This is a genomic window from Rathayibacter sp. Leaf185, assembly GCF_001423885.1.
Classification (GTDB): domain Bacteria; phylum Actinomycetota; class Actinomycetes; order Actinomycetales; family Microbacteriaceae; genus Rathayibacter.
The window spans coordinates 1,289,593-1,345,096 of the sequence record NZ_LMPP01000001.1 but is presented as its reverse complement, the minus strand read 5'-3'; the positions used below and the strand labels follow the sequence as shown (position 1 = coordinate 1,345,096).

Below are 55,504 nucleotides of genomic sequence, written 5' to 3'. Positions count from 1 at the left end.
GGAATCCCCGTCATGACCACCGCCGCATCCCCCGCCCTCACCCGCTCCCAGCTGGTCTCCTGGCGCAACGCCGTCTTCACGATCTTCGTGCTGAGCGGCGTCTCGATCGCGACCTGGGTCTCGCGCACGCCCGCCATCCGCGACGATCTCGAGCTGTCGACGGCCGGCGTCGGGCTGCTGATCCTCGCGATGTCGATCGGTGCGATCATCGGCCTCACCCTGTCGACCACGATCATGTCGCTGGTCGGCGCCCGCCACGGCATGGTCGCGGGCCTCACGATCTGCGCCTCCGGACTCGCGATCCTCGGCGTCGCCGCCGACTCCCTCGGCGCACTCCCGATCGCCTTCGCCGGCATGGCGCTGCTCGGCTTCGGCAACGGCGCGGTCGACGTGATGATGAACGTCGAGGGCGCCGCGAACGAGGCCGCCTTCGGCAAGACACTGCTGCCCCTGTTCCACGCCTTCTTCAGCCTCGGGACGGTGCTGGGCGCGCTCCTCGGCGCCGCCGCCTCCGCCCTCGCTGTGCCGGTCGCCGTGCACCTCGTCGTGATCGCGGCCGTGGTCGTGGCGACCGCGTTCGTCGCGATCCGCTTCGTCCCGGTCCGCGATGTCGACGCGGCGACCGCCGTCAAGGCCCCGGTGCGAGAGCGCGTCGCCGACTCGATCGGCGTCTGGCGCGACACCCGCCTCGTCTTCATCGGCCTGATCATGCTCGGCATGGCGTTCGCGGAGGGGTCGGCGAACGACTGGCTGACCCTCGCGATGGTCGACGGCCACGGGGCCGACATGACCTCCGCCGCCATCGTGTTCGGCGTCTTCGTCGGCGCGATGACCGTGGGCCGGGTGATCGGCGGCCCCGTGCTCGACCGTTTCGGCCGCGTGCCCGTGCTGCGCGGCTCCGCGGTCCTCGCCGTCGTCGGCATCCTGCTCTTCATCCTCGCGCCGATCGACGCCCTCGTCATCGTCGGAGCCGTCGCCTGGGGTCTGGGCTGCTCGCTCGGCTTCCCGGTCGGCATGTCGGCGGCAGCGGAGGGGCCGCACTCGGCCGCACGGGTCAGCGCCGTCGCGACGCTCGGCTACGTCGCCTTCCTCGTCGGGCCCCCCGCGCTCGGGTTCCTCGGCGAGCACTTCGGCATCCTCAACGCGCTGTTCCTGGTGCTCGCGCTCGTCGTCGTGGCGGGGCTCGCGTCGCCCGCCGCGCGCAGCCGCCGCGAGGCGGTGTCCGCATGAGCGGGCCCGGCCTCGAGCCCTGCCGCGTCGCCCTCGTCACCGGCGCCAACCACGGCATCGGCGCCGCGATCGCCGAGCGCCTGGCGACCGACGGGCTCGCCGTGCTCGTGGCCTACCTCGCCGAGGAGATCCCCGAGTACGAGCCCGAGCGCCAGCGCGTCGCGCACCGGACCGACGGCGAGCAGGTCGCCGAGCGGATCCGCGCCGCCGGTGGTCGCGCACGGGCCGTGTCGGCCGACCTCCGCGACGCCGCCTCCGCCGCCCTGCTCTTCGACGCCGCGGAGGAGTCGCTCGGCCCCGTCGACGTGCTCGTCCACAACGCCACCGCCTCCCTGATCGACACCTTCCGCGCCCGCGACGCCGACTGGATGGGCCGGCCGCAGCGCCGGCTCACCGCCGACACCTTCGACCGCCAGTTCTCGGTCGACGCCCGCGCGGGCGCCCTGCTGATCGCCGAGTTCGCCGAGCGCTTCGAGCGCCGCGGCGCCCACGGCGGGCGCATCGTGTCACTGACCTCCGGAGGCGAGCGGGGCTTCCCCGGCGAGGTCTCGTACGGCGCCGCGAAGGCCGCCCTCGTCGACTACACGATCTCGGCCTCGCTCGAGCTCGGCCCGCTCGGCGTCACCGCGAACGCCCTGCACCCGCCCGTCACCGACACCGGCTGGGTGACCGACGACGTCCGCACCGCCGTCGACGCCGACGACCGCTTCTTCGACGTCGCCCGCCCCGACGAGGTCGCCGACCTCGCCTCCTTCCTCGTCTCGCCCGCCGGCCGGCGCGTGACCGGCAACGTCATCCGCATGGCCTGACGCCCGCCCCCCACGCTCGCAGACGACCGTTCGGCTCGCAGAATCACGTTCGGCTCGCAGAATGCGGCGATTCCCGCGAGCCGACCACGATTCCACGAGCCGGAGGTGCACCCACCCACCGCCGAGCCGACGCGAATAGGCTCCTGAGCACGGCGGAGGGGGCTGCAGTGCGATTCGCAGCGCGTGATGGAGCGGTGATCCACGTCGACGAGCTCGGTGCGGCCGGCGGGCCGGCTCTCGTCGCCGTTCCCGGCGGGCCCGGGCGGCACCCCGACTACCTCGACTGCTTCGACTCGATCGCGGGCACCCGCCGGATCCTCGTGCTGCATCCCCGCGGGGTCGGCGGGTCGGCCTCGGTCCCCGCTCGCTCGTTCGTCGACCTCGCCGACGATCTCGAGGACCTCCGACTCCACCTCGGCGTCGACGCCCTCGACCTGGTCGCCCACTCGGCCGGATGCCGCACCGCTCTGGTCTACGCCGCGCGTGCGCCCGGACGTCTCGAGCACCTGCTCCTGATCGCTCCGGGCACCGCCTGGCTCGGCCTCCACGGCGACGACCGCGCCGCCCTCGCGCACCGCCGTCGCGGCGAGGAGTGGTTCGACGTCGTGATCGCGGCGGCCGCGGCCTACCCGCACGAGCAGGATCCGCTCCGCCGCCTCGCGCAGGTCCGGCGCGCCGCTCCCCTCGGCTGGTCGACCTGGGATGAACGCGCTCGCGCCCACGAGAGCGCGGCGCAGTGGTCTCCGGAGGCGTTCGCGGCCTTCTCGGCCCCGATCGATGCGGAGGCGCTGCGCGGCGCACTGAGCCGGGTCGCCTGCCCCGTCGTGGTCGTCGGCGGCGAGGACGACGCGCTGGCCGGCTTCGAGCCGCTCGCAGAGCTCGCCGCCCTGTTCCCGCTCGGCAGTCTCGCCGCCATCGAGGCGTGCGGGCACTACCCGTGGGTCGAGTCGCCGGCGGAGTTCGCGGTCGCCCTCCGCGCCTCCCTGATGACCGCGCCGGCCGTGCCGCCGATCGGCCGTCGCCGCTCAGCACCCGACTCGGACTGACGCGGCGTCTATCCTCGACGGGTGCGTCTCGTCATCGCGCGCTGCTCGGTCGACTACACCGGCCGCCTCAGCGCCCACCTCCCCCTCGCCACCCGTCTGCTGCTGGTCAAGGCCGACGGCAGCGTCCTCGTGCACTCCGACGGCGGCTCGTACAAGCCGCTCAACTGGATGAGCCCGCCGTGCACCCTCACGACCGGCCTGCCCGACGACGAGGCGAGGGAGGCGGGAGTCCTCGAGCAGTGGACGGTCGCGCACAAGAAGACCGGCGATGCACTCGTGGTCTCGATCCACGAAGTCCTGCACGATTCGGCGCACGAACTCGGTATCGATCCGGGTCTCGTGAAAGACGGAGTGGAGGCTCATCTGCAGCGACTGCTCGCCGAGCAGATCGATCTGCTCGGCGAAGGCCACACTCTCGTCCGCCGCGAATACATGACCGCGATCGGACCCGTCGACATCCTCGCCCGCGATTCTCATGGCGCCGCTGTCGCCGTCGAGATCAAGCGCCGCGGAGAGATCGACGGAGTCGAGCAGCTCACCCGCTATCTCGAGTTGATGAACAGGGATCCGCATCTCTCGCCGGTGACCGGAGTCTTCGCGGCCCAGGAGATCAAGCCGCAGGCGAGGACTCTCGCGCAGGACCGCGGTATCCGCTGCGTCGTGCTCGACTACGAGACCATGCGCGGAGTCGACGACTCGCACACCCGCCTCTTCTGACCAGTCCGTCGGCCGTCCGGCCCGATGACTGGGCTCGATTCCCGCGAGCATCGATAAGCGGTACCCGACCCTGCTCCGTTTCCGTTCGAGCAGTGAGGCGCAAGGACTCCTGGCCGCAACCCCGCTGGTCGAGCAGCCGCCGCAGGGGCGTATCGAGACCCACCTCACTCAGAGGTTCCCGACTCCGCACAGACCGAAGGCCCCCGCGAGCGGACTCGACGGGGGCCTTCGGTGCGGTGCCGGAGCGGCTTACTTGTGCGCCGCCTGGTACGCGGCCTGGACCTCGGCGGGGATGCGTCCGCGGTCGGAGACCTGGTGGCCGTTGGCGTTCGCCCACTCGCGGATCGCCTTGAGCTGCTTGGGGTCGCTCTTCGACGCGGTCGCGACGGAGGTGGCGGCCGCGGGCCGCGATCCGACGCGGCGGGCGCTCGAGACGAACTTCTCGAGGGCCGAGTGGAGGCCGGCGATGTTGTCGGGGCCGAGATCGATCTCGTAGTTGGCGCCGTCGATGCTGAATCGGACGGTTCCGCCGTCTCCGGAGTCGATAGGGGTGCCATCGATATCGTCGACGAGCGTGATCTTCTGTGCCACTTTTTCCTCCAGTGTTGTCCGGACCGATGGTCGGAACCGATCGGATCTCGGATGCTTCTTCAGACCAGGTGTGTTCTCGGGCCTGGCGTTCTCGAGCCCGAATGTTCTCGGACCCGCGTAGTCGGCTCGCTGTACTTCCGGGACTCGTCGGATACTCCCGGGACTCGTCGGATAACGGCCCGGATGCGAATCGGGCCCGCCTCGATCGGATCCGACGGGGTCGGACCCCGAGGCTCGACCGCTACGGATCCGACTGTGTCGTGTTGTCGAACCGAAGAAGACATTACCCCTTCTCCTAGCATCTGGCACACTTATCGGCATTCTTTGACGTCATTCGGCGCGATCAGAGGGGCGATTAGCGGCTGGAATGCCGTGCTGACACCGTCCGATTCTCTGAAGTCACCATCAATCGTCGATTACTCCACTCATTCGGGCGACAAGAGAGGTCACCCGATAGCGTGAGGTCATGACCCCGAGAGGCGGACCCCCCGCGCGACCACTGAAGCCGGGCCCGGCCCGCAACGCACCCGCCCGAGAAGCACTCGAGGCGCTGGTCGCCGAGCCGACTCGGGAAGGAGTGACGCGCCTCCTCGACGCCTGCCTCGCCGGTTCGCTGGTCGTCGACGTCACGGGTTCGCAGCCGGGAGGCGTCCCGCACGTCCGCACCGTCGCCACCACCACGGGCGAGCAGGTCCTGCCGCTGTTCACGTCGACCGACGAGGTGCGCGCGGCCGTTCCCCGCCAGCAGCACCCGCGCGTGCAGATGCTGGTGCTGCCCGGCCGCGAGGCCTTCGCCCTCATCGGCACCGCCGACTTCGTCGCCGTCCAGCTCGATCCCGGCTCGATCGCCCAGGTGATCGCGCGGTCCTTCATCGAGGACGCGCTCGGCACCTGACCGCGGACACGCCGCCGACATCGTTCGGCCGTAGAGTGTCAGGCCCGGCGGGGCAGCGCCGGTGTCATCGAGCCACTCGAGTTCAGGAGCCCGCCATGTCCGACACCACTCTCGCGCACGCCGGTCACGGCGCACTCGGTTCGAGGACCTGGTCGTGCATCCTCTTCGACCTCGACGGCACCATCACGGATTCGGCGCCCGGCATCACCGGCACGCTCGTCGACACCTTCGTCGAGCTCGGCCGTCCGGTGCCCCTGCCCGTCGAGCTCCTCGCCTACGTCGGCCCCCCGCTGCTCGACGCCTTCCGCGAGCTCGGCGGCATGAGCGTCGACGAGGCGCAGGGTGCGCTCGCCGTCTACCGCCGCCGGTACAACGCGGGAGGCCTCTTCGACTCGAGCGTCTACGCCGGCGTCCCCGAGATCCTCGCGCGCATCGCCGAGGCGGGCATTCCGCTCTCGCTGGCGACGTCGAAGCCGGAGTCGGCCGCGACCCGCGTCCTCGAGCACTACGGGCTCGCGCAGTACTTCACGGTGATCTGCGGAGCCTCCGAGGACGAGGTCCGCAGCGCGAAGGCCGATGTCGTCGAGGAGGCGCTGCGCCGCCTCCGTGCGCTCGGCGTCGACCTCTCGTCGCCCGTGATGGTCGGCGACCGCGAGCACGACGTGCACGGAGCCGCCGCGCACGGCATCCCGACGATCATGGTCGAGTGGGGCTACGGCTCCCCGGTCGAGGCCGTCGGCACCATCGCGCTCGTGTCCGAGCCGCACGAGCTCGAGGCGCTCCTGCTGCCCTGAGCCCCGTACGATGAGGGCATGACTGGTCTGGGCGTCGTCCTCTCGTTCGTGCTGTTCGTCGGCGGGATCCTCGTGCTGGGCAACTCGTTCCTGCTGCCCGACATCGCCGGCTTCCTCTTCTTCGGCGGCATCGTGATGATCTCGGCCTCGCTCGGGCTCGCCTTCCACGTCCTGCCGAAGTCGCAGTAGCTCCTCGGCTCAGCCGAGCGTGCTCGCGTCGAGGTTGATGACCGAGCCGATGTACACGGCCGTGCCCGCCCCCGCGATCGTCGGGTTCATCCGCAGCAGCTGCTGCACCGGGATGCCGAAGCGCTGGGCGATGTCGAAGAACGTGTCGCCCTGCACCACGGTGTAGCTGACGATGTCACCGGCCGCGTCGCGCGTCGGCTCGCCGTTCGCCCCCGGAACCGCGCCGTTGTCGACCGCGAAGGCCGTCTCGGGGATGTCGGGCACGGGATTGGGCGTGAGGGTGACCGTCACCTCCGGGAGGGGCACGAACACGGTGGCGGTCGTCTGCGGCAGCGCGGCGGTCACGGTGGGGTCGGGCGTGGGAGTCGCGGTGGCGAAGACCGTCACCGTCACCGTCGGAGTCGGCATGGGCGCTGCGCAGCCGGCGAGGCCCGCGGTGACGGCGAGGGCGATCGCGGCGCCTCCGAGTGCTCTGGTGCGCATGGCGTGCCTCTCGCGGCGCCGACCCCCGGCGCACGCGTCCACCCTAGGAGATCGGCGCGGGTCTATCGTCGGACGCGTGATGCCGCAGGAGCTCGAGAACCTCGCGCACCTCCGCCGTGCCCGGGACCTGATCGACCGCGACTACGCGAGTCCGCTCGATGTCCCGACGATGGCGGCACGGGCCCTGATGTCGCCGTCGCACTTCTCGCGCCGCTTCCGCGCGGCGTACGGCGAGACTCCGTACAGCTACCTGATGACCCGGCGGATCGAGCGGGCGATGGCACTGCTGCGCGGCGGGGCGAGCGTCACGGAGGCGTGCCTGGCCGTCGGCTGCACCTCGCTCGGCTCGTTCAGTGCGCGCTTCACCGAGATCATCGGCCGCACCCCCTCCGCGTATCGCGACGGCCCGCACGACGCGGTCGAGGCGATGCCCGCCTGCATCGCGCGCTTCCAGACCCGCCCGCTGCACCCCGCGCCCGCCGCCGTCGCGCACAACATCAGCTGAGAGCACCGCTCGTGCGCCATGGCCGATGAGCGGCACTCCTGGCGGACGTCGTGATGCCGGCATCGAGCACGATCGGAGAAGCGGTGCCCCGGACCCCCGGCATAGAGTCGCCGCCATGAGCATCGAACTGCAGTACGTGAACATCACCGTCACCGACGTCGACGAGTCGATCGCCTTCTACGGCGACGCCCTCGGCCTGGACGTCGTCATGGACGTGGCGAACGGAGGCTTCCGCTGGGTCACTCTCGGCAGCGACGCGCAGCCGGGCATGGGCCTCGTCCTCTCGGTGCCGCACGCCGGCCGATCGCAGGCCGACGGCGACACTCTTCAGGAGCTGCTGACCAAGGGGGTGCTGCCGATGCTCGTCTTCCGCGCGAGCGATCTCGACGCGACCTTCGAGTCGCTGCGCGCCTCCGGGGCCGAGGTCCTGCAGGAGCCGATCGAGCAGAGCTGGGGCCCGCGCGACTGCGCGTTCCGCGACCCCTCCGGCAACATGGTGCGGATCTCTCAGGCCTGATGAATCAGGCCCCGAGTGATCAGGCGTGCGGCTCCGGCAGCAGGCGCAGCCCGCCGCCGCCGTTCGCCGCATCCATCAGCGCCTCCACCCACGAGGGGTTGATGGTCGGCTGGCGGCTCCCGGCGAAGTGGAACTGCAGAGCGATGTTCGGATTCATCCAGAACGAGTGGCGACCCCGCGCTCCCTCGGGCATCGAGTCGAGGGTGAGGCTGAAGCGCTCGTCGCGCCGGAACTTCGCGTAGATGACGATCTGGAGATGGGCGAGGGTCCGGTCCTCGATCTCGATCACAGCCGGCGGGGTGCCGTAGAGGAATTGACCCATGACGCCAGCCTATCTCTAGCCCGGCTCTTTACTAGGTTGTCTAGCTAATTCTCGGCGTCCGGCTCTGCCGCGTCGATCTCGTCGACGGCCGAGCTCATCCGCCGGAGGAAGTTCACGACGACCTCGGCCTCGTGGGCGTCCAGATCCTCGGCGATCTCGAGCATCCTGCGGTGCATCTCCTTGAGCGTCGCGCGCACCTCCTCGTCGCTGTCGACGGTCGCCTCCACGACGATGCCGCGGCGGTCGGTCGGGTGCGGCTTGCGGACGAGGTGCCCGCTGCGGACGAGCCGATCGATCAGCACGGTCGTCGACGCGGACGAGATCGACAGGTGGCCGGCGAGGTCCTTCGCGCCGACGATGACTCCGCTTCGCTGCTGGCGGAGCAGGAACTGGATCGCGATCAGGTCGGTCTCGCCCATCGCCATCTTCTCGCGCGTGCGGCGGCGCATCGAGACCTCGGACACCCGGTAGGAGCGCATGGCGCTCAACACCTCGACGGCGCGCCGCGTCGAGGACTCGTCGGGGTACCAGTACCCCGCACCGCTCCTGACCGTGGTCTCGCTCATCCGCTCATCCTAGACGCGCGTGCAATCAGGCGGTCTAGCGAGGCGCGCCGCCTACCCTGGAGCGGTGTCTGCCACTCTCGTCGCCAAGGGCCTCTCCGGAGGCTACGCGCACCGCACCCTGTTCGACGGACTCGATCTCACGGTCGCCCCGGGAGACGTGATCGGCGTGGTCGGGGCCAACGGAGCAGGCAAGTCGACGCTCCTGCGCATCCTCGCCGGCGAGATCCCTCCGCTCGAGGGCACCGTCGTGCTCGCGCCCGGCGACGCCTTCGTCGGCTGGCTTCCGCAGGAGCACGAGCGCCGCGACGGCGAGACCGTCGCCGGCTACATCGCCCGCCGCACCGGCTGCGCGGAGGCGTCGGCCGAGCTCGACACCGCCGCCTCCGCCCTCGCAGAAGCCGACCCCGACGGCAGCATCGCCGACCGCTACGCGCTCGCTCTCGATCGCTGGCTCGCGAGCGGCGCGGCCGACCTCGACGAGCGGACCCCGGTCGTGCTGGCCGACCTGGGCCTCGCCCTCGGCGAACCGGGCGTCTCCGCCTCCTCGACCATGACCTCGCTCTCGGGCGGACAGGCGGCACGGGTCGGACTCGCGGCGCTGCTGCTCTCGCGCTTCGACATCGTGCTGCTCGACGAGCCGACCAACGACCTCGACCTCGACGGCCTCGAGCGGCTCGAGGCGTTCGTCAGGGGCCTGCGCGGCGGAGTCGTTCTCGTCAGCCACGACCGTGAGTTCCTGGCGCGCAGTGTGACCCGGGTGCTCGAGCTCGATCTCGCGCAGGGCACGAACTCGGTCTACGGAGGCGGCTACGACGCGTTCCTCGAGGAGCGCGAGACCGCCCGGCGCCAGCGTCGCGAGAAGTACGAGGAGTTCGCCGACACCAAGGCCGACCTCGTCTCGCGTGCTCGGACCCAGCGCGAGTGGTCGAGCCAGGGCGTGCGCAACGCGATGAAGAAGTCGCCCGACAACGACAAGATCCGGCGCAAGGCGTCGATGGAGTCGAGCGAGAAGCAGGGCCAGAAGGTGCGCCAGATGGAGAGCCGCATCGCGCGCCTCGAGGAGGTGGAGGAGCCGCGCAAGGAGTGGCAGCTCGCCTTCACGATCGGCACGGCGCCGCGCTCGAGCTCGGTGGTGTCGACGCTGAACGGAGCCGTCGCGCGGCGCGGGTCGTTCACCCTCGGCCCGGTGTCGCTGCAGGTCGACGCGGGCGACCGCATCGGCATCACGGGGCCCAACGGCGCGGGCAAGTCGACGCTGCTCTCCCTGCTGCTGGGGCGGTCGGTGCCGGAGGAGGGTGGCGCGTCGCTCGGCGCGAGTGTCGCGATCGGCGAGATCGACCAGGCCCGCGCGATGCTCGCCTCCGACGTCCCGCTCGCCGACGCGTTCGAGGCGCTGGTGCCCGAGTGGCCGACCGCCGAGGTGCGGACGCTGCTGGCGAAGTTCGGGCTCAAGGCCGATCACGTGTCGCGCCGCGTCGGCGAGCTGTCACCCGGCGAGCGGACCCGCGCGGCGCTGGCACTGCTGCAGGCGCGCGGCACGAACCTCCTGGTGCTGGACGAGCCGACGAACCACCTCGACCTGGCCGCGATCGAGCAGCTCGAGCAGGCGCTCGAGGCGTACGAGGGCACACTGCTGCTGGTCACCCACGACCGGCGCATGCTCGAGACGGTGCAGCTCACCCGCCAGTGGCGCGTGGCCGACGGCCTCGTGACGGAGGCGTAGGCGCGCGTGCGGTCTGCAGGCGATGGTGCGATCTGCAGGAGTTGACTGCGGAAAATGCGTTCTCCACGCATGCCAGGGGCGCGCCAGGGGCTGAACTCCTGCAGATCGCACCAGCTCCTGCAGATCGCGCACGCACGTCAGAGCCCGGCGGCGCGCGACTCCAGCAGGGCGCGCGTGCGGTCGTTCCCCGCGAGCGAGGCGGCCGTCGCGAACTCGGCGCGCGCCTCCGACCGCCTGCCGAGACGGAGCAGCAGCTCGCCCCGCACGCTCGGCAGCAGGTGCGAACCGCGCAGCGCACCCTCCGACCCCAATCGGTCGACGATCAGCAGCGCGGAGGCGGGGCCGGTCGCCATCGAGACGGCCACGGCGCGGTTGAGCTCGACGACCGGGCTCGGCGCCACCCTCCCGAGGATCTCGTAGAGCAGCACGATCCGATCCCAGTCGGTGTCGGCGACGCTCGGCGCGATCGCGTGGCACTCGGCGATCGCCGCCTGCAGTCCGTAGGCGCCGCGCCCCCTCCCCACCCGGTCGGCACGGAGGAGCGCCTCGCGTCCCCGCGAGATCTGCGCGCGGTCCCAGCGGGTGCGGTCCTGATCCTCCAGCAGCACGGGCGACCCGTCGGCCGCCGTGCGCGCCGCGAAGCGCGACGCCTGCAGCTCCATCAGCGCGACGAGCCCGAGCACCTCGGGCTCGCGCGGCAGGAGCCCAGCGAGCACGCGTCCCAGCCGCAGCGCCTCGTGCGCGACCTCGGTGCGCAGCCAGCGGTCACCGGAGGTGGCGGCGTACCCCTCCGTGAAGATCAGGTAGACGACGCCGAGGACCGCATCGAGCCGCGCCCTCCACTCCGACGGCTCCGGCACCTCGAACGGCACGCCCGCAGCCGCGAGCGACTTCTTGGCGCGGACGATCCGCTGCTGCACCGTCGCGACCGGGACGAGGAACATCCGCGCGATCACGTCCGTCCCGAGCCCGCCGACGAGGCGGAGCGTGAGGGCGATGCTCGCCTCCCGCGACAGCACCGGGTGGCAGGCCGTGAAGACCAGCCGCAGCACGTCGTCGTCGATCGGCTCCCAGGTGTCGTCCACGCCCTCCTCGAGATCGCGGGCGAGGAGGCGGTAGCGGTCGTCCAGCGCGGCCCGGCGGCGCCAGCCGTCGATCGCACGGCGCTGGGCGACCACGGTCAGCCACGCGCCGGGGTTCCGCGGAATTCCCGACTCCGGCCACTGCTGAAGCGCCTCGACCAGCGCCTCCTGGGCGAGATCCTCGGCCTGGCCCACATCGCCCGTCGCCCTGGCGAGCGTCGCCACGATGCGCGCGCTCTCGATGCGCCACACCGCGGCGACGCTCGCCCGGATGTCGTCCATCTCAGTCGCGAGCGGCCTGCTCCTCGCGCCAGCCCGCCTCCTTCTGCACGAACTCGTTGTCGGCGAAGTCGGCGAAGTCGCTCTCGTCGGTCACCCGGCGCACCTCGAGCTTGTTGCCGGGGACGAGAGGGCAGCGCAGCGCCCACTCCTTCGCCTCCTCCTTCGAGGAGACCTGGATCATCCAGAAGCCGTTGAACAGCTCGTGGGTCTCGCCGTAGGGGCCGTCGGTGACGGCGGGCGGCTCGGAGGCGAAGTCGACGACGAAGCCGGTGGTCGCGACGTCGTCGGCGAGTCCGTCGCCCGCGAGCAGGATGCCGGCGTTCATCATCGACTCGTTGTACTGCCCCATCTTCGTGATGATCTCGTCGAAGGGGATGGCGGCGTACGCCTCTTTCGCAGCGTCGGTCGCGCGCATGATCAGCATGTACTTCATGGGGTTCTCCGTCTGGTCGGTGGGGCGCTCGGTGCGCCCTCCTACTCTGGCGTCGAACGGCGGAAGCGGATATCGACACCTCCGCGGATATTCGCTCGCGGGTGCACGCCCGCTGCCTCCGTGCACGCCCGTTCCGCCATTCCCGCGTGCATGCCGGCATCACGCGTGCACGGCGGCACCGACAGGGCGCGGCTACTTCTTGGCGCGGGCGGCGCGGGCGGCGCGGGCCGGGCGGGCGGCACGCGCGGCGCGGTTGCGCTCGACGGCGGCGCGGACGAGGGCGGTGAGCGCCTCCTCCGGCAGCTCGTCGCCCTCGGCGAACTCGACCGAGCGGCGCTGGTTGCCGCCGAGCTCGCCGTTGAAGATCCCCGACGGGTCCTCCAGGGACGCTCCATACATGAACCCGAGCTTCACCTTCGTCGTGAAGATGTTGCCCACCACGAGGATCCCGTCGAGCTCCCAGACGGGCGCGCCCATCCACTTCCACTCCTCGACGATGCCGGGCTCGGCCGCGAGGATCACACGCCGCGCCTCGGCGAGCAGCGCCCCGCGCCAGTCGGGGTGCTTCGCGATCAGCGCGTCGATCTGCTCGGGAGGCGTCAGCGCGGCGGGAGGCTCGTCGGAGGTCATGGGCTCGTGTCTACCGCACTCGCGCCGCGACCCGCCGTCGCGCTGTCGGATCCGGCGACGGCATCCCTCGCCGCCGCCCCGAACGACGACCGCCGCACCTTGCCCGCGTCACTGCGCAGCGGCTCCCGCACCCGTCGCAGCGCCCGGAGGCGGCGCTCGCGCCCCAGCCGCGCGTTCGCCCACGCGAGCAACTCGCCCGCATCGACCCCCGCGTCCCCGATGTCCACCACCGCCTCGATCGCGCTCCCCAGGTCGTCGTCAGGCACCCCGAACGCGACCGCTCCGCGCACAGACGGGTGCGACTCCAGCACCCGCTCGACCTCGATCGGGTACACGTTCACCCCGCCCCGCAGGATCAGGTCGTCGGCGCGGTCGAGCACCCAGAGGTACCCGTCCGCATCGAGGCGGCCGACGTCTCCGAGCGTGTCCCAGCCGTCGGAGGTGCGGGACGAGGTCCCCCCGAGGTACCGGTAGGCGGGCTCGTCGCCGCGGTGCATCCAGATCCGCCCCGTCTCGCCGGCCAGAGCCTGCGTCCCGTCCTCGCGCAGGATCCGCAGCGTCGTGCCGCCGATCGGCCGCCCCACACTGCCGGGATGCTCGAGCCACTCGTCGCCGCTGATCATCGTGAGCCCGTTCGACTCGCTCCCCGCGTACACCTCGACCACCCGAGACGACCCGAGCCAGTCGATCAGCGCCCGCTTGTCGTCGGGCGGGCACGGGGCGCCCAGGTGCAGCACGACCTCGAGCGACGAGACGTCGACCTCCGATCGATCGCAGAGCAGCAGCCGCCGGATCGTCGTCGGCACCAGCAGCATCCACGTCACCCGGTGCCGAGCGACCGCCTCGAGCACGCGCCGCTCGTCGAAGCGCGGCAGGATCACGAGCGTCTGCCCCGTCATCAGCCCGCGGAACGCATAGGTGAAGGTCGCCGAGTGCATCATCGGCCCCGCGACCAGCTGCACGCCTGCGAGCGGCAGGAACGCGGCGACCGGCACCTCCGGGTCGAGCAGCGCCGGCCCGCTCGCGAGCACGACCTTCGGCCGCCCGGTGCTGCCGGAGGAGGTGGGCGCCTTCCACGACGAGGCCCAGCGGTCCTCGAGCGGCTCCTCCGAGCCGGCCGGCCGCCAGTCGCCCGGGCGCCAGGGCGCCGTCGCGGAGGCGGCGCCGATGACCAGTGCCGGGGCGGCGACCCGCTGCACCGCGGCGCGCTCCTCCGGCGACAGCTCGGTCGAGACGGGCTGCGGAGTCGCGCCCGCCTTCCAGATCGCGGCGCAGACGACGATCGCGTCGAGCGAGTTGGGCAGCGACACCGTGACGAGGTCGTCGGTGTCGACCCCGAGCTCGCGGTAGGCGCGGGCGAGGCGGTTGCTGACGCGGTCGAGCTCGCCTGCGGTGAGCACTCCCTCGTCGGCGATCGCGACGACGCGATCGGGGTCCGCCGTGGCGAGACCCGAGAGGATGCGGGAGATCGACCGGCGCGTCATACCGGCACGTTCGCAACGTAGGACGAACGCTCGATCGACGACGCCGTCATGCGGATCCGCGAACGCCGGAGGAGATCCGTCCTACGTTCTGAACACAGTCGACACCGAGCAGCTCCTCGTAGAACCGCACGTGCGCCTCCGCGACGTCGTCCCACGAGTGCGAGAACGCCAGCTCCCGCCCCGCAGCGGAGCCGCCCCCACCGTCCAGTGCCGCCTCGAGCGCGCGAGCGAACGACTCCGGATCGCTCCCGTAGCGCACCGTGTCGCCGAACACCTCCCGGATCACCGGCAGCTCCCGCGCCACCACCGGCACCCCCGCGGCGAGCGCCTCCATCGCCGCGAGTCCGAAGCCCTCCTTGACCGACACGAAGCCCAGGGCCGAGGCGCCGGCCACGAGCGGCGCGAGCCGCTCCTCCGCGACGGCCCCGAGGATCACCGGCTCCACCCCCAGCGCGGCGACCCGCCGGTCGAACTCCGCGCGGTACGGCCGGTAGTCGAACAGCGTCTCTCCGCCGCCGAACACCAGGGCGACTCCGCGCGAGCGCAGCAGCGCCCACGCCTCCAGCAGCTCGATGCTGCCCTTGCGCGGCTCGATGCCGCCCAGCGCCAGCATGTACGGCCCGAGCTCGGCCCGCCATTCAGCGGTCGCAGGGTCGGAGGCGGCCGCCGCGAACCGGGCCGCGTCCACTCCGTTCGGGATCACCGTCGCGCGACGTCCCCACCCCGCCCGCACCTCGCCGGCCACCGCTGCCGAGACGCACAGCAGCGCCCGCGGCAGCCGTACCGCGCGGTCGTGGCAGGCCCGCAGCTCCGGCGTCGTGAACTCGTCGAGGTGGTGCACCGTGCGCACCGGCACGAGCCCCGCGGCGAGCGCCGCGTTCGCCGAGATGCAGTCCTGCGCGTGCACGAGCCCCGTCTCCCCGCGCAGAGCCGCAGCCATCGCGTCGATCGAGCGCACGATCCGGGAACCCACGGACTCTGCGTCGACGGAGGAGAACGGAATCACGCGCACCGTCACCGCCGGATCCACAGGGCGGAAGAAGGAGTCGTCACCGCCCCGCGCCAGCGTCCACACCGTCACGTCGTGGCCAGCCCGCGCGAGCGCCTCGGCCAGCGCGAGCGTGTGCACGACCCCGCCGCGCGGGCGGGTCGAGTAGGTGAGCAGGGCGATGCGCATCAGATCCGGTACGCGTGCTCCGCGCGATCGCGCAGGTGGTTCATCGTGCGTCGAGCGCGGGCGACGGAGGCGGAGACGTCGGCCGAGGCCAGAGCCAGCCCGCCCTTCGCCCAGGTCTTCGCGATGATCTCGCCCGCCGGATCCACGACCTTCGCCTGCCCGAGGAAGCGCAGCCCGCCGAGCACCCCGGTCTGGTTCGACGACACGAGGTACACCTGGTTCTCGGCGGCCCGCGCGCAGTCGTAGAGGTCGAACAGGTGCGCCTGCCGGTCGTTGCGGATCCGGTCGGAGCGGTCGGTGACGCTCGCCGGCCAGGCGCTCAGGCAGGCCAGCACCTCGGCCCCGTCGAGGGCGAGCGAGCGCGCCGACTCGGGGAAGGTCTTGTCGAAGTCGATCAGCATGCCCAGACGCCCGATCGGCGAGTCGAAGGCGGCGAACGACGAGCCCGGCAGGTACGCCTCCGATTCGCCCAGCGGCAGGTGCACCTTGCGGTGCGTACCGATCACGCGGCCGCCCTGCACGCAGACCGCGGTGTTGTAGCGGAGGTCGCGCCCGCCCTCGAGGGCCCGCTCCGAGATGCCGAAGCAGACCGTCATGTCGCCCGCGAGCTCGGCGACCCGCGCGACCTCCGGCCCGTCGAGCTCCACGCTGGGCGGGAGGTCGGACGGCCCCGGGTGGTGCATGTCGAGCAGGTACCCGCCCAGGGTCGCGTCGGGCAGCACGAGCAGGTCGACGGAGCGCTCCCTGGCCTGCGCGATCATCCCGGGGAGCTTGGCGAGGGTGCGGTCGAGGTTGCGACCGAAGTGCGCCGCGACCGCCGCCATCACCGTCTCCGTCATGCGCCGAGGCTACCCGGCGAGGTCCGACTCGAGCCGCCGGCTGCCGCGGACGCGACGGATCTCCGACGCCAGGTGCTCCGCATCCCGCGCGATCGCCTCGAAGCGCCCGGAGCCCCAGGTGTGCAGCCAGGGCAGCCCGAGGAACGACAGCCCCGGCGTGCTCGTGACACCGCGCTGATGGGTCGGGTGCCCGGAGCCGTCGAAGACTCCGACTTCGACCCAGCGGTAGTCGGAGCGGAAGCCGACCGCCCAGATCACGCTCGTGATGCCCGCGGCGGCGAGGTCCACCGACTCCACCTCGACCGACGGGCGCCAGACCGGCTCGTACCGCGCCTCCACCGGAGCGTCGATGCCGCGCGCCGCGATGAAGCGGTCGATGTCGTCCTTGATCGACTCCGCGACCGAGTCCGCGTAGTCGAGCGATGCCTCCGCGGTGGGAGCGAAGCGGAGGCTCGAGCCCTCGACCGACGCGAGCCGCCCGTAGAGGTGCATGCCGTCGCGGGCGAACGCGCGCAGGTCGATGTCGCGACCGCCTCCGCGCCCCGTGACGTAGTGGTTGGTCGACTCGCGCTTGGTCAGCCCGCCGACCTGCGCGTGCACGGGGATGTCGTACACGCCCATGTCCTGCAGCCACGCGACGCAGTCCCGCCCCCGATAGAAGCGGGCGACCCGCGGTGCGCTGCCGAGAGCGAGATGCACGTCGCGCCCGGCGAGGAAGAGGTCCTCCGCGATCTGCGCGCCCGACTGGCCGGAGCCGACGACGAGGACGCCTCCGGGAGGCAGCGCTCCGGCCGAGCGGTAGTCGGCCGAGTGCAGCTGCACGACGTCGAGCGGGAGGCGCGAGGTGATCGCCGGCAGGACGGGCCGGTGGTAGCCGCCGGTCGCGATGACGACCTGGTCGGCGGTGATCGAACCCGCGCTGGTGACCAGCTCGAAGCCCCCGCCCGCGCGCTCGCGCAGCCGCGAGACCTCGGTGTGCTCGAGCACCGGAGCGTCGAACGACGCGGCGTAGCGCCGCACCCAGGCGTGCACCTCGTCGCGCGTCATGAAACCGTCGGGGTCGGGCCCGTCGTAGGGGTAGCCGGGCAGCCGGCACTGCCAGTTCGGAGTGACGAGGGTGAACGCGTCCCAGCGGCGGTCGATCCAGTCGTGGCCGATGGTGTCGCGCTCGAGGACGACGTGGTCGATCCCGTCGTCCGAGAGGTGGCGGCTGAGCGAGAGTCCGGCCTGGCCGCCTCCGACGACGGCGACCTCGACGTGCGTGCCGGGCGCGATCACGGTCGCCCCGGATCCATCGCCAGCACCCGCACGGTGCCGCCGTCGAAGCGGCGCGCGGTCTCGACGATCTCGCTCCGCTGCTGCATCGCCGAGGTGCACGCGAAGCCGAACTTCTCGCGCACCCTGTCGGAGGCGATGTCGAGGGCCTCGCTCGAGCGGGCCACGAAGTCCTCGACCGGGTACTGGCCGCCCGCGGCGAGGTAGTCGTGCATCACCAGGCTCGGCGAGTAGCAGCGCTCCTCGGTGCCGTCGGGCCAGCGGACGTGGAAGGTCATCTCAGGCATCGATCAGCCCTCCGCTCCACACGCGGTCGAGGTCACCGTAGGCATCGGGCCGGCGGTCGCGGAGGTGGAACATCCCGCCCCGCATCGACTCGAACGTGCCGCGCACATCGATGTCGGCGACGGCCATGCCCGCCCCGAGCAGCGTGGTGGCCAGGATGTTGCCACCCGGGTCGACGACCTTCGCGTTGCCGACGTAGCGGAGCGACCCGAAGGTGCCCGACTGGTTCGACGCCAGCCAGAACACCTGGTTGTCGAGGGCCCGCGCGATGTCGAACTGGTTGAAGCGGTAGGTCCAGCGGTCCTCCTGCAGGTTCTCGGCCGTCGCCGTGCGCGCCGCCGGCCAGGCCGAGAGCGAGGCGATGATCTCGGCGCCGTCCAGTGCCATCGAGCGCGCCGCCTCCGGGAACGCCTTGTCGTAGCAGATCTGCAGCCCGACCCGGCCGACCGGAGTGTCGAAGGTGCTGTAGCCGGGGCCCGCCGAGTACGACATGTGCTCGCCGAGCGGCTGGTGCACCTTGCGGTAGCTGCCGTAGACCTGCCCGCCGTCGAGCAGAGCGGCCGCGTTGTAGCGCGTCTCGCCGTCGTCGTCGAGCTCGCAGAAGCCGATCGCGACCATCAGGTCGCCCACGATCTCCTGCACGCGCCGCAGTTCGGGGCCGTTCACGTGGATCGCCGGCGGCAGCGAGCGTGACGTGGTCTTCACCGTGTCGCCGTGGTTGCCGAGGGAGGAGAGATAGCCGCCGATCGCGGCCTCGGGGAGGACGAGGAACTCGACTCCCCGCTCGCGCGCCTCCTCGGCGAGCGACGCGATGAGCGCGTAGTTCTGATCGAGGTCGCGGGTGAAGTTCGCCGCGACCGAGCCGACGCGAGTCATCGGGCTACAGGTTGTAGGTCGAGTTGATGATCGCGCCCTTGCGGGCGTAGTGGATGAGCGCGTCCTGCACGTCGAGCGGGTGGCAGGGGATGCAGCCCTCGATCAGGTCCTCCTCGCGCAGGCCGTGCAGCGCCATGCCGAAGCGGCAGACGAAGACGCGGTTGCCCTCGTTGATGAACGTCTCGATGGCGTTGTTGAGGTTCTGCTCGCCCGGGAATCCGGAGTCGCCCACCGTCGGGAACCCGCGGGTCGCCATCGCGTTGATGGTGCCGGGGCCGTAGAAGTACAGCGCCGACTCGTAGCCCTTGCGGGCCGCGCGGGTGGCCTGCAGCACGGCGACGAAGCTGACCGAGGACTCGTGGGCGATGCCGTGCACGAGGGTGAGGTACGACTCCCCCTCCTCGGCCTGGTAGTCGGGGAACACCTTCGTCGAGCCGTAGAGGTTGCTGCCCTTGGGGAGCGACGGGTGCGCGATCTCGCCGCGCGACTTCTCGATGTTGGCGCTGACCTGGTCTTCGATCTCCTGCGAGACGGACATGTGGTTCCTCCTGGGGTGCGGGTACGCCGAAAGAGCTCGGCGAGCGGTGTGCTGGAGCTTCCGGCGGGAGCGTGTGAGACGACGCGGGATGACGTCCGCCGGATGGAGCGGTGGTGCCGAGTGGAACGACTCCAGTCAAGCCGATGACGTGTTTCGGATTGGTTTCGAGCGGAAGAAGCCTGTGTGACGGCGATTCCGTAACCAGACCGCGTTCCGCCCGTCATCGACTCGAAACACGGCCGACGTTGACTGGGGAGCGAGACGAACGCATCGACATCCCGGCCGCGTGCTGCGCGGCCCGGCAGGCCCGCCCTCGGCGAGCCACGAAGGAGTCATCCGTGACCGATCTCGGTATCCCCACGCTCCGCACCCGCGTCGACATCGCCCTGCAGGGCATCCGCGTCGAGGCCCCTGTCCACCGCGAGGCCGGCGCCGGCCCGAGCGACGACGGGCACGTCGTGCTCGGCGGCCTCGGCGCCGCCATCCCGATCAATCCGAAGAGCCCCTACGTCGTGCGCGGCGACCGCCTGCTGCTCGAGGGCGCCGACATCGGCCTCGACGTCACTCCGGTGCGCCGCCCCCGCTTCTACGACCTCGAGACCGCCGACGGCGTCTCGTACGAGAAGATCGCCCGGCTGCACGGCCGCGACATCCTGGCGACGACCGTCGTGCAGACCTGCATGCGCTACGACGAGGCCGAGCGCTGCCGGTTCTGCGCCATCGAGGCCTCGCTCGAGGCGGGCTCGACCATCGCGGTGAAGACTCCTGCGCAGCTGGCCGAGGTCGCGGAGGCGGCGGCCCGACTCGACGGGATCAGCCAGATGGTGATGACCACCGGCACCTCCAAGGGGCGCGACCGCGGCGCCACCCACCTCGCGCGCTGCGTGCGCGCGGTGCTCGAGGCGGTGCCGGGCCTGCCGATCCAGGTGCAGTGCGAGCCTCCGTCGGACGTGTCGGCGCTGCAGGCGCTGAAGGACGCGGGCGCGGTGTCGATCGGCATCCACGTCGAGTCGATGGACGACGAGGTGCGCCGGCGCTGGACCCCCGGCAAGGCGCGCGTCACCCTCGACGAGTACCGCTGGGCGTGGCGCGAGGCGGTGCGGATCTTCGGCCGCAACCAGGTCTCGACCTACCTCCTGGTCGGCCTCGGCGAGGATCCCGACGAGCTCGTCGCCAGTGCGCAGGAGCTGATCGAGATGGGCGTGTACCCGTTCGTGGTCCCGTTCCGGCCGCTGCGCGGGACGCTCGCGACCGAGGTCGACCACGTGCTGCCGCCGGCGGGCTCGCTGCTCGAGAAGGTGAGCGCGCAGGTCGCCTCGCTGCTGATCGCCGCGGGGATGCTGAGCACCGGGCAGTCGGCGGGCTGTGCGGCGTGCGGGGCATGCGGAGTGCTCAAGACGGCCGGCGCCTGATGCAGCTGTCGATCCTCGAGGGAGTGCGCCGGGCTCCGGCGTTCACGGTGCTGCGGGCCGAGGAGCGTGAGCTCGCGGCCTACCACGCCCTGCGCCGCGAGGTCTTCGTGGCCGAGCAGGGGCTCTTCGCGGGGAGCGACGCCGACGACGTCGACGACGACCCGCGCTGCATCGTTCTCGTCGCGGTGACCGGCGAGGGCGCGGTGCTCGGAGGCGTGCGGCTCGCGCCGGTCGCACCCGGCCGCGATCTGGGCTGGTGGACCGGCAGCCGGCTCGTCGTGTCCCGCGAGGCGCGCGGCGGCGCGGGAATCGGTGCGGCTCTCGTGCGTGCGGCGTGCGCCGAGGCGGAGGCGCGCGGTGTGCTGCGCTTCGAGGCCTCGGTGCAGGAGCGCAACGAGGTGCTCTTCCGCCGCCTCGGCTGGGAGCGGATCGGTGCGCTGACCGTCGCCGGCACGCCGCACGTGCAGATGCGCTGGCCGCTCGACCGCCTCGATCGCGCGGCCCGGGCGGCCAAGTCGGCGCTCGGCTCCCTCCTCGCCCCCTTCGCCGCCTCGGGCGGACTCGGCGGCCCGGGCTTCGTCGGCGACGACGGCGCCCCGGTTCCCGGGACCGACCTGGTGGCGGTGTGCGACGCGATCATCCCCTCGATGGTCGAGCGGCATCCGGAGTGGGCGGGCTGGTGCTCGGTGCTGGTCAACGTGAACGACCTGACCGCGATGGGCGCGACCGGAGTCGGGCTGCTCGACGCGATCGGCGCCCGCGACGCCGCCTTCGCCGCGCGGATCGTCGGCGGTCTGCGGGACGCCGCCGAGGCGTGGGGTCTGCCCGTGCTCGGCGGGCACACGCAGCTCGGGGTGCCGGCGGCCCTGAGCGTCACCGGACTCGGGCGCACCGCGTCGCCGGTACCGGGTGCCGCGTCGATCGGCGACGAGCTCTCGGTGACGGCCGATCTCTCCGGAGCCTGGCGGCCCGGCTTCGCGGGCGCCCAGTGGGACTCGACCTCGGAGCGGCGCGGCGACGAGCTGCGGGCGATGGCCGCCTCCGTGGGTCTCGCGCGGCCGCGCGCCGCGAAGGACGTCAGCATGGCCGGCTTCGTCGGCACCGTCGGCATGCTCGCCGAGGCATCGGGCGGAGGCGCGGTGCTCGACATCGCGGCGATCCCGGCCCCGCAGTCGGCCGGCCTGGGCGACTGGCTCGCCTGCTTCCCCGGCTTCGCGATGATCACCGCCGACCGCCCCGGCACCGGCCGGATGCACACGGCGCACACGACGACGGCCGCCGTCGGCCGCGTCGTCGCCGCGCCGGGCGTCCGCCTCCGCTGGCCCGACGGCGCCGAGACGGTCGCCGTCGCCGGCCCCGTCACCGGCCTCGGCGCCGCGCAGACCCCAACCCCCGAGGGAACCAGTTCTCGCCGAGACACCGCCTACTGAGCGGTGCCTCGCGCAGAACTGGTTCCCCCGGCGTGATCGGCTACGCCGCCAGCGCGTCCAGCAGCGCCAGCACCACCAGAGCCGAGCGGTCCGCCGCGTCGTCGACGTGCGCCTCGAACTCGCCCGGCGCGCACAGATCCGAGATGCCCCGCACCGACACGAACGGCAGCCCGTGCACGAACGCGGTCTGCGCGAGCGACACCGACTCCATGTCGGTCGCGAGCGCGCCCGAGAAGTGGCCGCGCACCCGCTCGACGTGGTCTCCCGAGACGAAGGTGTCGCTCGACACGATCAGTCCGCGGCGCACCACGACGTCGGGTACCGACACCTCTGCGGCGAGCGCCGCGGCATCGCCGGAGTAGCGCTCGGGCATCCCCGGCACCTGCCCCATCGCGTAGCCGAACGCGCGCGCGTCCGCATCCGTCTGCACGTACTCGTCGCCGATGACGACGTCGCCGACGCGCACCTCGGCGCCCAGCCCGCCCGCCGATCCGGCGCTGATCACCAGCGGCTCGTCACCGAGCGTGCGGAGGATCGCGGCCGTCACTCCGCCCGCCGCGTTGACGAGGCCGACCCCCGTGCGCACGAGCAGCACATCGTGTCCGGCCAGCTCGAGGTCCCACTGCAGCGCGTTGCCGACGGCCCGCGGCTCGGAGGCGGCACTCGCCTTCGCGACGAACGGCTCCGCCTCCTCGTCCATCGCCACCAGGACGATCGCGTCGGTCACGCGGTCACCGTCTCCCACTCGTCGCGGCGCGAGAGGAACGTGCGCGCCGCCTCCTGCGCCCCCTCGAGCGAGTGGTTCGCGCCCCAGCCGCACTGGGTGTCGTTGGCGGCGGGCACCTCGTCGGCCTCGGTGATGTCGCGGAGCGTGTCCTCGACCAGCGAGAGCACCTCGGCGAGCTCGGGCTCGCCCTGCAGGATCAGGTAGAAGCCGGTCTGGCAGCCCATCGGCGAGAAGTCGATGACCTTGTCGGAGTGGTTGCGGGACTTCTCGGCGAACAGGTGCTCGAGCGAGTGCACGGTCGGCATCTCGAGGTGGGAGGCGTTGGGCTGGGTGAAGCGCACGTCGTACTTGACGAGGTGGTCACCTGCCGGAAGCGTCTTCGCGTCGGCGAGGCGCACGTACGGTGCGGCGACGGTGCGGTGATCGAGGTTGAACGACTCGACGTTCATGCGCGGCTGATCCACGGTGCTCTCCTTGTTCGGCGGTGCTCCCATTCTCCTCCGGTGCGCACACCCGGGAGCGGACCCCGCACGACATCAGCTGAGAGCGCCCCCCCGAGCACCAGAAGGCGAGAACGCCCTCGTCACTCCCCCGAGATCGACGCCGGGCGTGCCGGGTCGAGCACCGACTCCGGATCGAAGAACGCCCGCAGCGTGTCGTTGCGCCCCTCGATGGCCGCTCGCAGGCTGATGCCGTCCACGTTGATCCGCGCCTCCCGCACGTATCCTGCGCCCCACTGCCCCCACGCCGGCCGCGACGCGTCGACGTTGAAGAACGCGGTGAACCCCTCCTCCGAGAGCAGGTCGTACGTCGGCCCGGAGTACGCGCCCACCCCCGCGATGTCGGCACCGAACGGGTACACGAACAGATCGGTCGCGCCCACGATCGGCTGCACCTCGTCGCGCCACTTCCCCGCATCGGCCGCGATCCGCTCCATCGACGACTCCCGCATGTCGATGTGGCCCCAGCTGTGCGACGCGAACTCCCAGCCGTCCGCCGTCATCGCGGCGGCCACGGCGGTCGCGTCGGCGGTGTCCTGCGCGATCCGCGCGTTCGTCGCTCCGTAGGTGATCTCCGAGGTCCGGTACCCGAGCACCCCGTTGTACCCGGTCAGCGCGATCACGCCCTTCGCGCCCCCGTGCGAGAAGTCGGGGTGCGCGGCCACGAAGTCGTCGACGATGGGCACCAGGTCATCGGCGCCGATGCGGGTGCGTCCGGAGGCGTCGGTGTAGCTCGTCCGCACGTCGCCGTCCTCGAGCACCAGGGCGTCCGCGAATCCGTCGCCCGCCATGTACTCGTAGTAGTCGACGTCGTCCTGCGAGAGAACGAGCGGCTTCTTGCCGAGCGGCAGCGCGAGGGGCGTCGGAGTCACGGTGCCGTCGTCGGCCCGGGTGTACAGGTCGTGCGGGCTCACGAGCACGTAGCCGTTCGCGTAGACCTGCTCGAGGACCGCCGTGAACTCGTCCTTCGTGACCATGTAGTCGAGGTACCCGGCGCCGTCCTCGGGCGAGGCGAACGCGCGCTCCGGATCCACGATCAGCGAGTGGAAGAAGAGGTGCGACACCTGCGAGTTGTCGGGCCAGACGGCTGTCGCGGCAGGTGGCACGGCCGCCGACGTCGGAGTCACGGTCGGCGTGGGCCTGGCCGTCGGGGTGAAGGTCGGAGTCGCTGTCGGCGTCGGCAGTGCCGCTGCAGCCGAGCCGGTCGGCCTGTCGACCGCCTCGGGCGCGCACCCCGTCAGCAGCAGCGCGGTCACGGCCGCGGCCGCTCCCCAGCGCACCCTCGCACCTCGTGTCCACCCTTGCACGGCGCGATTCTCGCACGGGCCGGGGACACCACGGCGTCCCCACTTCGGCCCGGTGGTCGAGCCCCGCCGCCCCCTCGTCGGTGGAGTAGCCGCCGAGACCCCGTCAGCAGCCCGACCGGCCGTTCACTCCCCCGGCACGAACCGGTACCCCATCCCCGCCTCCGTCAGCAGGAACCGCGGGTGCGCCGGGTCGGGCTCGAGCTTCTTGCGCAGCTGCGCCAGATACAGGCGCAGATACCCCGTGTCGGTGACGTGCGCCGGGCCCCAGATCTCGTCGAGCAGCGAGCGCCGCGTCACGAGCTTGCCCGCGTTGCGCACCAGGATCTCGAGCACCTGCCACTCCGTCGGCGTGAGCCGCACGGAGGCGCCGGCCCGGGTCGCGCTCTTCGCCACGAGGTCGACGGTCACCTCCCCGATCACCACGAGCGGCTCGCCGTCGGCCGGCTGCACCCGCCGCGACAGCGCCCGGATCCGCGCGAGCACCTCGTCCATCGAGAACGGCTTGGTCACGTAGTCGTCGGCCCCCGCGTCGAGCGCGCCGACCTTGTCGGCCGCGCCCGTCCGCCCCGACACCACCAGGATCGGCGCACTCGTCCAGCCGCGCAGCGCGTGGATCACCTCGACCCCGTCGAGCCGCGGCATACCCAGATCGATCATGTAGAGATCGGGGTGCTCGTCGATCGCGCGGTTGATCGCCTCCGTGCCGTCACCGGCCGTCACCACGTCGTAGCCGCGCGCCGTCAGCGTGATCCGCAGCGCGCGGAGGATCTGCGGGTCGTCGTCCGCGATCAGGATCTTCATGCGGCTCCTCCCGAAGCATCAGCGGAGTCGGTCACATCAGCGGAATCCGAAGCGTCAGCGGAATCAGAGGCAGCACCGGTGCCCGCCGCGATCGGCAGCCCCACCACCATCGTCAGCCCGCCCCCCGGAGTGTCCTCCGTCTCGAGCGTCCCGCCCATGCCCTCGGTGAACCCCTTCGACAGCGCGAGCCCCAGCCCCAGCCCCGTCGTGTTGTCGTCGTCTCCGAGCCGCTGGAACGGCACGAAGATCTCCTCCCGCCGAGCCGCAGCGACGCCCGGCCCGTGGTCCACGATCCGGATCTGCGCCGTGCCGCCGAACGCACTGGTCGACACCCGCACCCGCGTGCCGTCGGGCGAGTAGCGCACCGCGTTCGCCAGCAGGTTCACCACGACCCGCTGCAGCAGCACCGCGTCGGCGAGCACCGCGGGCCCGTCGAGGTCGAGGTCCAGGTCGACCTCCGCCGGCCCGAGCCCCAGCTCGTCGAGCGCGGGCAGCACCACGTCGGCCGCGTCCAGCGGAGCGAGCGCCACAGCGAGCGCCCCCGCCTCCAGCCGCGTCACATCGAGCAGATCCGTGACGAGCGCCGCGAGGGTCGTGAGGCTCTCGTCGGCCGTCGCGAGCAGCTCCTCCCGGTCGCGCTCGCTCCACTCCACGTCGCGCGAACGCAGCCCGCTGACCGCCGCCGTGGCCGCCGCGAGCGGCCGGCGCAGATCGTGGCTCACCGCCGACAGCAGGGCGCTGCGCACCCGGTCGGTCTCGGCGAGCGGAGCCAGCGAGCTCGCCGTCTCGCTCAGCGCCGCGTTCTCGAGCACCGAGTCGAGCTGCGCCGCGACCACCTGCAGCAGGCGCCGCTCGCTGCCCTCGAGCTCGCGCCCGTGCAGCTCGAGCATCGCGTGCGTGCCGACCGCGATCCGCACCGGCTCCGCCTCCGGAACCGGCTCGCCGTCGACCGCGACCACCGCGTCGTCGCGCAGCAGCCGCACCCCCGTCAGCCCGAACGCCTCGCGCGAGATCTCGAGGATCGCCTGCAGCGCCCCCTGCCCACGGATCACGCCGCCCGCGATCGTCGCGAGCATCTCCGACTCCGCCGCCGAGCGCTTGGCCGCGCGCGATCGCCGCGCCGCGCGGTCGACCACCGCGCTGACCAGCGCCGCGTTCAGAACGTAGAGCACGAGGGCGAGCGCGTGCAGCGGCTCGTCGACCGTGATCGTGTAGAGCGGATCCACGAAGAAGAAGTCGAGCGTCAGCCCCGAGAGCACGGCCGCGAACAGCGCCGGCCACACGCCTCCGACCAGCGCCACGAGCACGACCAGCAGCTGGTACGAGAGCACGTCGCTCGTGATCGACTCGTCGCTGCGGAGGCTCGACAGCAGCCAGGTGACCAGGGGGCCGCCCACGAGCGCGAGCGCCGCGCCGGCGAGCTTGCGCCGCAGGGTCAGCGCCCCGTCGAGCCGCGGCAGCACCGCGCTGCGCCCGGCCGCCGAGTGGCTGACGATGTGCACGTCGATGTTGCCCGACTCGCGGATCACCGTCGCCCCGATGCCCGGCGTGAGCGCCGCGGCGAGGCGGCTGCGCCGGCTCACCCCCAGCACGAGCTGCGTCGCGTTGACCGAGCGCGCGAACTCGACGAGCGTGCGCGGCACGTCCTCGCCGACAACCTGGTGGTAGCTGCCGCCCAGCGATTCGACGAGCGCGCGCTGCGCCTCCAGAACGTGCGGGCGCGGTGTCCGCAGCCCGTCGGGCGTCACCACGTGCACGGCGAGCAGGTCGCCACCGGAGGCTCGCGCGGCGATCCGTGCACCGCGGCGCAGCAGGGTCTCGCCCTCGGGCCCTCCCGTGAGCGTCACGACGACGCGCTCGCGTGCCTCCCAGGTGCTGTCGATCCCGTGCTCGACGCGGTAGTCCCGGAGCGCGCTGTCGACCTCGTCGGCGAGCCACAGCAGGGCGAGCTCGCGCAGTGCCGTGAGGTTGCCGAGGCGGAAGTAGTTGGAGAGCGCCGCGTCGATCCGCTCGGGCGGGTAGACCCGGCCGTCGGCGAGCCGGTCTCGGAGCGCCTGCGGGGCGAGGTCGACGACCTCGATCTGGTCGGCCGCGCGCAGCACCGCATCCGGGATCGTCTCGCGCTGCGGGGCCCCGGTGATCGCCTGCACGACGTCGTTGAGCGACTCGATGTGCTGGATGTTGACGGTCGAGAACACCGTGATGCCGGCGTCGAGCAGAGCCCGCACGTCCTCCCAGCGCTTCGCGTGGCGCGAGCCCGGGGCGTTGGTGTGGGCGAGCTCGTCGACCAGAGCGACCTCGGGGCGGCGGGCGAGCGTCGCCTCCAGATCCATCTCGTCGAGCAGCACACCGCGGTGCTCGACCGCGCGCCGCGGGATCACCTCGAGGCCCTCGACCATGGCGGCGGTGGCCGCGCGCCCGTGCGTCTCGACGACGGCGACGACGACGTCCCGGCCCTCGGCGGCGAGCCGGCGGCCCTCCTCGAGCATCGTGTAGGTCTTGCCCACACCCGGTGCGGCGCCCAGCAGCACGCGCAGGCGGCCCTTCGTCATGCTCCGGCCCCCACCTTCGGCTCGCAGGATCGGCTCCGGCTCGCAGGATCGCGGTGTTCCGACGAGCCGAACGCGATTCTACGAGCCGGAGGTGCGCCGAGGCCTGCGCTCACAGCCGCGAGAGCGCGAGGTTCAGCTCGAGCACGTTCACGGTCTCGTCGCCGAGGAACCCGAGGTCGCGCCCCTGCACCGAGCCGTCGACGAGCGCGCGCACGCTCTCCTCCGGCAGCCCGCGCGCCTCGGCGACCCGCGCGACCTGCAGCTCGGCGTAGGCCGGGCTGATCTGCGGGTCGAGCCCCGAGGCGGAGGCGGTCAGCGCGTCGGCGGGCACCGCGGCCCTGTCGACCCCGTCGAATGCCGCGATCGCCGACCGGCGCTCCTCGATCGACGCGACGAGATCGGGGTTCGACGGCCCGAGGTTCGAGCCGCTCGAGGCGCTCGCGTCGTAGCCGTCGCCGGCAGCGGAGGGCCGCGACTGGAACCATTCGGGCAGCGGGTTCCCGTCGGCATCGGTGAACGACTGCCCGATCAGCGAGGATCCGACCTGCGAGCCGCTCGAGGTGAGCATCGAGCCGTTGGCCTGCGCGGCGAACGCGGCCTGCCCGATCCCGGTGATGGCGAGCGGATAGACGATTCCGAGGGCGACGGTGAGAAGGAGCAGGGCGCGGAGCGCGACTCCGTACTGGCGGAGGCCCGAGCGGGTGGAGTTCATGATTCTTTCTTCTCTCAAGTAGTGGAGTGCTGCGCGAGATGCCTCTTCGGTACGCGACACGCCGAGGAACGCGTACCCGAGTGGCATCTCGCACAAGGGGGTCAGAAGCCGGGCAGGAGCGAGACGACGAGGTCGATCAGCTTGATCCCGATGAAGGGGGCGATCACGCCTCCCAGCCCGTAGACGAGAAGGTTGCGGCTGAGGATCTTCGACGCGCTGAGCGCCCGGTAGGCCACGCCGCGCAGCGCCAGCGGGATGAGCACGACGATCACCAGCGCGTTGAACACGATCGCCGAGAGGATCGCCGAGGACGGCGAGTTCAGCTGCATCACGTTCAGCACCGCGAGCCCCGGGAACACGCCGGCGAACATCGCCGGGATGATCGCGAAGTACTTCGCCACGTCGTTCGCGATCGAGAACGTGGTGAGCGCACCGCGGGTGATCAGCAGCTGCTTGCCGATCCGCACGATGTCGATGAGCTTGGTCGGGTCGGAGTCGAGGTCGACCATGTTGCCGGCCTCCTTCGCCGCCGACGTGCCCGTGTTCATCGCGACGCCCACGTCGGCCTGCGCGAGCGCGGGGGCGTCGTTCGTGCCGTCACCGGTCATCGCGACGAGGTTGCCGCCCTCCTGCTCCTTCCGGATGTAGGCGAGCTTCTGCTCGGGCGTGGCCTCGGCGAGGTAGTCGTCGACCCCCGCCTCCGCCGCGATCGCGCGGGCTGTGAGCGGGTTGTCGCCCGTGATCATCACCGTCCGGATGCCCATCGCGCGCAGGTCGGCGAAGCGCTCCTTGAGCCCCTCCTTCACCACGTCCTTCAGGTGCACGACGCCCAGGATCCGTCCGACCCCGCGAGCGTCCTTCACGGCGACGACCAGCGGCGTGCCTCCGCTCTCGGAGATGCGGTGCACCTGCTCGTCGAGCTCGACCGTCGCGAGCGCGTCGGCCTGGAGCCAGGCGGTCACGGCCGAGCCGGCCCCCTTGCGGATCATCGAGCCGTCCGCGAGGTCGAGCCCGCTCATCCGGGTCTGCGCGGTGAACGGCACGACGGCCGCGTCCTGGATCTCGGGCCGCAGCCCCGCGAGGTCCACGATCGACTTCCCCTCGGGGGTCGGGTCGCTGAGCGAGGAGGCGGCGGCCGCCCGCAGCAGCTCGTCGCGGTCGGTTCCGCCCACCGTCACGAACTCGGTGGCGCGCCGGTTGCCGTAGGTGATCGTGCCGGTCTTGTCGAGCAGCAGCGTGGTCACGTCGCCGGCCGCCTCGACCGCGCGGCCCGACATCGCGAGCACGTTGCGCTGCACGAGGCGGTCCATCCCGGCGATGCCGATCGCCGAGAGCAGGGCGCCGATGGTGGTCGGGATGAGGCAGACGAGCAGAGCGACCAGCACCGGCACACTGACCGGAGCCGCCGCGTACGAGGCGATCGGGTTCAGCGTCAGCACGACCACCACGAATACGATCGAGAGGCTCGCGAGCAGGATGTTCAGCGCGATCTCGTTCGGCGTCTTCTGCCGCGAGGCGCCCTCGACCAGCCCGATCATCCGGTCGACGAAGGTCTCGCCCGGCTTCGACGTGATCGTCACGATGATGCGGTCCGACAGCACCCGGGTGCCGCCGGTGACGGCACTGCGGTCGCCGCCCGATTCGCGCACGACCGGCGCCGATTCTCCGGTGATCGCCGACTCGTCGACGGAGGCGATGCCCCAGACGATGTCGCCGTCACCGGGCACCAGGTCGCCGGCCTCGACGACCACGTGGTCGCCCAGCTGCAGATCGGCGGAGGAGACCTCGCGGATCTGCGCGTGCATCGCGGCTCCGTCGCCGGCCCGGTACTCGAGCAGGCGGCGGGCCATGGTGCTGGTGCGGGTCTGCCGCAGGCTGTCGGCCTGCGCCTTGCCGCGCCCCTCCGCGACGGATTCGGCGAGGTTGGCGAACAGCACGGTCAGCCAGAGCCAGACCGCGATGCCCCAGGTGAACGAGCCGGGAACGGGCGCGCCGCCCGACTCCTGGGCGCCGCCGAGGAACGGCTCCGCGATCGCGAGCAGCGTGGTGAGCGCAGCGCCGACCTCGACGAGGAACATCACCGGGTTCCGCACCATCAGGCGCGGGTCGAGCTTGCGGAACGCTCCGGGGAGCGCCGCGGTGACCTGCTCGAGGCTGAACGCGGAGGCACCGCGCCTCGGGGCCCGCACGGGAGCCGGGCTTTCGAGTGTGCTGGTCATGGGGGTTACTGGAGTCCTTCTGCGAGGGGTCCGAGTGCGAGCACGGGGAAGTAGGTGAGTGCGGTGACGATGACGGTGACGCCGACGAGCAGGCCGACGAACTGCGGCCGGTGGGTGGGCAGGGTGCCCGCGGTCGACGGGGTGGCGCCCTGCTTCGCGAGGGAGCCGGCGAGCGCCAGCACCATCACGATCGGCAGGAACCGGCCGAGCAGCATCGCGACGCCCAGGGCCGTGGTGAACCACGGAGTGTTCGCCGTGAGCCCCGCGAAGGCCGAGCCGTTGTTGTTGGCCGCCGAGGTGAAGGCGTAGAGCACCTCCGAGAGGCCGTGCAGCCCCGGGTTCCAGATCGAGGTGCTCTCGACATCGGCGCGCACCGCGGGGATCGCGAAGCTCAGCGCCGTGCCGGCCAGCACGAGGGTCGGCGTGATCAGGATGTAGATGCTCGCGAGCTTGATCTCGTAGGGGCCGAGCTTCTTGCCCAGGTACTCCGGAGTGCGGCCGACGAGCAGTCCGCCGATGAAGACGGCGAGGATCGCGAGCACGAGCATCCCGTAGAGGCCGGAGCCGACGCCGCCCGGGGCGACCTCGCCGAGCATCATGTTCAGCATCGGCAGCATGCCGCCGAGCGCGGTGTAGGAGTCGTGCATCGAGTTGACCGCGCCGGTCGAGGTCAGCGTGCTGGTCGCCCCGAACAGAGCGGAGCCGGCGATGCCGAATCGCGTCTCCTTGCCCTCCATCGCACCACCGGCGGCCTGCGGAGCCGCGCCGTTGCCCGCGAGCTCGAGCAGCGTGAGTGCCGTGAGGGAGAACAGGAAGATCGTGGCCATCGCCGCGACGATCGCGTAGCCCTGCTTCGCGTTGCCGACCATGCGGCCGAAGGTGCGCGGCAGCGAGAACGGGATCGCGAGCATCAGGATCACCTGCAGCGCGCTGGTCCAGGCGGTGGGGTTCTCGAACGGATGCGCCGAGTTCGCGTTGAAGAAGCCGCCGCCGTTGGTGCCGACCATCTTGATCGCCTCCTGCGACGCGACCGGCCCGCCCGGGATGCTCTGCGTGCCGCCGGTGATCGTGGTGACGTCGGTGAACCCGGTGAGGTTCTGGATCACTCCGCCCGCGAGCAGCAGGACCGCCGCGATCACCGAGACGGGGAGCAGGAGGCGGAGGGTCCCGCGGGTGAGGTCGACCCAGAAGTTGCCGATCGAGTCGCTGTTGCGGCGCGCGAAGCCGCGCACCAGCGCGATGGCGACGGCGATGCCGACTCCCGCCGAGAGGAAGTTCTGCACAGCGAGGCCGAGCAGCTGCACCGAGTAGCCCATGGTCACGTCGGGCGAGTACGACTGCCAGTTGGTGTTGGTGACGAACGAGACCGCCGTGTTGAACGAGAGCCCCTCCGGGATCGCCGGGAACCCGAGGGAGTAGGGCAGGAGGGCCTGCGCCCGCTGCAGCCCGTAGACGAGCAGCACCCCGATCAGCGAGAACGCGAGCACCCCGCGGAGGTAGGCGCTCCAGCTCTGCTCGGAGCGAGAGTCGACGCCGATGAGGCGGTAGAAGCCGCGCTCGACGGCGAGGTCTCTCTTCGAGGTGTAGATGTGCGCCATGTAGTCGCCGAGGGGGCGGTACAGGAGGACGAGGATCAGGGCGACGGAGGCGACCTGCAGGATCGCGAGGAAGGTGTCCATCAGAAGCGCTCCGGCTTCACGAGCGCGAAGACGAGGTACCCGATCGAGGCGATCGCGAGGATCGCGGCGAGGGAGTCGAAGACGATCATGCGTCGACCTCGCTTGTCGCCGCGCGACGGCCGGAGGTGCCGCGCGGCGTGGGAGCGAGCTTCTCGACCCCCTTGGCGATGACGCCGACGAGCGCGAAGACGGCGAGGACGCCGATCACGTAGATGATGTCGAGCACGAGAACTCCATCCGGAGGCGGAGGGCCGCCCCCGAATGCGGAGGCGCCCGCGCCGGCCCGCGATGAGTGCGGGGCCGGCACGAGTCCTGATGCAACACCCGGTGGGGTGCGGGTTCGGGCGTCCTCACGCCTTCCATACGCGTGGACGCGCGAACCGTACGGTCTGCTCACGGAAGAGGCCTTCGCGCGCGCGTCGATCGACGTGCGGTGAACCCGCCCCCGGTGCGGCCCGCGGCGACCGTGGAGGCGCCGCCTGCCCGACCTCGTCCGCTTCACCGAGGACGGCGGCACCGACCAGCCGCGATCCCGCCGCGCAACGTGCCAGGCGGGCCGGGCATCGCGCAACGCGACCCTCCAGCGCTGCGCGCCACCTAGCCTTCCCCCATGATCGAGACCTCCGCGCGTCCCGCTCCTCGCCTCCACCCCGATCGACTCCTCGTCCCCGACGCGCTGCGCGGCATCGCGATCGTCGCGATGCTCGTCGCGCACGCGATGCCCCTGCTCCCGAGCCAGCGGACGGGCGCGATCGGCTTCGTCACGAGCAACCTGAGCGACCTCGCCTCCCCCCTGTTCGCTCTGGTGATGGGGATGTCGGCCGCGCTGGTGCTCGCGCGCCCCGGCGCCTCCGGAGGCCGAGTGGTGCTGCAGAACGCGATCCGCGCGGTGATCCTCATCGCCCTCGGGCTGTGGCTCAGCACCTGGGGCACCTGGATCGCGATCGTGCTGGCGTTCCTCGGAGTCGTGCTCGCGGTCGGGACACCGATCCTGCTCCTGCGCTCCCGCCTCGTCGCAGCGATCGCCGTGGTGGTCGTCGTCGTCGGCGCGCCACTGAACGCCGCCGTCGCCGCCGCCGCCGATCCGCTCGTCCGCTACTCCCAGACACCCGCGGGCTACGCGCTCAACTGGGTCTTCGTCGGGCCGACGTACCGCGCGACCAGCCTCCTGCCCTTCTTCCTGCTCGGCGCGCTGCTGCTCCGCCACGGCTTCCGCCGCGACCGCCTCCTCGCCGTGCTCGCGGTCGTCGCCGTGCTCGCCTACCCGGCACGCCCGCTGCTGAAGCGCGCAACAGGCCTCGAGTTCGTGTCGGGCAGCTACCCCGACACCCTGCACGACCTCGGGCTCGTCCTCGCCGTCTACGTGGTCGTCGTCCTGATCGCCACCGCGAAGACGGCACAGACGGTCTTCCTCCCCTTCCGCGCCGTCGGCTCGCTCGCCCTCTCGGTCTACGTCCTCCAGGTCGGAGTCGTCGCGGCACTCGCGGCCGCCGGCTACGGCTACACGAACGACACGCCCTGGGCCTTCGCCCTGCTGCTGCTCGGAGTCTGGGCCGCCGGCGTGCTCTGGTGGCGCTTCTGCGGCACCGGCCCGATCGAGTGGGCGACGGGCCGGGTCACGCGGCTCCTCCTCCGATGAGCGCGCCGAGAGCCGCCACCCGATACTGAGAGCGCTCTCCCCCGCGCCACATCACGGTTCGGCAACACCCGGAACCGATCCCGATCCGTCCTTGCCACCCGCACACCCAGGCAATATGTTGTCTCCGTGGACAAAGCCCCTCGGGGCTCCCCCGCCCTCCCGGGCGACGACACGACGGCGTGCTCCACAGTGCACGCTCTCGCGCCGTCCTCCCACCAGGACACTGCTTTCAGAGAGGAATGCACTCCATGAAGTTCTCCCGCAGCATCACCACGCTGGCCGCCGCCGGCATCATCTCCCTCGGTCTCGCCGCCTGTTCGGCGAGCCCCGCCAACTCCGGTGGTGCCGGAGGCGAGAGCGCAGAAGGCGACTGCAACGTCGGCATCTCGATGCCCACGCGCAGCCTCGAGCGCTGGATCAACGACGGCGAAGGCCTGCAGAAGCAGCTGGAGGGCGAGGACTGCACCGTCGACCTCCAGTACGCCGACAACAAGACCGACCAGCAGATCTCGCAGATCCAGAACCAGATCGCCGGAGGATCGAAGATCCTCGTCATCGCGGCCATCGACGGCGAGGCGCTCGCCCCGGTCCTCGCCGAGGCGAAGAAGCAGAACGCCACCGTCATCGCCTACGACCGCCTGATCAACGGCACCCCCGACGTCGACTACTACGCGACGTTCGACAACTACAAGGTCGGCCAGCTCCAGGGCCAGTACATCGAGGACACCCTCGACCTCGCCAACGCCGCGGGACCCTTCACCCTCGAGCCCTTCGCCGGCAGCCCCGACGACAACAACGCCAAGTTCTTCTTCTCGGGAGCCTGGGACGTCCTCCAGCCCTACGTCGAGAGCGGCAAGCTCGTCGTCCCCTCGGGCAAGTCGCCCGCGTCCAACGACGACTGGGCGTCGATCGGCATCCAGGGCTGGGCCTCCGACAAGGCGCAGTCCGAGATGGACAACCGCCTCTCCTCCTTCTACACCGGAGACCAGAAGGTCGACGTCGTGCTCTCGCCCAACGACAGCCTGGCCATCGGCATCGAGGCCTCGCTCAAGTCGGCCGGCTACGCCCCCGGCGCCGACTACCCGGTGATCACCGGTCAGGACGCCGACAAGGCGAACGTCAAGGCGATCCTCGCCGACGAGCAGTCGATGACCGTCTGGAAGGACACCCGCACCCTCGGTGACCGCGTGTTCCAGATGGTGCAGTCGATCGTGGCGGGCGAGGAGCCCGAGGTGAACGACACCGAGACGTACGACAACGGCGAGAAGGTCGTCCCGTCCTTCCTCCTCGAGCCGCAGGTCGTCACCAAGGACGACGTGCAGTCGGTCCTCGTCGACTCCGGCTTCCTCAAGGCCGGCGACGTCGGCCTCTGATCGGTCGGGCGGGGGAGGGGAGGAGTGATTCTCCCCTCCCCCGCCCTTCTCCCCCTTCCTCCCCTCGAAGCCCATCCCTGCACAACGAAGCGAGGCCCTGTTGGCCAGTCCCATCCTCATCATGCGCGACATCGTCAAGGAGTTCGGCGGCGGCGTCCGCGCCCTCGACGGGGTCTCGATCTCGGTCCAGCCGGGCGAGGTCCACGCCATCTGCGGCGAGAACGGCGCCGGCAAGTCGACGCTCATGAAGGTCCTCTCGGGCGTCTACCCCGTCGGCAGCTTCGAGGGCTCCATCGAGTTCGAGGGGAAGGAGGCGCAGTTCCGCTCGATCAACGACAGCGAGGCCGACGGCATCGTCATCATCCATCAGGAGCTCGCGCTCAGCCCCTACCTCTCGATCGCCGAGAACATCTTCCTCGGCAACGAGAAGTCCAAGCGCGGGGTCATCGACTGGAACGCCACCAACGCGGAGGCGGCGAAGCTGCTCGCCCGCGTGGGCCTGGCCGAGGGCCCCGCGACCAAGATCCTCGAGCTCGGAGTCGGCAAGCAGCAGCTCGTCGAGATCGCCAAGGCCCTCGCCAAGGAGGTCAAGCTCCTCATCCTCGACGAGCCGACGGCCGCCCTGAACGACGAGGACAGCGATCACCTGCTCGGCCTCATCGACCAGCTGCGCCAGCAGGGCATCACCTGCATCATCATCAGCCACAAGCTGAAGGAGATCCGGGCCATCGCCGACACGGTGACGATCATCCGCGACGGCCGCACGATCGAGAGCTTCGCGATGGCCGGGGAGGACGCCTCCGAGAGCCGGATCATCCGCGCGATGGTCGGCCGCGATCTCAACAGCATGTTCCCGCCGCGCGATCCGCAGATCGGCGAGGAGAAGCTGCGCGTCGAGCACTGGACCGTCCACCACCCCGTCGACATCAACCGCGTCGTGGTCGAGGACGCCTCCTTCACCGTGCGCGCCGGCGAGATCGTCGGCTTCGCGGGGCTGATGGGCGCCGGGCGCACCGAGCTCGCGATGAGCATCTTCGGGAGGAGCTACGGGACCGGCATCTCGGGCCGCGTCTTCAAGGACGGCAAGGAGATCCAGACCCGCACCGTCGACGAGGCGATCCGCAACGGGCTCGCCTACGCGACCGAGGACCGCAAGCGCTACGGCCTCAACCTGATCGGCGACATCACCGTCAACGTGTCGGCCGCGGCCCTGTCGCGGCTCGCCCGCCTCGGAGTCGTCGACAAGCACCGCGAGTACAAGGTCGCCGACTCGTACCGATCGAAGATGAACATCAAGGCCCCGAGCGTCTCGGCCGTCACCGGCAAGCTCTCGGGCGGCAACCAGCAGAAGGTCGTCCTCTCGAAGTGGATCTTCTCGGGCCCCGATGTGCTGATCCTCGACGAGCCCACCCGCGGCATCGACGTGGGAGCCAAGTACGAGATCTACGGGATCATCAACGAGCTCGCGGCCCAGGGCAAGGCGGTCGTCGTCATCTCGTCCGAACTGCCCGAGCTGATCGGGCTCGCCGACCGCATCTACACCATCTCCGAGGGGCGCATCACGGGCGAGATCGACCGTGCCGACGCCACCCAGGAGCACCTCATGCACTACATGACCGCCGGAAGGGACCAGGCCCGATGAGCGCCACGACCACCACAGCGCCGGCCGGCACGCCGGCGAGCACGCCGTCGACACCGCCCAAGCGCGCCCGTCGACTGAACATCAACCTCCGGCAGTACGGCATCCTCGCCGCGCTGGCGATCATCATCCTGCTGTTCCAGGTGCTGACGAACGGCCGCCTCCTGCTGCCGGGCAACGTCAACAACCTGATCCAGCAGAACGCCTACGTCCTGATCCTCGCCATCGGCATGGTGATGGTGATCATCGCCGGCCACATCGACCTCTCGGTCGGCTCGGTCGTCGCCATGGTCGGAGCGATCTCGGCGATCGCGATGAACAACTGGGGCCTGCCCTGGTGGGCCGCGGTCGTCGTCGCCCTCGTGACCGGCGCGCTCGTCGGCGCGTGGCAGGGCTTCTGGGTCGCCTTCGTGGGCATACCCGCGTTCATCGTGACCCTCGCGGGCATGCTGATCTTCCGCGGATTCACCCTCGTGCTGCTCACCGGCGGCACGATCAACGGCCTCCCGACCGAGTTCACCGCCATCGGCGCGGGCTGGCTGCCGGGCGTCCTCGGCGGCATCGCCGGCCGCGACGCCCTCACGCTGCTGCTCGGGCTCCTGGTCTGCGTCGCCCTCGTGGTGCAGCAGGTGCGCACCCGCGCGACGCTGCGCCGACTCGAGCTCCCGCGCGAGCCGATCGCGTCCTTCTCCGTGAAGGCGGTCGTCGCTGTCGTCGCGATCATGGCCCTCGCCTGGCTGCTCGCGGGCTACAGCGGCACGCCGATCATCCTGATCGTGCTCGCCGTGCTGATCCTCGCCTACAGCTTCGTGCTCGGCCGCACGGTGTTCGGCCGCCACATCTACGCGATGGGCGGCAACCTGTTCGCCGCGATGATGTCGGGCGTCAAGACGAAGTGGGTCAACTTCTTCATCTTCGTCAACATGGGCGCCCTGGCCGGAGTCGCGGGCATCGTCAGCACCGCGCGCGCCGGTGGTGCGGTCGCCTCGGCCGGTCAGAACTACGAGCTCGACGCGATCGCGGCGGTCTTCATCGGAGGCGCGGCCGTGCAGGGAGGCGTCGGCACGGTCGTCGGAGCCGTGATCGGCGGTCTCGTGATGGGCGTGCTCAACATGGGCCTGTCGATCCTGTCGGTCGACGCCGCCTGGCAGATGGCGATCAAGGGCTTCGTGCTGCTGCTCGCCGTGGCGTTCGACATCTTCAACAAGCGGAGGGCGGGCGGGCGCTAGACGCTCAGCGAGTACGCCGGGGCGACCTCCGGCTCCTCCTTATACAGTTCTCGGGCGCGGCGCTCTCCTCCAGGGGGCCGCGCCCGAGTGCATCCGCGGCCCTCCTCGGGCCGACCCGACGAGAGACGGACGAGCATGGCAGGAGCAGTCGGTCCGTCGAGCAACGCCCTGCTCCGCCGCCACAACCTCGCCGCGATCGCGACCCTGGTGCACCGCAGCGGCCCCACCAGCCGCGCCGACCTCGGCCGCCTCACCGGCCTCAACCGCTCCGCCGTCGCGAACCTCGTCGGCGAGCTGACCGAGCTCGGCTGGGTCGAGGAGGAGACGACGGCTCCCGACGGACGCATCGGCCGCCCGAGCGCCACCGTCGTTCCCGGCCGCACCTTCGCCGTGGTCGGCGTGCACCTCGACACCGACGCGATCATCGTCGGTCTCGTGGGCCTCAACGGCGACCTGCTGCGCCGCGTCCGCTTCGACACCCCGAAGCCGGCGTCGCCCGACACGGTCGTGCGCGTGGTCACGGGCATCGTCGAGGGCTTCCGGGCCGAGCGCGAGTCGCGCCGCATCCTCCTCGGCGCCGGCGTCGCGGTCCCGGGCCTGGTCCAGATCGACTCCGGCTTCGTCCACCTCGCGCCCCACCTCGGCTGGCGCAACGTCGACCTGTCCTCACTCCTGTCCCGGGCACTCGGCCTCCCGGTCTCGGTCGGCAACGACGCGAGCCTCGGCGCGATCGGCGAGTCGCTCTTCGGAGCCGCGCGCGGCGTCGCCGACGTCGTCTACGTCACCGGCGGCGCGGGGGGCATCGGCGGAGGCGTCATCATCGGCGGGATCCCGCTGCAGGGCTCCTCGGGGTTCGCCGCCGAGCTCGGCCACACCCTAGTCGCCGCGGGCGGCCGGCGCTGCAGCTGCGGTCGCCACGGCTGCCTCGAGGCCGAGGTGCGGATGCGCTCCCTCCTCGACGTCCTCGGCGCTCGGGTCCTCGACCAGGACGAGCTCGACATCGCGCTCGGCACCTCCCGCGACCCGGCGGTCCTCGCCGAGGTCGCCCGCCAGGTCGACCTGCTGTCCGAGGGACTCTCGACGTACATCAACCTCTTCAACCCCACGGCCGTCGTCCTCGGCGGCTTCCTCGGCTCCCTGCTCACCGTCGACCGCGAGCGCCTCGCCGCCCGCGTCTCGGCGCGCGCCCTGAGCGACCTCGCCCGCGGGGTGCGGATCGAGCGGGCCGCACTGCGGTCGAGGCTGGAGCTGGTGGGTGCTGCGGAGCTACCCTGGCGGCGTGCGCTCGCGGATCCCGCCGCGGCCGCCGGAGACTCCGACCCGCCCCCCGACGCGATCGCGTCCGTCGACGCTCTCGGCGCCTCCGCCTGACCCTCGCGAACGGAAGAAGCGCATGGCCGACTTCAACGAGATCATCATCGACGAGTTCCGCGCGAACGGCGGAACCGTCACGACCGCCGGCTTCGGCCGCAGCCTCGTCCTGGTGCACCACACCGGTGCCCGATCGGGCGAGGAGCGCGTCGCCCCGCTGATGGCGATCCGCACCGCCGACGACGTCTGGCTGATCGCCGCCTCCGCCGCCGGAGCCCCGAAGCACCCGGCCTGGTTCCACAACCTGATCGCGCACCCCGACACCGAGATCGAGACCCCCGACGACGGCACCGTGCCGGTCACCGCCCGCGTCCTCGAGGGCTCCGAGCGCGACGAGGGCTGGGCCCGCTTCACCTCCGCCTCCGACGGCTTCAAGGAGTACGAGCGCAAGACCACCCGCGTGATCCCCGTGGTCGAGCTCACCCGCCGCTGACTCAGCGGAACGGGACCGGCACCGCGTCCGGGGTCGACCAGCGCAGCGCGATCCGCTCGCGGAACCCGTCGCGCCGCAACTCCGTCTCGAGCGCATCGATGACGATCGGGACGAGCGCCCGATGCTCCACCAGCACGTCGAGCACGATCGCTGCGCCATCGGTGACCAGCACCGAGCCCACCTCGGGCACGACCGCGATCCACTGGCGTGCGCCGACCTGCGCATTCCTGTGCCCGCGGAGGCGCCGCAGCAGCTCGGAGGAGACACGCGCGTCGAGCGCAGACACATCGGCACGCAGAGCGATCATGCGCCGATGATGCTCGCCACCGGCGTCCATCCGGTGAACGCGTGCCCCTCGTCCCGTGACCGCCGGGCGTCGTCCCCGCTCAGCGCCAGCCGTCGGGGAGGAGGGCGAGGACCTTGGGCTCCACCTCCAGCGCCAGAGCGGTCTCGATCGTGAGCCGCCTGCTCCACAGGTTCACGAGCATCCGGGTGTGCCCGTCGAAGAAGAAGGACTCGATGAGACCCCTCGCCTGCTGATCGACCTCGGCATCGACGACCACGCCCGACTCGAACCCCACGAAGGCGATCGAGTCCCTGCCGACTCCCGCGTCGCTCCTCGCCGCCTCGATCGTCAGGCTCCGCACGACTCCCACGGAATCGACGATCAGCGGGTGCAGCGCCTGGTGCACGTACTCGTCGAGCTCCAGGAACTCCGCGTAGCGGGGGCAGTGCGGGCACAGTCCCGTTCCTCCCTCGGCGAGACCGACCTCGGGGAACGCCAGCCACACCTGCCACCGCTCGACCGTCTCTGCGATCATCCGGTCGACTGCACTGACTCTCATCGAAGCTCCTCCGTCGCGCCTGGCGTGGTCAGCACCGGCGACCGCCTCCGCGGGCTGCGAGGGCGGCGTCGATGTCCACACCGCGAGTACCGGTCCCGCTCCGCCGACCGCGGATTCGATCAGCCGGACCTCCCGAGGGCGGCGACCCGAGCCTCGGCTCCCGGTGGATCCCCTCCCCTCACCGGCGCCGAGCGACTCAGTACTGCGCGCCTCCGTAGATCACGAGACGGCCCCACGCGGCCACCTCGTCACGCCGCGTCGGATTCTCGCCGAGCCATCGGAGCCGCGCCGTGCGCAGGGCGACGACGGGGTTGCCGCTCTCGTGCAGGTGCGCGTAGAAGCGGCTCATGATGAGAGCGGTGGGCAGGGAGTAGATGCCGCCCACGCTGCCGATCACCGTCCGGGCGCCGCGCGCGAACAGCGCGGTCGGGAACCCGGAGAGGTCGACGCCGCCGCCGAGCCGCATCTGCGAGTTGCACGACGCGAGCACGCACAGCGCCGGGTACCGGTAGTTCAGCGCCTCGGCGGCTGTCATCGACTCTCCGCTGGGCAGGGTCTTCACCTGGTGCCAGCCGTTCGCGTCGTCACCACCGTGCACTCCCATGACGAAGACCGAGGATTTCTCGATGTCGAGATAGGGGTTGTCGAGCTCGGAGCGGGATCCGACCCCTCTGGTGACCGGGAACCAGCGCTCGAGCGACTCCTTCTCGTGCGCGGTGTCCTTGAAGGCGCGATCGTCGAGGATGGCGACACTGCCCTCCCCGGCGGAGCGCGGGTTGGCGAGCATGTAGCGGACCCCGGCGAGCGAGGTGTGCACGGTGGTCAGCGCCCGGTCGATGAGCCGCAGACCACCGCCGATCTCGAGCGCATCGAAGCAGATGTGGAACAGGCCGCTCGCGACGACCAGCAGCCGGATCGGCGCGGCGGCGGTGGCCGTCTCGAGCGCCTCGACCAGAGGGTCGGGGAGCAGCGGCGTCCCGTCGAGCCAGTCGTCCTCGCCCGTGAGCGCGGGGTCGGTGAGGAGCCCCGGCCAGAGCCGCACGTGATCGAGGTACTCGGCGGGCTCGCCGTCCTCGATCCACGTGAGCCGCCGGTAGAGGCGCGCGGTCTGGTCGTGCCCGACCATCGCGAGGGTGGAGGGCAGCAGCTGCAGGATGAAGGTGGGCTGCGTCTTCGGCAGCTCGCCGAGGAGATCGGTGGCGCCCGCCTCGTAGAGGGTGCGGGGGTCCATGAGGCTGCCGATGGGTCCGAGCAGCCGCTCGGCCGACGCGTAGGCGGCCCTGGCCTTGACCACGACCCGCGCGTCGATCCCGCTGCGCAGGAGCTCGTCGGCCTCGGGGTCGACGGGCTCGGCCTCGGCCGATGCGTCCTGCTGGTCGTCGACGTCTCCCGCCCGGCCGGCCGTCTGCACGGCGAGCGCCGCATCGACCACCTCCGCAGGAGCGCCGGCCTCGGAGGAGGCATTGGCCAGCAGCACTCCGACGCTGTCGCGGCGGGCGACCTCGGCGGCGAGATCGGCGAGGGCGGCGTCGTCGTTCTCGCGCGCGAAGTCGAGCGCGCGGCGGATGACCACCGACCAGTCCCCGGCGAGGATGCTGCGCTGCGAGAACGTCGTGGCGTTGAGCACCAGCCGGCCGGCCGCGATCACGGCCTCCTCGAGCGCGACGCGCTCGGCCTCGGGATCGTCGTCGTCGCGCGCGCAGAGCGCCAGCACCCAGGCGGCCCTCGCGATGGTGCGCAGCCTGGACGCAGGACGGGCCGGCATCAGGCCGAGCGCCTCCGCGGCGTCGAGGGTCGACTGCGGACTCGCGATCCGCTCGTCCGGTCGGGTGAGCCAGGACCGCGCGGTGAGCAATCGGGCGCGCTCGAGCGAGGTGAACTGCTCGTCGAGCATCTCCGTGAGTCGCGCGACTACCTGCACGAGCCGCGACTCCCCGTGCAGGGCGGCGTATTCGACAGCGCTCACCCGCAGACCGGGACGACCGGCGGTTCGCGAGATGTCGAGCAGATCGGCGACCGCGGCGCTCGAGAGACCGGGCGACAGGCGGTGCCGGTTGAAGCGCACGGCCATCAGCCCGTTCTTCCCCCACCCGTCCCAGAGGACGTCGGCCAGGTCGAGCCATTCGACGGCCGCCTTCGCGTCCGCACCGACGAGGACCGTACGGCCCGACTGGATGAGGCTCGACGACATCTCGAACGCAGGGTTCGCGACCGCGTTCAAGCGTCGACGATCCGACTCGCTGAGATCGCGGAACGCTGCGGTCAGCACCGGTGCAGAAGCACCCACCAGATCCGGGCGGAGAGGTGCGAGGCGGGAGTCGATCCGGCGGCGGTGCCACCCCAGCGCTGCGTCGTAGTCGCCGCGAGCGTCGGCGTTGGCGGCCTCGTGCTGGAAGTACTTCCCCAGGAGGAGCGGGTTCCGCTCGCCGAGCTCGCGCAGCTCTGAGAGGTCGGCCTGGTCCCCAGTGGTCCGCTCGAAGAGAGCGCGCTGACCGAGCGCCAGGGCGAGCAGCGTCGGACGCTCCTTCACGAGGCGCACCGCGACCGCCTTCATGGAATCGATCGCGGAATCCCAGTCCCCCACCCGACCCGTCGTGCGCCGGTTCGCCCGCACCTCCCCATCGCGAGTGAACAGCTCGATCACGGTCCGGATCGAGTCGGGTGTCGTCAGGCCCGGCCAGACATGATCCGACGCAGCTGTCGGGCCGAGGCCCGGGACGGAGTCCTCGAACATCGCGACCGCGCGGATCGCGTACCGGTCGGCCGTCGCGGTGCGCTGTGTCCGGACGTACTCGGTCGTCGCGACGAGAAGCACCCACGTCGCAGTGAGACGATCGCCCGTCTCCCGGGCGATCTCGGCGGCACGCTCGAAGTCGGCGCAGCGCTCTGCGTCGTCCGGGTCCTCCCGCTCGATCTTCCAGTGCCGGCCCACGAGACCGAGAACCGTGTCGAGCGGTCCGCGGGCCGTTCGCAGCAGTTCGGCGGCCGCCGCCCGGACGACGGTCGAGGCGGGTCGCGCCGGCGGCAGGCCGACGTCGTCCGTCGACGCCGCCCGCACGATGACCGACGCCGCGATGCACACGGTGGCGAGGCGCGGGGCCCGGCGGGCGTCGTCGACCGACAGCGACACGGTGTCCTCGAGGTAGGCGACCCAGGCGTCCGGTTCGATGTGCTCTGGCAAAGGTGCCCCTCTTCTTCTTGGACATCGGGTCCTCTGATCGTGGCTGTCGCATCCGGTCGCCGCAAGAGCGGTGGTACCCCGATCCACCCGCCGGGTCGGGATCGGTAGGCGGGGCAGGACAACCCGTCACCCCACCCTCTGGAGGATCCCCGTGTTCAGCATCCGCACCGTCCCGATCACCGTCGGCGCCGACGAGTACCGCTTCACCGCCTCGATGCCGTCGACAGAGCTGACGCTGTGGCGACGCAGCCGTGTGCGCTGGACGGGTCGGATCGACCGCATCCGTCAGCGGCAGGTCGACGACACCGAGCCCACCCACTACCTGCTCATGCTGCACGCCGCCGTGCGCCGCTTCGACGACGACCTGTCGCTGAAGTCGGAGGCCGCCCTCACCGCCCTCGACATGCGGCTCGCCGCTCTGGCCTCGGAGGCGCACGCCCACCCCGGCGCGTCGCAGGACGAGCCGTCCGAGCACGAGCTGGCTCAGCTCGAGGGCCGCCGGCGTCAGGAGTGGGCGGCGCAGGTCAGAGCCTCCCGCCGGGCGAACGCGGAGCGGGCATCGGCACTCGGCCGCTCGCACGCGGCGTCGGCCGAGCGTGATCGCCTGTCGGCGCTCCGGACCGGATTGCTCGCCGAGGTCGCGACGGCCCGGCGCCTCTGCGCCGACGCGTACGAGGCGTACGCCGCCCTGTACACCAAGTCGCGCTCGGGTCTGCTCGGCCGGCGCCCGTCGGCCGCCCCGAGCATCCCGCGCTACCGGCCGGCGCCGGAGCTCCCCACCACCCGCTCCGGAGCGCAGGACGTCGGCCAGGTGGCCGAGCGCGGGACCGGCAGCCCCGGCACGGCGCTGTCCGACCGCGACGCCGGGTGATCGGGACCAGTACGCGCCACACGGGGTCGGCGTACCCAGGAGCCGGCCCCGCCCACCACACGAGAGGAACGACAGGATCATGAAGCTCTTCCCCCGCCGCCCCGCCCCCGGAGACGAACCCGAGCGGTTCGTGCCCGAGACGCGTCCGATCCACACGGCGCGCGTGCCCGACTTCGAGCCGACGGTCGACACCGGCACTCTCGTCCGCCGCGCCCAGCAGAGCGCGGTCAACGAGGTGCACGGATCGTCGCAGGCGCCCGAGCAGGTCCTCGCCGGCCAGGGCCCGCTGCTGAACGACTCCACTGTCGAGGCCGAGACGCGGCTGCGCTCCGTCGAGTCGGTGAAGCGCCGCACCGACGAGCGGAGACAGGGCCTCGTGCACATCCTCGACGCGATCGGCGGGCGCCTCACCGCGCCCGTCGGTGACGCGACGGGCGGGCTCGACCGCCTGCGCGAGCGCGAGAGCGTCCTCTCGGAGCGGCTCGGCACCGCTCGGGACGACGCCGACAAGTGGGACGAGGTGCTCGAGGGAATCCGCGAGGACGACGACGGCGCGATCCGGACGGGATCTCCGATCGACGCGACGGCCCGCAACTACCGCCGGGTGCTGCTGCGGCTGGCGATCATCGACGCCGCCGTGGTGCTGGGGGTGGCCGCGATCGAGTTCGCCGCGGCGAGCGATTCGCTCGACCAGATCCTGCGCCCCGAGAATCCGTGGATCCCTGTGCTGTTCGCCGGAGCCGTCGTCGTCGCGTTGACCGTCCTTCCCCATCAGGTGGGCCGCGCGGTCGCCGACCTCGCTGCGCTGCGGCGTGCGACCCGCGCAGCGACGGCCGCCACGGCCGACGGCACGCCCCCCGCTGCTGCACCGCTGCGCCGCGGGCGGGCGCTCGCGGCCCGCTCCGTCCTCACGGTGGTGCTCGGAGGAGCGACCTGGCTCAGCGCCGGCGTCCTGCTCGGCACCCTCCGCGGGGCCGCCGAGGCGGCGCACGCACTGAGCGAGTACGAACGGGCGCAGCAGGAGCTGCAGGCGGTCACCGGCAGCGGCAGCCTCGCCGAGGGCAGCCTGCCGTTCATCGTCGAGTACCAGGGGCTGACGACGGCGATGTGGGTGTTCTTCCTCCTGGGGATGGGCATGACCGTCCTGGTGATGAGCCTCCGCCACAACCCGGCGCGAGAGCGGGAGCTGCACGCCCGGGTGACGGTGGAGCAGCTCGAGGCCGACCTCGCCGACGTGAAGGAGCGAGCAGGGGACGTCGAGCGGCAGATCGACTACCAGATCTCGGACGCCGAGATCACCGACGGCATCTGGGCGATCGAGCCGACGAAGCTCGCCGCGCAGGCCGACGTGATCAAGGCGGAGTACTCGCAGGAGCTCGCACTCGCGCACGGGACTCCGGAGATGACCGGGGCGGTCGAGGTGCGGGTCGAGGAGACCCGCCCGGCACCCACGGCCGTGTGGATCCCCGGGCGGGAGACGGACGACCTCGGCCCGCTCGAGCTGCCGGACTGGGCGACGTCCTGGCGGCGGAAGCCCGCCTCCGGGACCGCCGCCGAGCCGCTGTACCTCGTCGTCCCCGGCGTCGCGGCCACCGGGACGGCGCGCGACCAGGGCGACGACGACGCGGTGGTCACCCGATGAACCGCCTGCTGCGCTGGATGTTCGTGCGCTCCCGCGTCGACGAGCGCGATCACGGCGCCTGCGCCTGGTGCTCGTCGCCCCTGCAGCTGTGCCCGGCCTGCCTCGGCGGCTGGCGCGGCCGCCGCTGCGACTGCGGCACCGGCCTCGTCTGCGCGCAGCACGCGAAGCGCTGGATGTGACGCCCCCTGATCGGGACCGGTACTCGCACTGAGGGGGCGGCCACCCGACCGCCCCGCAGCCCCACCCGAAGAGAGAAGGACACGGACATGATCGTCACCACCCCCCTCCGCGCCGGCCGCGCCGCCCGCACCCGCCTGGCACTGCTCGTCGCCGCAGCCCTGGGAGCGTCCGTGCTCGCGGGCTGCGGCCCGGTCGAGGACACGGGCGGTGACGAGGTCGTGATCGTCGCGGGCACCCGTGCGAACTCGCCGGCCGTCTCGACCGCCACGGTCCTCGAGGCGCTCGACCGGATCGACGCGGTCGGCGACCGGCTGGTCGTCGTCGGCGTCGAGGGGTCGCCCCGCGTGCTCTTCGACCTCACCCTCGACGATCTGCCCGGGAACGGCCGGTCCCGCTCCGATCGGCTCGACCAGATCAAGAACACCGCAGCGGCAGCGGTGGTCGCGGCCCGCCCGGAGTCGGCGGAAGCCGACCTCACGGAGGCGATCGCGCTCGGATCCGCTCCCTTCTCCCCCGACGCTCGATCGCGGACGATGGTGATCCTCGACAGCATGCTGCAGACGGCGGGCGGCCTCGCGATGCTGGACGGCGCTCTCTACCGCGACCCGGCCGACAGGATCGCGGCCCTCGAGGAGAGCGGCGGCGTGCCCGATCTCCGGGGAGTCGCCGTGTCGGCTCCGCGGCTCGGAGTGGTGGTGAGCCCGCAGAGCGAGTTGACCAGCTCGGCCCGCGCCGCGCTCCAGTCGCAGTGGCAGGCGTTCTTCGAGGCATCCGGTGCCGAGGTCGACTGGAGCAGCTCCTCGCTGGTCGCTCAAGCGCAGCCGACCGCCGATCTGCCCGCCGTCACACCGATCGACGTCGCGCGCCCGACGGTGGAGGCCGGCGGCTGCCGGGGTGTCCTGCCCGACGCCGCCATCGGCTACCGGAGCGACACGGCCGAGTTCGTCGACGAGGCAGCGGCTCTGGCGACCATCGCCGAGATCGCGGAGGCGCTCGCCGGCTGCGAGGGCGAGGTGCTGATCGAGGCGTCGACGAGCTCCGTCGGCGACGAGTCGGTCAACGTGCCCCTCTCCGAGGAGCGCGGCCGCGCAGCCGCGGAGCCCCTCGCGACGGCCCTCGGCATCGACGTGTCGGCCGTGCGCATCGTGGGCTACGGATCGTCGTGGCCGTGCCGCGTCTCCGATCGTGACGCCGAGGGACGGCTGATCGAGCGGGCCGCGGCGCAGAACAGGACGGTCGTCGTCTCGCGGGGTGACGCCTCCGGCACGTGTCCGTGACCGGGGCGCAGCAGGTCTCGACGGGGGCGACGCGGGCGACGGGGTGTGCCGCTAGATTGACACCAGTCGACCACTCCATCGTCGGGATCACCGCTGTGCTGCTCACATCTCTCCTTGCCGAGGTCTGGCCCGACTCGGCGCCCGAGGTGCTGCAGCTGCGCGCGTTCACCCGCGCTCTGGGACCGACGAAGAGCGCGAGGGAGTACGTGCTGCCGCCGGTACTCGCCGGACTGCTGAGCAAGAACGCCCTCGGCTCGCCGACCACCGTGCTGTCCGACGCCACTGCCGATCAGGTGCGCGGGCGCCTGATCGAGGCGCGCGACTCCCTCCGGGCCTCGGCGATCTGGTGGGCGGCCCTGATCGAGAGCAACACGGCGGAGCGGGTGATCCGCTCCGATGCGGCCGCCGTCACCGCCCCGACCGCCGTCGCTCTGGCCGGCGAGCTCCCCGAGCCCTGGACGCTGGAGCCCGCGGCTCTGGAACGACGGGCGTCGGAGGCTCTGGCGATCAGGGGCCGCGCGCTGGCGCGGCACGGCATCCGCAGCACCGATCTCGCCCAGGCGCTGAAGCATCACGGCAGGGAGCTGGCGACGCTCCTCGAGGAGGCATGGGCCGGCGGGTCCACCGACGGCCTGCCCGCCGGCCGCGTGGCGGAGGACGGCCGGGTCCGCGACGCGACATCCGCAGAGAGGGAAGGGCGCGCTCGCTCGGACAGGGAATGGCGATCCTCCATGGAGCGGTTCGTGAACCAGTGCACCCTCGCCCTCGAGGACGGGGGCGACCGGGTGGTCACCGTGGTGTCCGACGCGGGCGAGCAGCACTGGCAGGCTCTCGTCGCGGCGGCCGATCTCCGGCAGTGGTCACCGGCGGCGGCTCTGTCGCTGACCCGCGGATCCGCACCGGTCCGGCCGCCGCTCACCGGAGCGCTTCCCGGAGTCGCCGGCGGGACCGGCAAGGCGGGCGACGACCTGCGCGGAACGCCCGCGCACCCGCTCGACGAGAGCATCCACGCCCGTCTCTTCCGCGTCGTCAAGGACAACGGCGCCGCCTTCCCGTCCGACCTCACGGCCGACGGAGCGTTCCGCAGGGTGATCGAGGCGTCGACGGGGATCTACGGCGTCGCCGAGGCGTGGGCTCGTGTGATTCTCGCCGCGGGCGTGTCGGCGATGTCGGGCGCCACCTGGGACGACGGTGGCGGGACGCTCGCGAAGCCCTCGGAGGCGGTCGACCCCGCCGATCGGCTGGCCGGCGGCTACCGGCAGATGGTGGTGTCGTGGCGAGCAGTGGTGTCCCGGGCGTTCGGGACCTACGGCGATCAGGCGCGCAACCCGATCGCGCGCGCCTACCTCCGCGATGCCGGGCCGTACTACGCGGGCCGGCTGTGGACCCACGTCCTGCGGCTCGGTCTGACGTCCTCGACCCCGCCGAGCGGCGATGTCGCGTGGTCCCGCATCCACACCGCCTTCGTCTCGACGAAGAAGCGGACCGACGACGTCCTCGCACAGGCAGTCAACCTGGTGGGGATCGTCGACGGCCCATCGGACGGCTCGGACCCGGGCAGCAGGATCAGACCCGGCCACCCGCCGGGCGCGTCGGAGGCGTCCAACGACCCGGCCCACCTCCTCGAGGATCCCCGTCCCGACCTGCCGATCATCTCGGCGACGGCCGAGACGCTCGGGGTCGCGCGGGCGACGGTCGGCGACGACGAGGTCGACCGCTTCATCCAGGTGGTGGGGTCGCCGTCAGTCGACTCGGCGGCGCGATCCGGCGCATCGGAGCAGTGGGCGATCTGGTCTCGCGAGGCCGAGCGGTCGGGGTGCCCGACCGTGCCCTTCGCACTGGCAGCACTGCAGATACGCACGGCGATCGGCCGCGGCACACCCCCAGGAATCGGGAACGGATCATGACAGAACTCCTCATCAGCCGTGACGGCGACATCGTGGTCGTCGCGCCGATCGGCTTTCCCGCCTCGCTCGAGCGCCGTCACACGCTCGTCGCCCTGAGCGGCGGTCATGTCGCCTTCGCGGTCGACGAGCGCGATCCCGCCCTGCGTGCCGTGATCCACGACCTCGACGCGGCGATGTGGTGGCTCCCGCTCGTGCTCGGCGCCGAGGTCGCCGACGCCGCGCGTCGTGCGAGCGTCGACTCCGAGCCGATCACTCGATCCGCGGAGGAGGCGGCTCACCCTCTGCGTGCGACCCTGCTCCGCCTCGGCCTCGCCCTGTGGCTCCGCCGCTGGTGGCCGACCCGGACCGACACCATCCCGAAGCTGCCCGCCTGGCTGCTCGACATCGAGGCGGGAGACACGGCCTTCGACTGCGAGGTGGCGCTGGGTGATGACGACGCGCTCGCCCGTCTCCTGCTCGAGCCGCACGTCGTGCCGCTGGCTGCACTGCGTCGTCGGCACCAGTCGCTCCTGGGTGGCCGGCCGCTGCTGGGGTATGCGGATTCGATCCTGCAGCGGGCGGCGCACTCGCTCCTCGAGAGCAGCGATCCCGACTCCGACGGCTACTCCGAGCTGGCCGAGGCCGAGGTGCGCGCCGGTCGCGAGGACGCGCTGGTGGCGCGCGAACTCGAGGATCTCGACCTCGAGCTGCTCACGATCCAGGTGGACGAGCGCACGATGCGCACCTCGTCCGGCTCGCCCGCCGACCGGTTCGGGTCTGCGAGTGGTGCGGACCTCAGCGGCTCAGCGTCGGTGGATCCGCTCGCGGTCCCGCCTCGGGTCGTCTCGGCGGAGGACGACGCTGTGCGCTGGCAGATCTTCGAGTTCGACGGCCGGCGCCAGTTCCGGGTCATGGTCGACGCCGACGAGGGCGCAGTGGAGCGGCGCCTCCCGCTCGGTGGTCTTTTCGCGCGCGTGGACTACGGTGACGGCCTGGTGGCCGGTGTCGCGCTGGCTGCAGTCGAGGGCGGGTACGACGGCGAGACCGATCTCGACGCGACGGTCCCGGTGTCCGAGGTGCTGGTCACGGTCTACAGCGATGCGGTGGGTGCCGACGGATTCCAGCCCCGCAGCGAGGCGGAGCGCAGTGCCGACAGGGCCGCGATCGCCGCCGTCGTCGACGCTCGCGTCGATGAGGCGCGTCGGACCGTCTCGCGGGGCACTGTGCCCGCGGGGGCCTGGGCCGACCCCTTCCTCGCCGAGCTCCGGGGTGCGGGCCTCGACCTCGGCGGGGAGCGATGACGGGCCTCTCCGAGCTGCTCCTCGATACCGAGAACATCTTCCGCGGCTTCCGCGCGACTCCTCCGGCCGATGAGCCGGAGCTGGAGGCCGGCGCCGGACCGGAGGCGGTGGAGGAGTGGGAGAAGCGCTCGAAGCGGCTCGCCAGGATCAGGGCCGACATCAGGTCGGTGCAGTCCCAGTTCTACGGTCTCGGCGAGGCCGATCACGTGCGCGGTGCGAGCGCCCGGCTGGCTCGCCTCCTCGCCGATCTCATCGAGTGGACGGCCCTGACGACCGAGCTGCCCGTCGGAGCGGTGCGCAGCTACGGCAAGCCCGAGGACCAGGCGGTCAGGGCGCTCTACGCGGGGCTCGCTTCGCAGGAGGCGGACGGGCGGACGACCTTCGCGCGCGCGTCGAGGGAGGAGTTGTCCCTGTCGATCGTCCCCCCGAAGCCGGAGAGAGTGCTGCTGCTGTGGTCGGGCACCACGAAGGTGTTCCATCAGAACGTGCCGGGCGGTGCTGATCAGGGCGAGCTGGCGATGGTCGCCGGTTTCCGCAGCCGTTCCCCGTCGGTGCCGTCCTTCGCCGTCGCGTGCGGCGACCGCAGGGGGCTGCGGTTGATCGACGCCGAACTGGCCGGGCGGCCACGGGAGGTGTGGGTGGTTCTGCCGTCGTTCGCCGCCGACCTGGTGGAGCGGTTCGGGGCGGGAGGCGAGGTCACCCGCGTTCCGCCGGAACGAGTCATCACGCTGCCGCAGATGCTGCTCGAGATCCGCCGCCATCGGCGGACGAGCGTCGACGCGACGGACGAGCGCCTCGAGCGCATGCTGACCCGGGCCTCGGAGCGGCGCCGCGGACGCGAGGCGGCCCGCCGTGAGGCCCGGGACGCGACGCTGCGCGGCCCGCGGATCGAGGCGCGCCTGGTCGCACTCGACGGCGTGGACTGGGACGCGCTGACCTCCGACGGCCTCGAAGGAGCGGGCGCCCCTCTCGGCGATCCGTGGCTGACCGACGCCGTGGTCCTCTGGCTGCCGCGCGCGAGCCGCGACGAGGAGGCCCTCCTGCTGACATCGGGTCGGCTGGGGCGTGATCGCTGCCGGCAGCTGGTCACGACGTGCCTGCTCCTGCAGCTGATCACCGAGGTCGGATCTCTCACGTCGGGCGACCTGGGCGATCAGCCCCCCGCCGTCTTCTCGGCGTGGGCCACCGCCGTCCTGCTCCTCGGCGGCTGACCTCGGCGGGGGCGGAGGAAGGCGACGGGTGAGCGACGTCGCGGTCAGAGCTCCGATGGCCGGCCTCGCATCGCGCCGAGGGCGCCGCCGGACGACGAAGCCCCCGACCGGACATCCGGTCGGGGGCTTCTCGTACTGCTGGTTCTGATGAACCCTGGTGCGCGAGGGGGGAGTTGAACCCCCACGCCCTTTCGGGCACACGGACCTGAACCGTGCGCGTCTGCCTATTCCGCCACTCGCGCTCACCACGGCACCGAAGCACCGACGAGAAAGACTAGCACCCCGACGCGCTTCGCCTCGAATCGCCGGCTCGCAGAACCGCATCCGGCTCGTCGACACCGCGGATTCCCGCGGGCCGGACCGGATTCCGCGAGCCCGACGCCGGAATCCGACACCCGTTGCACGCCCGATGCAGCCCTGCACGCCCGATGCCGCCCTGCACGCCGGAAACGCAGAAGCAGCGTGCACCCCTGCATCCGGCGTGCACCCGCCGTCCCGTCGAGCACCCCCGCAGCACCCCCGAATCCACCCCGAGGAGCCCGCATCCAGAGCATCCCAGTAACATGCCCGTAGCCGTGCGCGGCGCAGACCAGAGGGGCGCACCGACTCCCCGATCCGATCGTGACCGCCGCGAGGCGATGAACCGGAAGAAGACCGTGGGAATACTGGACAACTTCGAGAAGGGACTCGAGCGCGTCGTCAACGGCGCTTTCGCGAGGACCTTCAAGTCGGGGCTGCAGCCGGTCGAGCTCGCGTCGGCCCTCCGGAGGGAGCTCGACACCACCGCCGCGATCGTCAGCCGCGATCGCATCCTGGTCCCCAACAGCATCACCCTGCGCATGTCCGCCTCCGACCTCGATCGCATGGAGCGGATGGGCTCGACCCTCATCGACGAGCTGACCACGGTCGCGACCGAGCACGCGAAGAAGCAGGGCTTCCGCTTCTCCGGCCCCATCGCCATCTCGCTGGCCGCCGACGAGTCGCTCAGCGACGGGATGGTCGAGGTCGACTCCCGGAGCGTCAAGGGCACCGTCGCCTACTCCCCCGTCCTCGACATCGATGGCAAGCGCCACCCGATCATCAAGGCGCGCACGGTGATCGGCCGCGGCAGCGACGCCGACATCACCGTCGACGACTCCGGCACCTCGCGCAAGCACGTCGAGATCCTGTGGGACGGCTCGCGCGCCCAGGTGCACGACCTCGGCTCGACCAACGGCTCCAAGCTCGACGGCAAGCCCGTCACCCAGGCCCCCCTCTCCCCCGAGCAGACCATCTCGATCGGGCGCACGCGCATCGTCTACCGCCTCGTCCAGGGCAGCGCGCCCGCGCGAGCCCCCCGCGCGTCCGGCAGAGCCGGGCGCTCCTCCGATGGATTCTGGGACGACCGGCTATGAGCGAGCTCACCCTGTTCGTGCTGCGCATCGCGTTCCTCGCGCTGCTGTGGTTCTTCGTGTTCGGCATCGTCTACGCCCTGCGCTCCGACCTGTTCGGGCAGCGGGTCCGCAAGCTGCCCGCCGGCGCGGCTCAGCCGGCGCAGAACGACGCCCCGTTCGTCACGGCGGCCCAGCCCGTCGTCGCGCAGTCGGCAGCAGCACCGGCGCAGCAGGCGCCCGCACCCTCCGCACCCTCCGCCCGGCGCACCCGCGAGGCCCAGGCCGAGCGCACCGATTCCGGAGGCGTCGCCACGGTCCACACGGCCCAGCGCCTCGTGATCACCTCGGGTCCCAAGCGCGGCACCGAGCTCGAGCTCAACGGCGAGCCGCTCACGATCGGGCGCTCCTCCGAGTCGACCCTCGTGATCCGCGACGACTACACGTCGACCCACCACGCGCGCCTCCTGATCTGGAACGACGAGTGGATGATCCAGGATCTCGACTCGACCAACGGCACCTTCCTCGACGGCCGTCGCGTGGGCGCGCCCACCAAGGTGCCGCTGAACACCCCGGTCAAGGTCGGCACGACGACCTTCGAGCTGCGGCGGTCGTAGCGCGTGTCTTCCCCCCGTGAGGGCACCGCGGCCGGCGGTGCGGCGCGCGAGAGCGCCGCCGTCTCGCACGTCGGCCGCATCCGCTCCAACAACCAGGACTCGGGCTACGCGGGCCGCGAGCTCTTCGTCGTCGCCGACGGAATGGGCGGTCACGCGGGCGGCGACGTCGCCTCCTCCATCGCGATCAAGCGCATCGCCGAGGCCGACCGGCGCTACGCCTCGACCTACGAGGCCGAGGACGAGCTCAAGCGCACCCTCCTCGCCGCCAACACCCTCCTGGCCGAGGCCGTCATCGACCATCCCGAGCTCACCGGCATGGGCACCACCGTCAGCGCGATCGTCCGCGTCGGCGAGTCCGTCGCCATCGCCCACATCGGCGACTCCCGCATCTACGTCCTCCGCGACGGCAAGCTCGAGCAGGTCACCACCGACCACACCTTCGTGCAGCGCCTGGTCGACTCGGGCCGCATCACCGAGGAGGAGGCGATGACGCACCCGCGCCGCTCGGTCCTCATGCGGGTGCTCGGCGACGTGCACACGAACCCCGAGATCGACACGCTGACCCTCGAGACCGAGCCGGGCGACCGCTGGCTGATCTGCTCCGACGGCCTCTCGGGCGTCGTCCCCCACGACGAGATCCAGAAGGAGCTCGCGCGGGACGAGTCCGCTCAGCAGGTCGCCGACCGGCTGATCCGCGACAGCCTGTCGCACGGCGCTCCCGACAACGTGACCGTCGTGATCCTCGATGTCCCGGGCGCGAACGACACCGCGCAGGTGCTCGAGCCGAGCTCCGAGCCCGTCATCGTCGGCTC

55 protein-coding genes and 1 tRNA gene (1 of these 56 cut by a window edge) are annotated in these 55,504 nt (G+C 71.7%); 28 read left to right on the top strand and 28 right to left on the bottom strand.

Translation table 11 applies throughout. From position 1 onward, the window contains the following. Positions 1-12 precede the first annotated feature (12 nt). From ASG06_RS06470 to nucS, 4 genes are all read left to right on the top strand, one after another. The gene (locus tag ASG06_RS06470) at positions 13-1,230 is read left to right on the top strand and encodes an MFS transporter (protein ID WP_056039984.1); all 1,218 of its coding nucleotides are present in this window, start codon (positions 13-15) and stop codon (positions 1,228-1,230) included. Next, positions 1,227-2,039: an SDR family NAD(P)-dependent oxidoreductase gene (locus ASG06_RS06465; protein WP_056039981.1), complete on the top strand. Its 813-nt coding sequence runs from the start codon at positions 1,227-1,229 to the stop codon at positions 2,037-2,039. The genes ASG06_RS06470 and ASG06_RS06465 overlap by 4 nt, the downstream gene beginning before the upstream one ends. Before the next feature lie 194 nt (positions 2,040-2,233). Next, a complete protein-coding gene (locus ASG06_RS06460; RefSeq protein ID WP_056039979.1) occupies positions 2,234-3,085 on the top strand; it encodes an alpha/beta fold hydrolase in 852 nt (283 codons plus the stop codon). 21 nt (positions 3,086-3,106) lie between these two features. After that, entirely contained in the window at positions 3,107-3,802 is a 696-nt protein-coding gene (gene nucS, locus ASG06_RS06455) for an endonuclease NucS (protein ID WP_056039977.1), read from the top strand. 249 nt (positions 3,803-4,051) lie between these two features. Here nucS and ASG06_RS20210 read toward each other — a convergent pair whose 3' ends face one another. Beyond that, positions 4,052-4,393 (bottom strand): histone-like nucleoid-structuring protein Lsr2, encoded by a 342-nt coding sequence (locus ASG06_RS20210; protein ID WP_056039975.1) that lies wholly within the window; start codon positions 4,391-4,393, stop codon positions 4,052-4,054. 466 nt (positions 4,394-4,859) lie between these two features. Here ASG06_RS20210 and ASG06_RS06445 point away from each other — a divergent pair, with 466 nt between their 5' ends. From ASG06_RS06445 to ASG06_RS19895, 3 genes are all read left to right on the top strand, one after another. Next, positions 4,860-5,288 carry an SseB family protein gene (locus ASG06_RS06445; protein ID WP_056039973.1) on the top strand — a complete coding sequence of 143 codons (429 nt, stop codon included), beginning with the start codon at positions 4,860-4,862 and terminating at the stop codon, positions 5,286-5,288. A 95-nt stretch (positions 5,289-5,383) separates the two neighbouring features. Next, complete coding sequence (locus tag ASG06_RS06440; RefSeq protein ID WP_056039971.1) at positions 5,384-6,082, top strand: HAD hydrolase-like protein; 699 nt, start codon at positions 5,384-5,386, stop codon at positions 6,080-6,082. Between the two features lie 18 nt (positions 6,083-6,100). Beyond that, a complete protein-coding gene (locus ASG06_RS19895; protein WP_156465885.1) occupies positions 6,101-6,271 on the top strand; it encodes a hypothetical protein in 171 nt (56 codons plus the stop codon). A gap of 9 nt (positions 6,272-6,280) precedes the next feature. Here the strand turns inward: ASG06_RS19895 and ASG06_RS06435 are convergent, their stop codons facing one another. Continuing rightward, positions 6,281-6,754, bottom strand: a complete 474-nt coding sequence (locus ASG06_RS06435; protein WP_056039969.1) for a LysM peptidoglycan-binding domain-containing protein — start codon at positions 6,752-6,754, stop codon at positions 6,281-6,283. Positions 6,755-6,830: 76 nt separating this feature from the next. Here ASG06_RS06435 and ASG06_RS06430 point away from each other — a divergent pair, with 76 nt between their 5' ends. Continuing rightward, entirely contained in the window at positions 6,831-7,259 is a 429-nt protein-coding gene (locus ASG06_RS06430; RefSeq protein WP_056039967.1) for a helix-turn-helix transcriptional regulator, read from the top strand. Between the two features lie 115 nt (positions 7,260-7,374). After that, the gene (locus ASG06_RS06425; RefSeq protein WP_056039965.1) at positions 7,375-7,776 is read left to right on the top strand and encodes a VOC family protein; all 402 of its coding nucleotides are present in this window, start codon (positions 7,375-7,377) and stop codon (positions 7,774-7,776) included. Positions 7,777-7,795: 19 nt separating this feature from the next. Here the strand turns inward: ASG06_RS06425 and ASG06_RS06420 are convergent, their stop codons facing one another. Both ASG06_RS06420 and ASG06_RS06415 read right to left on the bottom strand, forming a co-directional pair. Beyond that, entirely contained in the window at positions 7,796-8,098 is a 303-nt protein-coding gene (locus ASG06_RS06420) for a DUF7882 family protein (protein ID WP_056039963.1), read from the bottom strand. Between the two features lie 44 nt (positions 8,099-8,142). Continuing rightward, on the bottom strand, positions 8,143-8,664 hold the full coding sequence (locus ASG06_RS06415) for a MarR family winged helix-turn-helix transcriptional regulator (protein WP_056039961.1): 522 nt from the start codon (positions 8,662-8,664) through the stop codon (positions 8,143-8,145). Between the two features lie 64 nt (positions 8,665-8,728). On the opposite strand from ASG06_RS06415, the gene ASG06_RS06410 reads away from it, so the two are divergent. Continuing rightward, on the top strand, positions 8,729-10,387 hold the full coding sequence (locus tag ASG06_RS06410; RefSeq protein ID WP_056039960.1) for an ABC-F family ATP-binding cassette domain-containing protein: 1,659 nt from the start codon (positions 8,729-8,731) through the stop codon (positions 10,385-10,387). A gap of 137 nt (positions 10,388-10,524) precedes the next feature. Here ASG06_RS06410 and ASG06_RS06405 read toward each other — a convergent pair whose 3' ends face one another. From ASG06_RS06405 to ASG06_RS06360, 10 genes are all read right to left on the bottom strand, one after another. Then, entirely contained in the window at positions 10,525-11,751 is a 1,227-nt protein-coding gene (locus ASG06_RS06405; protein WP_056039959.1) for an RNA polymerase sigma factor, read from the bottom strand. 1 nt (position 11,752) lies between these two features. After that, positions 11,753-12,184, bottom strand: a complete 432-nt coding sequence (locus tag ASG06_RS06400) for a YciI family protein (RefSeq protein WP_056039957.1) — start codon at positions 12,182-12,184, stop codon at positions 11,753-11,755. A gap of 192 nt (positions 12,185-12,376) precedes the next feature. After that, positions 12,377-12,814 carry a DUF1801 domain-containing protein gene (locus ASG06_RS06395; RefSeq protein WP_056039955.1) on the bottom strand — a complete coding sequence of 146 codons (438 nt, stop codon included), beginning with the start codon at positions 12,812-12,814 and terminating at the stop codon, positions 12,377-12,379. Then, positions 12,811-14,298 carry an AMP-binding protein gene (locus ASG06_RS06390; RefSeq protein ID WP_056039952.1) on the bottom strand — a complete coding sequence of 496 codons (1,488 nt, stop codon included), beginning with the start codon at positions 14,296-14,298 and terminating at the stop codon, positions 12,811-12,813. The genes ASG06_RS06395 and ASG06_RS06390 overlap by 4 nt, the downstream gene beginning before the upstream one ends. 46 nt (positions 14,299-14,344) lie before the next feature. Continuing rightward, positions 14,345-15,475, bottom strand: coding sequence for an MSMEG_0565 family glycosyltransferase (locus ASG06_RS06385; protein WP_056039950.1), 1,131 nt, complete (start codon positions 15,473-15,475; stop codon positions 14,345-14,347). Then, positions 15,475-16,314 carry a carbon-nitrogen hydrolase family protein gene (locus ASG06_RS06380; RefSeq protein ID WP_056039948.1) on the bottom strand — a complete coding sequence of 280 codons (840 nt, stop codon included), beginning with the start codon at positions 16,312-16,314 and terminating at the stop codon, positions 15,475-15,477. Before ASG06_RS06380 ends, ASG06_RS06385 begins: the two co-directional genes overlap by 1 nt. A gap of 9 nt (positions 16,315-16,323) precedes the next feature. After that, positions 16,324-17,592: an MSMEG_0569 family flavin-dependent oxidoreductase gene (locus ASG06_RS06375; RefSeq protein ID WP_197409365.1), complete on the bottom strand. Its 1,269-nt coding sequence runs from the start codon at positions 17,590-17,592 to the stop codon at positions 16,324-16,326. Continuing rightward, positions 17,589-17,876, bottom strand: coding sequence for an MSMEG_0570 family nitrogen starvation response protein (locus ASG06_RS06370; protein WP_056039946.1), 288 nt, complete (start codon positions 17,874-17,876; stop codon positions 17,589-17,591). The genes ASG06_RS06375 and ASG06_RS06370 overlap by 4 nt, the downstream gene beginning before the upstream one ends. Further along, on the bottom strand, positions 17,869-18,750 hold the full coding sequence (locus tag ASG06_RS06365; protein ID WP_056039944.1) for a carbon-nitrogen hydrolase family protein: 882 nt from the start codon (positions 18,748-18,750) through the stop codon (positions 17,869-17,871). Before ASG06_RS06365 ends, ASG06_RS06370 begins: the two co-directional genes overlap by 8 nt. A gap of 4 nt (positions 18,751-18,754) precedes the next feature. After that, entirely contained in the window at positions 18,755-19,288 is a 534-nt protein-coding gene (locus tag ASG06_RS06360) for an MSMEG_0572/Sll0783 family nitrogen starvation response protein (RefSeq protein WP_056039940.1), read from the bottom strand. A 338-nt stretch (positions 19,289-19,626) separates the two neighbouring features. Between ASG06_RS06360 and ASG06_RS06355 the strand changes: the two genes are divergently transcribed. Next, positions 19,627-20,700, top strand: coding sequence for an MSMEG_0568 family radical SAM protein (locus tag ASG06_RS06355; RefSeq protein WP_231727630.1), 1,074 nt, complete (start codon positions 19,627-19,629; stop codon positions 20,698-20,700). After that, positions 20,700-22,130 carry an MSMEG_0567/sll0787 family protein gene (locus ASG06_RS06350; RefSeq protein WP_056039939.1) on the top strand — a complete coding sequence of 477 codons (1,431 nt, stop codon included), beginning with the start codon at positions 20,700-20,702 and terminating at the stop codon, positions 22,128-22,130. Before ASG06_RS06355 ends, ASG06_RS06350 begins: the two co-directional genes overlap by 1 nt. Positions 22,131-22,170: 40 nt before the next feature. On the opposite strand, the gene mtnN is transcribed toward ASG06_RS06350, so the two are convergent. The 10 genes from mtnN to ASG06_RS20205 all read right to left on the bottom strand — a co-directional run bounded on the left by mtnN (position 22,171) and on the right by ASG06_RS20205 (position 32,853). Then, positions 22,171-22,857 carry a 5'-methylthioadenosine/S-adenosylhomocysteine nucleosidase gene (gene mtnN / locus ASG06_RS06345; protein WP_231727629.1) on the bottom strand — a complete coding sequence of 229 codons (687 nt, stop codon included), beginning with the start codon at positions 22,855-22,857 and terminating at the stop codon, positions 22,171-22,173. Next, entirely contained in the window at positions 22,854-23,351 is a 498-nt protein-coding gene (locus ASG06_RS06340) for an S-ribosylhomocysteine lyase (RefSeq protein ID WP_056039936.1), read from the bottom strand. Before ASG06_RS06340 ends, mtnN begins: the two co-directional genes overlap by 4 nt. Before the next feature lie 89 nt (positions 23,352-23,440). Next, complete coding sequence (locus ASG06_RS20590) at positions 23,441-24,637, bottom strand: polysaccharide deacetylase family protein (RefSeq protein WP_156465914.1); 1,197 nt, start codon at positions 24,635-24,637, stop codon at positions 23,441-23,443. 150 nt (positions 24,638-24,787) lie between these two features. Next, a complete protein-coding gene (locus ASG06_RS06330) occupies positions 24,788-25,465 on the bottom strand; it encodes a response regulator (RefSeq protein WP_056039932.1) in 678 nt (225 codons plus the stop codon). Beyond that, entirely contained in the window at positions 25,462-28,017 is a 2,556-nt protein-coding gene (locus ASG06_RS06325; protein ID WP_056039930.1) for a sensor histidine kinase, read from the bottom strand. Before ASG06_RS06325 ends, ASG06_RS06330 begins: the two co-directional genes overlap by 4 nt. Before the next feature lie 109 nt (positions 28,018-28,126). Continuing rightward, complete coding sequence (gene kdpC / locus ASG06_RS06320; RefSeq protein ID WP_056039929.1) at positions 28,127-28,729, bottom strand: potassium-transporting ATPase subunit KdpC; 603 nt, start codon at positions 28,727-28,729, stop codon at positions 28,127-28,129. A 101-nt stretch (positions 28,730-28,830) separates the two neighbouring features. Continuing rightward, positions 28,831-30,948, bottom strand: a complete 2,118-nt coding sequence (gene kdpB, locus ASG06_RS06315; RefSeq protein WP_056039927.1) for a potassium-transporting ATPase subunit KdpB — start codon at positions 30,946-30,948, stop codon at positions 28,831-28,833. 5 nt (positions 30,949-30,953) lie between these two features. Next, on the bottom strand, positions 30,954-32,627 hold the full coding sequence (gene kdpA / locus ASG06_RS06310; protein ID WP_056039925.1) for a potassium-transporting ATPase subunit KdpA: 1,674 nt from the start codon (positions 32,625-32,627) through the stop codon (positions 30,954-30,956). Further along, positions 32,627-32,716, bottom strand: coding sequence for a potassium-transporting ATPase subunit F (locus tag ASG06_RS19480; RefSeq protein ID WP_082498975.1), 90 nt, complete (start codon positions 32,714-32,716; stop codon positions 32,627-32,629). Before ASG06_RS19480 ends, kdpA begins: the two co-directional genes overlap by 1 nt. Continuing rightward, complete coding sequence (locus tag ASG06_RS20205) at positions 32,713-32,853, bottom strand: hypothetical protein (protein ID WP_162238986.1); 141 nt, start codon at positions 32,851-32,853, stop codon at positions 32,713-32,715. Before ASG06_RS20205 ends, ASG06_RS19480 begins: the two co-directional genes overlap by 4 nt. A gap of 384 nt (positions 32,854-33,237) precedes the next feature. Between ASG06_RS20205 and ASG06_RS06305 the strand changes: the two genes are divergently transcribed. From ASG06_RS06305 to ASG06_RS06280, 6 genes are all read left to right on the top strand, one after another. After that, positions 33,238-34,266, top strand: a complete 1,029-nt coding sequence (locus tag ASG06_RS06305; RefSeq protein WP_056039924.1) for a DUF418 domain-containing protein — start codon at positions 33,238-33,240, stop codon at positions 34,264-34,266. Between the two features lie 248 nt (positions 34,267-34,514). After that, complete coding sequence (gene chvE, locus ASG06_RS06300) at positions 34,515-35,639, top strand: multiple monosaccharide ABC transporter substrate-binding protein (RefSeq protein WP_442965597.1); 1,125 nt, start codon at positions 34,515-34,517, stop codon at positions 35,637-35,639. Positions 35,640-35,760: 121 nt separating this feature from the next. Continuing rightward, positions 35,761-37,281 (top strand): multiple monosaccharide ABC transporter ATP-binding protein, encoded by a 1,521-nt coding sequence (mmsA, locus tag ASG06_RS06295; protein WP_056039920.1) that lies wholly within the window; start codon positions 35,761-35,763, stop codon positions 37,279-37,281. After that, positions 37,278-38,507 (top strand): multiple monosaccharide ABC transporter permease, encoded by a 1,230-nt coding sequence (gene mmsB / locus ASG06_RS06290; RefSeq protein WP_056039918.1) that lies wholly within the window; start codon positions 37,278-37,280, stop codon positions 38,505-38,507. The genes mmsA and mmsB overlap by 4 nt, the downstream gene beginning before the upstream one ends. Before the next feature lie 135 nt (positions 38,508-38,642). Further along, on the top strand, positions 38,643-39,878 hold the full coding sequence (locus ASG06_RS06285; RefSeq protein WP_056039916.1) for an ROK family transcriptional regulator: 1,236 nt from the start codon (positions 38,643-38,645) through the stop codon (positions 39,876-39,878). Positions 39,879-39,900: 22 nt separating this feature from the next. After that, positions 39,901-40,311, top strand: a complete 411-nt coding sequence (locus ASG06_RS06280) for a nitroreductase/quinone reductase family protein (RefSeq protein ID WP_056039914.1) — start codon at positions 39,901-39,903, stop codon at positions 40,309-40,311. Position 40,312: 1 nt separating this feature from the next. Here ASG06_RS06280 and ASG06_RS06275 read toward each other — a convergent pair whose 3' ends face one another. From ASG06_RS06275 to ASG06_RS06265, 3 genes are all read right to left on the bottom strand, one after another. Continuing rightward, on the bottom strand, positions 40,313-40,618 hold the full coding sequence (locus tag ASG06_RS06275; RefSeq protein WP_156465883.1) for a hypothetical protein: 306 nt from the start codon (positions 40,616-40,618) through the stop codon (positions 40,313-40,315). Positions 40,619-40,697: 79 nt separating this feature from the next. After that, positions 40,698-41,156, bottom strand: coding sequence for a hypothetical protein (locus ASG06_RS06270; protein ID WP_156465882.1), 459 nt, complete (start codon positions 41,154-41,156; stop codon positions 40,698-40,700). 196 nt (positions 41,157-41,352) lie between these two features. Further along, the gene (locus ASG06_RS06265) at positions 41,353-44,337 is read right to left on the bottom strand and encodes a CHAT domain-containing protein (RefSeq protein WP_056039908.1); all 2,985 of its coding nucleotides are present in this window, start codon (positions 44,335-44,337) and stop codon (positions 41,353-41,355) included. 151 nt (positions 44,338-44,488) lie between these two features. Here ASG06_RS06265 and ASG06_RS06260 point away from each other — a divergent pair, with 151 nt between their 5' ends. The 7 genes from ASG06_RS06260 to ASG06_RS06230 all read left to right on the top strand — a co-directional run bounded on the left by ASG06_RS06260 (position 44,489) and on the right by ASG06_RS06230 (position 52,705). Beyond that, a complete protein-coding gene (locus tag ASG06_RS06260; RefSeq protein ID WP_056039906.1) occupies positions 44,489-45,208 on the top strand; it encodes a hypothetical protein in 720 nt (239 codons plus the stop codon). Positions 45,209-45,287: 79 nt separating this feature from the next. Further along, positions 45,288-46,850, top strand: coding sequence for a hypothetical protein (locus tag ASG06_RS06255; RefSeq protein ID WP_056039904.1), 1,563 nt, complete (start codon positions 45,288-45,290; stop codon positions 46,848-46,850). Continuing rightward, positions 46,847-47,029: a hypothetical protein gene (locus ASG06_RS06250; RefSeq protein ID WP_056039902.1), complete on the top strand. Its 183-nt coding sequence runs from the start codon at positions 46,847-46,849 to the stop codon at positions 47,027-47,029. Before ASG06_RS06255 ends, ASG06_RS06250 begins: the two co-directional genes overlap by 4 nt. Positions 47,030-47,116: 87 nt before the next feature. Next, positions 47,117-48,307 (top strand): OmpA family protein, encoded by a 1,191-nt coding sequence (locus ASG06_RS06245; RefSeq protein ID WP_056039900.1) that lies wholly within the window; start codon positions 47,117-47,119, stop codon positions 48,305-48,307. Positions 48,308-48,402: 95 nt separating this feature from the next. Next, complete coding sequence (locus ASG06_RS06240; RefSeq protein WP_056039897.1) at positions 48,403-50,214, top strand: hypothetical protein; 1,812 nt, start codon at positions 48,403-48,405, stop codon at positions 50,212-50,214. Further along, complete coding sequence (locus ASG06_RS06235; RefSeq protein WP_056039895.1) at positions 50,211-51,494, top strand: hypothetical protein; 1,284 nt, start codon at positions 50,211-50,213, stop codon at positions 51,492-51,494. Before ASG06_RS06240 ends, ASG06_RS06235 begins: the two co-directional genes overlap by 4 nt. Continuing rightward, a complete protein-coding gene (locus tag ASG06_RS06230; RefSeq protein WP_056039893.1) occupies positions 51,491-52,705 on the top strand; it encodes a hypothetical protein in 1,215 nt (404 codons plus the stop codon). Before ASG06_RS06235 ends, ASG06_RS06230 begins: the two co-directional genes overlap by 4 nt. A 155-nt stretch (positions 52,706-52,860) precedes the next feature. Here ASG06_RS06230 and ASG06_RS06225 read toward each other — a convergent pair. Then, positions 52,861-52,947 (bottom strand) — tRNA-Leu (locus ASG06_RS06225). Positions 52,948-53,361: 414 nt separating this feature from the next. Here ASG06_RS06225 and ASG06_RS06220 point away from each other — a divergent pair. The 3 genes in view from ASG06_RS06220 to ASG06_RS06210 are tightly spaced (at most 3 nt apart) and all read left to right on the top strand, a layout consistent with a single transcriptional unit that may run on beyond the window. Further along, positions 53,362-54,099, top strand: a complete 738-nt coding sequence (locus ASG06_RS06220) for an FhaA domain-containing protein (RefSeq protein WP_056040556.1) — start codon at positions 53,362-53,364, stop codon at positions 54,097-54,099. Then, complete coding sequence (locus ASG06_RS06215; RefSeq protein ID WP_056039890.1) at positions 54,096-54,692, top strand: FHA domain-containing protein FhaB/FipA; 597 nt, start codon at positions 54,096-54,098, stop codon at positions 54,690-54,692. Before ASG06_RS06220 ends, ASG06_RS06215 begins: the two co-directional genes overlap by 4 nt. 3 nt (positions 54,693-54,695) lie before the next feature. Further along, a protein-coding gene (locus ASG06_RS06210; RefSeq protein ID WP_056039888.1) for a Stp1/IreP family PP2C-type Ser/Thr phosphatase crosses the window boundary here: on the top strand, positions 54,696-55,504 show its 5' portion. 484 nt of this gene lie beyond the right edge of the window; only the first 809 of its 1,293 coding nucleotides appear in the window; the start codon lies at positions 54,696-54,698; its stop codon lies beyond the right edge, outside the window.

Bases quoted from the DNA above. Each gene is read 5' to 3' on its own strand.
- ASG06_RS06445 (WP_056039973.1), top strand. From the start codon at position 4,860: ATGACCCCGAGAGGCGGACCCCCCGCGCGACCACTGAAGCCGGGCCCG.
- ASG06_RS06270 (WP_156465882.1), bottom strand. From the start codon at position 41,156: ATGAGAGTCAGTGCAGTCGACCGGATGATCGCAGAGACGGTCGAGCGG.
- ASG06_RS06465 (WP_056039981.1), top strand. From the start codon at position 1,227: ATGAGCGGGCCCGGCCTCGAGCCCTGCCGCGTCGCCCTCGTCACCGGC.
- ASG06_RS06385 (WP_056039950.1), bottom strand. From the start codon at position 15,475: ATGCGCATCGCCCTGCTCACCTACTCGACCCGCCCGCGCGGCGGGGTC.
- ASG06_RS06305 (WP_056039924.1), top strand. From the start codon at position 33,238: ATGATCGAGACCTCCGCGCGTCCCGCTCCTCGCCTCCACCCCGATCGA.
- ASG06_RS06435 (WP_056039969.1), bottom strand. From the start codon at position 6,754: ATGCGCACCAGAGCACTCGGAGGCGCCGCGATCGCCCTCGCCGTCACC.
- ASG06_RS06215 (WP_056039890.1), top strand. From the start codon at position 54,096: ATGAGCGAGCTCACCCTGTTCGTGCTGCGCATCGCGTTCCTCGCGCTG.
- kdpA (WP_056039925.1), bottom strand. From the start codon at position 32,627: ATGGACACCTTCCTCGCGATCCTGCAGGTCGCCTCCGTCGCCCTGATC.
- mmsB (WP_056039918.1), top strand. From the start codon at position 37,278: ATGAGCGCCACGACCACCACAGCGCCGGCCGGCACGCCGGCGAGCACG.
- ASG06_RS06350 (WP_056039939.1), top strand. From the start codon at position 20,700: ATGCAGCTGTCGATCCTCGAGGGAGTGCGCCGGGCTCCGGCGTTCACG.
- ASG06_RS06415 (WP_056039961.1), bottom strand. From the start codon at position 8,664: ATGAGCGAGACCACGGTCAGGAGCGGTGCGGGGTACTGGTACCCCGAC.
- kdpB (WP_056039927.1), bottom strand. From the start codon at position 30,948: ATGACCAGCACACTCGAAAGCCCGGCTCCCGTGCGGGCCCCGAGGCGC.
- ASG06_RS06330 (WP_056039932.1), bottom strand. From the start codon at position 25,465: ATGAAGATCCTGATCGCGGACGACGACCCGCAGATCCTCCGCGCGCTG.
- ASG06_RS06235 (WP_056039895.1), top strand. From the start codon at position 50,211: ATGACAGAACTCCTCATCAGCCGTGACGGCGACATCGTGGTCGTCGCG.
- ASG06_RS06245 (WP_056039900.1), top strand. From the start codon at position 47,117: ATGATCGTCACCACCCCCCTCCGCGCCGGCCGCGCCGCCCGCACCCGC.
- ASG06_RS06230 (WP_056039893.1), top strand. From the start codon at position 51,491: ATGACGGGCCTCTCCGAGCTGCTCCTCGATACCGAGAACATCTTCCGC.
- ASG06_RS06340 (WP_056039936.1), bottom strand. From the start codon at position 23,351: ATGGGAGCACCGCCGAACAAGGAGAGCACCGTGGATCAGCCGCGCATG.
- ASG06_RS06405 (WP_056039959.1), bottom strand. From the start codon at position 11,751: ATGGACGACATCCGGGCGAGCGTCGCCGCGGTGTGGCGCATCGAGAGC.
- ASG06_RS06400 (WP_056039957.1), bottom strand. From the start codon at position 12,184: ATGAAGTACATGCTGATCATGCGCGCGACCGACGCTGCGAAAGAGGCG.
- ASG06_RS06420 (WP_056039963.1), bottom strand. From the start codon at position 8,098: ATGGGTCAATTCCTCTACGGCACCCCGCCGGCTGTGATCGAGATCGAG.
- ASG06_RS06390 (WP_056039952.1), bottom strand. From the start codon at position 14,298: ATGACGCGCCGGTCGATCTCCCGCATCCTCTCGGGTCTCGCCACGGCG.
- ASG06_RS06470 (WP_056039984.1), top strand. From the start codon at position 13: ATGACCACCGCCGCATCCCCCGCCCTCACCCGCTCCCAGCTGGTCTCC.
- ASG06_RS06360 (WP_056039940.1), bottom strand. From the start codon at position 19,288: ATGTCCGTCTCGCAGGAGATCGAAGACCAGGTCAGCGCCAACATCGAG.
- ASG06_RS06275 (WP_156465883.1), bottom strand. From the start codon at position 40,618: ATGATCGCTCTGCGTGCCGATGTGTCTGCGCTCGACGCGCGTGTCTCC.
- ASG06_RS06280 (WP_056039914.1), top strand. From the start codon at position 39,901: ATGGCCGACTTCAACGAGATCATCATCGACGAGTTCCGCGCGAACGGC.
- ASG06_RS06380 (WP_056039948.1), bottom strand. From the start codon at position 16,314: ATGACGGAGACGGTGATGGCGGCGGTCGCGGCGCACTTCGGTCGCAAC.
- chvE (WP_442965597.1), top strand. From the start codon at position 34,515: ATGAAGTTCTCCCGCAGCATCACCACGCTGGCCGCCGCCGGCATCATC.
- ASG06_RS06365 (WP_056039944.1), bottom strand. From the start codon at position 18,750: ATGACTCGCGTCGGCTCGGTCGCGGCGAACTTCACCCGCGACCTCGAT.
- ASG06_RS19480 (WP_082498975.1), bottom strand. From the start codon at position 32,716: ATGATCGTCTTCGACTCCCTCGCCGCGATCCTCGCGATCGCCTCGATC.
- ASG06_RS19895 (WP_156465885.1), top strand. From the start codon at position 6,101: ATGACTGGTCTGGGCGTCGTCCTCTCGTTCGTGCTGTTCGTCGGCGGG.
- ASG06_RS06250 (WP_056039902.1), top strand. From the start codon at position 46,847: ATGAACCGCCTGCTGCGCTGGATGTTCGTGCGCTCCCGCGTCGACGAG.
- ASG06_RS06255 (WP_056039904.1), top strand. From the start codon at position 45,288: ATGAAGCTCTTCCCCCGCCGCCCCGCCCCCGGAGACGAACCCGAGCGG.
- ASG06_RS06285 (WP_056039916.1), top strand. From the start codon at position 38,643: ATGGCAGGAGCAGTCGGTCCGTCGAGCAACGCCCTGCTCCGCCGCCAC.
- ASG06_RS06425 (WP_056039965.1), top strand. From the start codon at position 7,375: ATGAGCATCGAACTGCAGTACGTGAACATCACCGTCACCGACGTCGAC.
- ASG06_RS06325 (WP_056039930.1), bottom strand. From the start codon at position 28,017: ATGACGAAGGGCCGCCTGCGCGTGCTGCTGGGCGCCGCACCGGGTGTG.
- ASG06_RS06440 (WP_056039971.1), top strand. From the start codon at position 5,384: ATGTCCGACACCACTCTCGCGCACGCCGGTCACGGCGCACTCGGTTCG.
- mmsA (WP_056039920.1), top strand. From the start codon at position 35,761: ATGCGCGACATCGTCAAGGAGTTCGGCGGCGGCGTCCGCGCCCTCGAC.
- ASG06_RS06370 (WP_056039946.1), bottom strand. From the start codon at position 17,876: ATGCCTGAGATGACCTTCCACGTCCGCTGGCCCGACGGCACCGAGGAG.
- kdpC (WP_056039929.1), bottom strand. From the start codon at position 28,729: ATGAACTCCACCCGCTCGGGCCTCCGCCAGTACGGAGTCGCGCTCCGC.
- ASG06_RS06395 (WP_056039955.1), bottom strand. From the start codon at position 12,814: ATGACCTCCGACGAGCCTCCCGCCGCGCTGACGCCTCCCGAGCAGATC.